This is a genomic window from Psychrobacter sp. NPDC078409 (genome assembly GCF_050268505.1).
Classification (GTDB): domain Bacteria; phylum Pseudomonadota; class Gammaproteobacteria; order Pseudomonadales; family Moraxellaceae; genus Psychrobacter.
Genome location: NZ_JBNNGW010000001.1, coordinates 225,523 through 283,193 on the forward strand (window position 1 = coordinate 225,523; position 57,671 = coordinate 283,193).

General features: G+C 42.1%; 45 protein-coding genes and 1 other RNA gene (1 of these 46 running past the window's edge). 16 read left to right on the forward strand and 30 right to left on the reverse strand.

Going from position 1 to position 57,671, the window contains the following annotated elements; genetic code table 11:
• The 5 genes from dnaX to ACQKC9_RS00755 all read right to left on the reverse strand — a co-directional run.
• On the reverse strand, positions 1-1,415 hold a 1,415-nt coding region (gene dnaX, locus ACQKC9_RS00735; protein WP_427620135.1), incomplete at its 3' end, for a DNA polymerase III subunit gamma/tau.
• Positions 1,416-1,484: 69 nt separating this feature from the next.
• A complete protein-coding gene (locus tag ACQKC9_RS00740) occupies positions 1,485-2,747 on the reverse strand; it encodes a hypothetical protein (protein WP_427620136.1) in 1,263 nt (420 codons plus the stop codon).
• 115 nt (positions 2,748-2,862) lie between these two features.
• On the reverse strand, positions 2,863-4,401 hold the full coding sequence (gene lysS / locus ACQKC9_RS00745; protein ID WP_102090341.1) for a lysine--tRNA ligase: 1,539 nt from the start codon (positions 4,399-4,401) through the stop codon (positions 2,863-2,865).
• A 130-nt stretch (positions 4,402-4,531) separates the two neighbouring features.
• Positions 4,532-5,623, reverse strand: coding sequence for a peptide chain release factor 1 (gene prfA, locus ACQKC9_RS00750; RefSeq protein ID WP_427620137.1), 1,092 nt, complete (start codon positions 5,621-5,623; stop codon positions 4,532-4,534).
• A gap of 234 nt (positions 5,624-5,857) precedes the next feature.
• Positions 5,858-7,003: a beta-ketoacyl-ACP synthase III gene (locus ACQKC9_RS00755; RefSeq protein ID WP_057760302.1), complete on the reverse strand. Its 1,146-nt coding sequence runs from the start codon at positions 7,001-7,003 to the stop codon at positions 5,858-5,860.
• A gap of 295 nt (positions 7,004-7,298) precedes the next feature.
• Here ACQKC9_RS00755 and pnuC point away from each other — a divergent pair, with 295 nt between their 5' ends.
• The 4 genes from pnuC (at position 7,299) to creD (ending at position 10,969) form a co-directional block, all read left to right on the forward strand.
• The gene (pnuC, locus tag ACQKC9_RS00760; RefSeq protein WP_427620138.1) at positions 7,299-8,009 is read left to right on the forward strand and encodes a nicotinamide riboside transporter PnuC; all 711 of its coding nucleotides are present in this window, start codon (positions 7,299-7,301) and stop codon (positions 8,007-8,009) included.
• Positions 7,981-8,568 (forward strand): AAA family ATPase, encoded by a 588-nt coding sequence (locus ACQKC9_RS00765; protein ID WP_427620139.1) that lies wholly within the window; start codon positions 7,981-7,983, stop codon positions 8,566-8,568. The genes pnuC and ACQKC9_RS00765 overlap by 29 nt, the downstream gene beginning before the upstream one ends.
• Positions 8,569-8,664: 96 nt before the next feature.
• Positions 8,665-9,189 carry a TIGR00645 family protein gene (locus tag ACQKC9_RS00770; RefSeq protein ID WP_102093027.1) on the forward strand — a complete coding sequence of 175 codons (525 nt, stop codon included), beginning with the start codon at positions 8,665-8,667 and terminating at the stop codon, positions 9,187-9,189.
• A 169-nt stretch (positions 9,190-9,358) separates the two neighbouring features.
• On the forward strand, positions 9,359-10,969 hold the full coding sequence (gene creD / locus ACQKC9_RS00775) for a cell envelope integrity protein CreD (RefSeq protein ID WP_427620140.1): 1,611 nt from the start codon (positions 9,359-9,361) through the stop codon (positions 10,967-10,969).
• A gap of 131 nt (positions 10,970-11,100) precedes the next feature.
• Here creD and ACQKC9_RS00780 read toward each other — a convergent pair whose 3' ends face one another.
• Positions 11,101-11,784 carry a DUF421 domain-containing protein gene (locus tag ACQKC9_RS00780; RefSeq protein ID WP_290176278.1) on the reverse strand — a complete coding sequence of 228 codons (684 nt, stop codon included), beginning with the start codon at positions 11,782-11,784 and terminating at the stop codon, positions 11,101-11,103.
• Between the two features lie 323 nt (positions 11,785-12,107).
• Between ACQKC9_RS00780 and ACQKC9_RS00785 the strand changes: the two genes are divergently transcribed.
• Entirely contained in the window at positions 12,108-13,025 is a 918-nt protein-coding gene (locus tag ACQKC9_RS00785; RefSeq protein ID WP_427620141.1) for a DMT family transporter, read from the forward strand.
• Positions 13,026-13,202: 177 nt separating this feature from the next.
• On the opposite strand, the gene ACQKC9_RS00790 is transcribed toward ACQKC9_RS00785, so the two are convergent.
• A complete protein-coding gene (locus tag ACQKC9_RS00790; RefSeq protein ID WP_160021698.1) occupies positions 13,203-13,616 on the reverse strand; it encodes an organic hydroperoxide resistance protein in 414 nt (137 codons plus the stop codon).
• A gap of 166 nt (positions 13,617-13,782) precedes the next feature.
• On the opposite strand from ACQKC9_RS00790, the gene ACQKC9_RS00795 reads away from it, so the two are divergent.
• Together ACQKC9_RS00795 and ACQKC9_RS00800 are read left to right on the forward strand one after the other, a co-directional pair.
• A complete protein-coding gene (locus ACQKC9_RS00795) occupies positions 13,783-14,634 on the forward strand; it encodes an AraC family transcriptional regulator N-terminal domain-containing protein (RefSeq protein ID WP_427620142.1) in 852 nt (283 codons plus the stop codon).
• 261 nt (positions 14,635-14,895) lie between these two features.
• Positions 14,896-15,225, forward strand: a complete 330-nt coding sequence (locus tag ACQKC9_RS00800) for a hypothetical protein (RefSeq protein WP_102091713.1) — start codon at positions 14,896-14,898, stop codon at positions 15,223-15,225.
• A 106-nt stretch (positions 15,226-15,331) separates the two neighbouring features.
• On the opposite strand, the gene ACQKC9_RS00805 is transcribed toward ACQKC9_RS00800, so the two are convergent.
• From ACQKC9_RS00805 to ACQKC9_RS00830, 6 genes are all read right to left on the reverse strand, one after another.
• The gene (locus ACQKC9_RS00805) at positions 15,332-15,937 is read right to left on the reverse strand and encodes a class I SAM-dependent methyltransferase (RefSeq protein ID WP_427620143.1); all 606 of its coding nucleotides are present in this window, start codon (positions 15,935-15,937) and stop codon (positions 15,332-15,334) included.
• Between the two features lie 140 nt (positions 15,938-16,077).
• Positions 16,078-20,310: an ATP-dependent RNA helicase HrpA gene (gene hrpA, locus ACQKC9_RS00810; RefSeq protein WP_427620144.1), complete on the reverse strand. Its 4,233-nt coding sequence runs from the start codon at positions 20,308-20,310 to the stop codon at positions 16,078-16,080.
• 206 nt (positions 20,311-20,516) lie between these two features.
• Positions 20,517-21,107: a DUF1543 domain-containing protein gene (locus tag ACQKC9_RS00815; RefSeq protein WP_427620145.1), complete on the reverse strand. Its 591-nt coding sequence runs from the start codon at positions 21,105-21,107 to the stop codon at positions 20,517-20,519.
• An 85-nt stretch (positions 21,108-21,192) separates the two neighbouring features.
• Positions 21,193-21,987, reverse strand: a complete 795-nt coding sequence (locus tag ACQKC9_RS00820; protein WP_427620146.1) for a metallophosphoesterase family protein — start codon at positions 21,985-21,987, stop codon at positions 21,193-21,195.
• Positions 21,980-22,978: an alpha/beta fold hydrolase gene (locus ACQKC9_RS00825; protein ID WP_427620147.1), complete on the reverse strand. Its 999-nt coding sequence runs from the start codon at positions 22,976-22,978 to the stop codon at positions 21,980-21,982. The genes ACQKC9_RS00820 and ACQKC9_RS00825 overlap by 8 nt, the downstream gene beginning before the upstream one ends.
• 155 nt (positions 22,979-23,133) lie before the next feature.
• Positions 23,134-24,555 (reverse strand): SLC13 family permease, encoded by a 1,422-nt coding sequence (locus ACQKC9_RS00830; protein WP_427620148.1) that lies wholly within the window; start codon positions 24,553-24,555, stop codon positions 23,134-23,136.
• Positions 24,556-24,930: 375 nt separating this feature from the next.
• Here ACQKC9_RS00830 and ACQKC9_RS00835 point away from each other — a divergent pair, with 375 nt between their 5' ends.
• A complete protein-coding gene (locus ACQKC9_RS00835) occupies positions 24,931-25,092 on the forward strand; it encodes a hypothetical protein (protein WP_197411792.1) in 162 nt (53 codons plus the stop codon).
• Positions 25,093-25,174: 82 nt separating this feature from the next.
• Here the strand turns inward: ACQKC9_RS00835 and ACQKC9_RS00840 are convergent, their stop codons facing one another.
• Together ACQKC9_RS00840 and ACQKC9_RS00845 are read right to left on the reverse strand one after the other, a co-directional pair.
• On the reverse strand, positions 25,175-25,870 hold the full coding sequence (locus ACQKC9_RS00840; protein WP_427620149.1) for a YoaK family protein: 696 nt from the start codon (positions 25,868-25,870) through the stop codon (positions 25,175-25,177).
• A 133-nt stretch (positions 25,871-26,003) separates the two neighbouring features.
• Positions 26,004-26,813, reverse strand: coding sequence for an enoyl-ACP reductase FabI (locus tag ACQKC9_RS00845; RefSeq protein ID WP_102091718.1), 810 nt, complete (start codon positions 26,811-26,813; stop codon positions 26,004-26,006).
• A 541-nt stretch (positions 26,814-27,354) separates the two neighbouring features.
• Here ACQKC9_RS00845 and folE point away from each other — a divergent pair.
• Positions 27,355-27,951, forward strand: a complete 597-nt coding sequence (gene folE / locus ACQKC9_RS00850; RefSeq protein ID WP_427620150.1) for a GTP cyclohydrolase I FolE — start codon at positions 27,355-27,357, stop codon at positions 27,949-27,951.
• A gap of 98 nt (positions 27,952-28,049) precedes the next feature.
• On the opposite strand, the gene msrB is transcribed toward folE, so the two are convergent.
• From msrB to ffs, 12 genes are all read right to left on the reverse strand, one after another.
• Positions 28,050-29,264, reverse strand: a complete 1,215-nt coding sequence (gene msrB / locus ACQKC9_RS00855) for a peptide-methionine (R)-S-oxide reductase MsrB (RefSeq protein WP_427620151.1) — start codon at positions 29,262-29,264, stop codon at positions 28,050-28,052.
• 279 nt (positions 29,265-29,543) lie between these two features.
• Positions 29,544-30,848 (reverse strand): iron-containing alcohol dehydrogenase, encoded by a 1,305-nt coding sequence (locus tag ACQKC9_RS00860; protein ID WP_427620152.1) that lies wholly within the window; start codon positions 30,846-30,848, stop codon positions 29,544-29,546.
• A gap of 273 nt (positions 30,849-31,121) precedes the next feature.
• On the reverse strand, positions 31,122-32,801 hold the full coding sequence (locus ACQKC9_RS00865) for an ABC transporter ATP-binding protein (protein WP_427620153.1): 1,680 nt from the start codon (positions 32,799-32,801) through the stop codon (positions 31,122-31,124).
• Between the two features lies 1 nt (position 32,802).
• The gene (locus ACQKC9_RS00870) at positions 32,803-33,816 is read right to left on the reverse strand and encodes an ABC transporter permease (RefSeq protein ID WP_404692997.1); all 1,014 of its coding nucleotides are present in this window, start codon (positions 33,814-33,816) and stop codon (positions 32,803-32,805) included.
• A gap of 98 nt (positions 33,817-33,914) precedes the next feature.
• Positions 33,915-34,985, reverse strand: a complete 1,071-nt coding sequence (yejB, locus tag ACQKC9_RS00875) for a microcin C ABC transporter permease YejB (RefSeq protein WP_427620154.1) — start codon at positions 34,983-34,985, stop codon at positions 33,915-33,917.
• A gap of 102 nt (positions 34,986-35,087) precedes the next feature.
• Positions 35,088-35,867: a hydroxyacylglutathione hydrolase gene (gene gloB, locus ACQKC9_RS00880; RefSeq protein WP_427620155.1), complete on the reverse strand. Its 780-nt coding sequence runs from the start codon at positions 35,865-35,867 to the stop codon at positions 35,088-35,090.
• A gap of 323 nt (positions 35,868-36,190) precedes the next feature.
• On the reverse strand, positions 36,191-38,023 hold the full coding sequence (locus ACQKC9_RS00885; RefSeq protein WP_427620454.1) for an extracellular solute-binding protein: 1,833 nt from the start codon (positions 38,021-38,023) through the stop codon (positions 36,191-36,193).
• Between the two features lie 308 nt (positions 38,024-38,331).
• Entirely contained in the window at positions 38,332-39,459 is a 1,128-nt protein-coding gene (serC, locus tag ACQKC9_RS00890) for a 3-phosphoserine/phosphohydroxythreonine transaminase (RefSeq protein WP_427620156.1), read from the reverse strand.
• A gap of 92 nt (positions 39,460-39,551) precedes the next feature.
• On the reverse strand, positions 39,552-40,490 hold the full coding sequence (locus ACQKC9_RS00895; protein WP_427620157.1) for a DNA polymerase III subunit psi: 939 nt from the start codon (positions 40,488-40,490) through the stop codon (positions 39,552-39,554).
• Between the two features lie 114 nt (positions 40,491-40,604).
• On the reverse strand, positions 40,605-43,577 hold the full coding sequence (locus ACQKC9_RS00900) for a M48 family metalloprotease (RefSeq protein ID WP_427620158.1): 2,973 nt from the start codon (positions 43,575-43,577) through the stop codon (positions 40,605-40,607).
• A gap of 13 nt (positions 43,578-43,590) precedes the next feature.
• Positions 43,591-44,187 (reverse strand): LemA family protein, encoded by a 597-nt coding sequence (locus tag ACQKC9_RS00905; protein WP_427620159.1) that lies wholly within the window; start codon positions 44,185-44,187, stop codon positions 43,591-43,593.
• Between the two features lie 268 nt (positions 44,188-44,455).
• Positions 44,456-44,552: signal recognition particle sRNA small type (gene ffs, locus ACQKC9_RS00910), an RNA gene on the reverse strand.
• 308 nt (positions 44,553-44,860) lie between these two features.
• Here ffs and ACQKC9_RS00915 point away from each other — a divergent pair.
• A complete protein-coding gene (locus tag ACQKC9_RS00915) occupies positions 44,861-45,577 on the forward strand; it encodes an SIMPL domain-containing protein (protein WP_102091728.1) in 717 nt (238 codons plus the stop codon).
• A 95-nt stretch (positions 45,578-45,672) separates the two neighbouring features.
• On the opposite strand, the gene ACQKC9_RS00920 is transcribed toward ACQKC9_RS00915, so the two are convergent.
• Both ACQKC9_RS00920 and glnA read right to left on the reverse strand, forming a co-directional pair.
• A complete protein-coding gene (locus ACQKC9_RS00920) occupies positions 45,673-46,416 on the reverse strand; it encodes a DUF4124 domain-containing protein (RefSeq protein ID WP_427620160.1) in 744 nt (247 codons plus the stop codon).
• 214 nt (positions 46,417-46,630) lie between these two features.
• Positions 46,631-48,040, reverse strand: coding sequence for a type I glutamate--ammonia ligase (glnA, locus tag ACQKC9_RS00925; protein ID WP_347163102.1), 1,410 nt, complete (start codon positions 48,038-48,040; stop codon positions 46,631-46,633).
• Between the two features lie 827 nt (positions 48,041-48,867).
• Between glnA and ACQKC9_RS00930 the strand changes: the two genes are divergently transcribed.
• The 5 genes from ACQKC9_RS00930 to ACQKC9_RS00950 all read left to right on the forward strand — a co-directional run bounded on the left by ACQKC9_RS00930 (position 48,868) and on the right by ACQKC9_RS00950 (position 53,429).
• The gene (locus tag ACQKC9_RS00930; protein ID WP_427620161.1) at positions 48,868-49,491 is read left to right on the forward strand and encodes an anthranilate synthase component II; all 624 of its coding nucleotides are present in this window, start codon (positions 48,868-48,870) and stop codon (positions 49,489-49,491) included.
• Positions 49,492-49,587: 96 nt separating this feature from the next.
• Positions 49,588-50,709, forward strand: coding sequence for an anthranilate phosphoribosyltransferase (gene trpD, locus ACQKC9_RS00935; protein WP_427620162.1), 1,122 nt, complete (start codon positions 49,588-49,590; stop codon positions 50,707-50,709).
• 170 nt (positions 50,710-50,879) lie between these two features.
• Positions 50,880-51,749 (forward strand): indole-3-glycerol phosphate synthase TrpC, encoded by an 870-nt coding sequence (gene trpC / locus ACQKC9_RS00940; RefSeq protein ID WP_427620163.1) that lies wholly within the window; start codon positions 50,880-50,882, stop codon positions 51,747-51,749.
• A gap of 108 nt (positions 51,750-51,857) precedes the next feature.
• Positions 51,858-52,589, forward strand: coding sequence for a Smr/MutS family protein (locus ACQKC9_RS00945; RefSeq protein WP_427620164.1), 732 nt, complete (start codon positions 51,858-51,860; stop codon positions 52,587-52,589).
• Between the two features lie 207 nt (positions 52,590-52,796).
• The gene (locus ACQKC9_RS00950; RefSeq protein WP_427620165.1) at positions 52,797-53,429 is read left to right on the forward strand and encodes a DNA-3-methyladenine glycosylase family protein; all 633 of its coding nucleotides are present in this window, start codon (positions 52,797-52,799) and stop codon (positions 53,427-53,429) included.
• A gap of 60 nt (positions 53,430-53,489) precedes the next feature.
• Here ACQKC9_RS00950 and ACQKC9_RS00955 read toward each other — a convergent pair whose 3' ends face one another.
• A complete protein-coding gene (locus ACQKC9_RS00955; protein WP_427620455.1) occupies positions 53,490-55,403 on the reverse strand; it encodes a mechanosensitive ion channel family protein in 1,914 nt (637 codons plus the stop codon).
• A gap of 498 nt (positions 55,404-55,901) precedes the next feature.
• Between ACQKC9_RS00955 and ACQKC9_RS00960 the strand changes: the two genes are divergently transcribed.
• Positions 55,902-57,671 carry the 5' portion of a TonB-dependent receptor plug domain-containing protein gene (locus ACQKC9_RS00960; protein ID WP_427620166.1) on the forward strand. Its footprint extends 153 nt past the window's final position, so the window shows 1,770 of its 1,923 coding nt (coding positions 1-1,770); it begins with the start codon at positions 55,902-55,904; its stop codon lies off the right edge, out of view.

Below are 57,671 nucleotides of genomic sequence, written 5' to 3' on the forward strand. Positions count from 1 at the left end.
TCAGGCTCAACAACTGGTTCAGGCTCAACAACTGGTTCAGGCTCAACAACTGGTTCAGGCTCAACAACTGGTTCAGGCTCAACAACTGGTTCAGGCATAGCACTAGCCATTGACTGTGCTAAATTGTCATTATAATCAATACCGCTTTGTAGCTCAGCGTGACTTGAAGTCTGATAATCAACACTATAAAGCTCTGGCGGCGGTGCTAAGGCTTCATGTGCAGCAGCATCTGGGGCTGATGCCGAAGATACTGGTTCTATAGCTGGTACTTTGGTAGCAAGCCCATCACTATCATAAGTATTGCTCAAGACTTCATCGACTGGCAACGGACGAAACGCCAGTAATCGCAAGATGCACATCTCAAGCGCTTGCATCGGCGTACTTGCAAGCTTAACGCCTTCACGGGCTTGCACAACGATCTCGTAATACAGTTGCAAGACATCAGGGCTGATATGCTGAGCTAGCGTATAAATGTCTTTTGCTTGCGCCTCATTGACATTAAGAGCGACCTCAGGCAACAGCTGAGTCAATGCCAACTGATGTAACAGCTCAGCGAGCCCATCAAACATACTAGTCGCATCGACCATTTGCGCGCGCATTTGCTCAATATGAGCAGCAACCGCAGACTTATCATGATTATAGATATCTGTGATTAGACGCACTAAGTCAGCAGCATCAATAAGACCAAGCATTGCATTAACAGTCGCATCATCCAGTGCGCCTTGACCAAAAGCAATGGCTTGATCGGTCAATGATAGAGCATCACGCACAGAACCTTTGGCTGCACTTGCTAACTGCCAAATCGCTGGCTGAGTATAGCCTACCTGCTCTTTGGTCAAGATATTTGCCAAGTGCTCGCTAAGTAACGTTTGGGGTAATGGGCGTAGTACAAATTGCAAACAGCGCGAAATAATCGTAATCGGTAGCTTCTGTGGATCAGTTGTCGCCAACAAAAACTTCACATGTTCAGGTGGCTCTTCTAGCGTTTTTAATAGCGCGTTAAAGCTGTGCGTAGACAGCATATGTACTTCATCAATCAGATAAACCTTATAACGCCCTTGGCTAGGCGCATAAGGAACATTGTCTAATAGCTCACGCGTGTCTTCGACCTTGGTACGAGAAGCGGCATCAATCTCAATAAGATCAATAAAACGCCCTTGATCAATAGCAACACAGTTATCGCATACACCGCAAGGAGTGCTGGTAATACCTGTATCACAATTCAAGCATTTAGATAAAATACGCGCAATCGTTGTCTTACCCACACCGCGCGTACCTGTGAACAGATAGGCATGATGCAAACGATTGTAATCAATCGCATTAATCAGCGCTTGAGACACATGCGTCTGCCCAATCAACTCGTGAAAGTTTTTTGGTCGGTATTTGCGAGCTAAAACTTGATATTGCTGCGTCATAATAAATGCCAATGTAAATAATACAAATATAAAGGGAGCGTCAAACTAATGAATCATACTATGTTTTGGTTATAACTGAGCTTGAAGTTGGGCCAGCCGGTCATATAAGCGCTGAGTACTTTCATCAATCAATGAGCCTGATTGATGAAAAATATCTAGATAAACCTCAGTATTTACGCTGTCTTCGCACGGCCTAAACTCTACACCCAGTAAAAATAAATCATCCATTACAGGCTCTTGTAACTGGGCATTGGTATCTGACAATAAATCTTTATAAGAGAGCCTAACATTTTCTGCGCTCAGCGAACTGCTATCGTCTTGCGCATAAAACACCATGAGATAATGGCGTCCAAATACATGATAAGAATGCTCATGACGGACATACCCATTCCAGCGCGAGTCTTGATCCATGGTTCTATAAGCTAAGATTTTTTCTACTAGACACGCATAGGTATATATTGACTCATCTACCAAAATATCAACCTGCTCATTTGGTAAAGGTCTACCCGCTTCATAATAACGCTCAAGAACACTGTTAAACAGCTTGAACCACATCCGAGTATTTTTTTGCATCTCAGCCATTAAGGCATCGGCATACACAGTCTGATTCGGCTCTGCTGCTTTAAGTAAGCGTAATTCGACTTGCTCAATTAACTCGTTATCGATTAGCTGCTCTTGCACCCTAATCGCTCTTTGATGAAAGTCAGGTGATTGTAGAAACTGTTTAAGCAATGTCGATTCGTTTTGAAATGATGCAAAGCTAGATAGTTGACGACGATGAAAATCTAAAAAAGTTGTCAAATCACTTGGCGTCACCAATTGATTGAGGATATCAACGAAGTTTTGATGACTAAAGACTTGTAAGATACTTTGCTCATCATCTAAGTCTAAAACACAGTCTTCTGCAAAAAACCGACTGCCATATTCGTAGCCAACTGCATAAGATGAATGGCCCGATTGATCGTCTTGATGATTGATAGACAATGATGTTAAACCGATAAAGTAAACCGCTTTATCAGTTATCACGGCACTTCTATCTACAATTAGGCTGTCGTTTTTTTGATAAATCTGAGCGTGGCGTTTGATAAGTTGGTTAACAACTTCTTTTCTCCACTCACGAACTTTAGCATTATCCACTTCTTGTCTATTCGCTTGCATCACAACCGTATTGACGAGCAAATAAATAGTAGCGCCGGAAAACTCAAAAACAAAATCATAACCCTGAAAATGATCAGAGTCAGTGATTTTGTCATCAGGCAACTCATACAATGATAAAAAACATTGCTGAATCATTTTTTGCCATGGCGCATGTGATGCTTGCTGAATATCCATAATACCTCTATAAACGATATTTCACAAAAAAGCTTATACCCATTCTGTGAAAATGAGCAAAAGCTTTTTATGCTGAGTTAAGTATCAGTTTGGATTTACAGCAAGCAAATTCACCTTAGCTGTCTTGTTTGCGGCGCATATGCGGGAACAAGATCACATCACGGATACTAGCAGAGTCGGTAAATAGCATTACTAGACGGTCAATACCAATACCCTCACCGGCTGTCGGTGGCAAACCATAAGACAATGCTTCGATATACTCTTCATCGAAATGCATAGCTTCATCATCGCCAGCGTCTTTTTCAGCGACCTGACCACGGAAACGCTCGGCTTGGTCTGCTGGGTCATTAAGCTCGCTAAAACCATTAGCCAACTCACGACCACCAACGAACAGCTCAAAACGATCAGTAATCTCAGGATTGTCATCACTACGACGCGCTAGTGGTGATGTCTCAGCAGGATATTCAGTGATGAACGTTGGCTGACGTAATTGATGCTCAGCCGTTTCTTCAAAGATAATTGTCTGTAGTTTACCCACACCAAACACATCTTTGACTTGTTGCTTAAGTGTCGTCGATGCATATTCTGCTAGGTATTCACGATCATTGATACGTGTCATGTCAAAGTTTTCAGCATATTTTGCAATCGCATCAGACATTGATAGACGAGCAAATGGTGCTTTTAGACTAATGGCTTCTTCTTGATAAGTCAGCTCTGTTGTGCCTAGCACATCTATGGCTAACTGATTAAACAGACGCTCAGTCAAATCCATCAAATCATGATAATCTGCGTATGCTTGATAGAACTCAATCATGGTGAATTCAGGGTTATGACGGGTTGAAACCCCTTCGTTACGGAAACTACGGTTAATCTCAAATACGCGCTCAAACCCACCAACGACCAGACGCTTAAGATAAAGCTCAGGCGCGATACGTAGATATAAAGGCATGTCTAATGCATTATGATGTGTCTCAAACGGACGAGCTACTGCGCCGCCTGGTATCGGATGCATCATTGGCGTTTCAACTTCCATAAAACGCTCATTAAGCATAAATTGACGAATACCACTGACGATCTGACTGCGAACCATAAAGGTATTGCGAGTCGTCTCATTAGTCATTAAATCAAGATGACGATTGCGATAGCGCGCTTCTACATCAGCCAAGCCATGGAATTTATTTGGCATTGGACGTAGTGATTTGGTCAGTAGCGTAATTTCTTCAATATGCACATATAAATCGCCTTTACCTGAGCGACCGATATAGCCTGATACACCAACAATGTCACCCAAATCTAGTGATTTAATGCTCGCACGCGTCTCCTCATCAAGCTCTTTACGTGCTACATATAGCTGAATACGGCCTGTCATGTCCTGAATCACAATGAACGAACCACGGTTGAGCATGACTCGACCTGCCACGTTTACTTGTGTTTTTTCACCATTCGCTGCTTTTTCTTCAATTTCCTGCTTTGAGACACCATCAAAAGCCGTCTGTAAGTCTTGCGCATAATCAGTGCGTTTGAACGTATTAGGATACGGCTGTTTACCTGAAGCACTAATATCATCTAGCTTGGCTTGCAGTTGTGCGATTAGCTCGTTAGCATCTTCTACGACTGGGGTTTGATCTTGGTTCTGATTATTGTGCTTTGACATAACACTCTCAATATTTTTAGGTAATTAAATGGATAAACGAAAACAGAAAAATTAAATCAATACTTATTATTATAAGAACAGACATGGTGATAAAAACGATAAAACTGTTGGTACTTTTAAAGACTAACTACTAGTCATTGCCACCGATACTGGCCATCAAATCGGCCTGATGCTCACGCAACAATGCATCAAGAATCTCATCCAAGTCGCCTTCCATAATGGAATCGAGCTTGTATAAGGTAAGGTTGATACGATGATCAGTCATGCGGCCTTGTGGAAAATTATAGGTACGGATACGCTCTGAGCGATCGCCACTACCGACCAAGTCACGACGTATAGAATCCGCCACATCGACCTGTGCTTGTACTTTGGCTTGCTGAATTTTAGAGACCAGCATTTTCATAGCATGTGCACGGTTTTTGTGTTGGCTACGCTCTTGCTGACACTCTACTACGGTACCCGTTGGAATATGCGTCAAACGTACAGCAGAGTCAGTTGTGTTCACGTGCTGACCACCAGCACCGCTTGAGCGGAAAGTATCCATTTTGATATCAGCAGGATTGATATCAACGGTATCATCAATCTCAACTTCTGGCATGACTGCGACCGTACAAGCGGACGTATGAACACGACCTTGGCTCTCAGTTTCAGGGACACGCTGTACACGGTGAGCGCCTGATTCAAACTTTAGGCGACCATATACACTATTGCCAGATACGCGAGTGATGATTTCTTTATAACCGCCATGCTCACCTTCATTTGCAGAGAGCACTTCTAGTGTCCAGCCTTGGCTCTGCGCGTACTTTTGGTACATACGGAACAAGTCACCAGAGAAAATCGCTGCTTCATCGCCGCCTGTCCCTGCACGAATCTCCAAAAACGCTGGTACTTTATCGTTAGGATCTTTTGGTAGCATCATCAGATTAAGTGCTTCTTCCATCTCTACGATGGTACCACGCGCACTCTCAATCTCATCGATCATCATCTCTTTCATGTCAGGATCTGTTGCATCGGCTAGCATCGCTTCTGCATCAGCCTGATCCGTTTCTGCACCCACGTAGTTTTGCCACAGCGTCGTGATCTCCATCAAGTCGCTGTGCTCAACAGACAATTCACGGAACTTGTTATTATCACTGATGACACTAGGATCTGATAATAAAGCGGTGACCTCTTCATAACGGTCTACCATCTGGTCTAAACGCAGGCGTAAGGATTCTTTCATAAAAGGACTTTTAATTGGATAAGAGGAATAAGCCCGTGATTATAGCAAATTTTTTGGGGTAAATTAAAACCTCTAATCATTCTTGTTGATATTGTCGGTAATCTCGATGTTATCTTCTCAAACATCTCTGTTTATATTTAGATGTCACGACGTAATTTCAATAGCAAAAACAACAGACAAAAAAATAGCTAAGAATATTCTTAGCTATTTTTATCAGGACAGGTAGTTAAAGTATTAGACCTTGCGAACTAAGACCGAACCAATAGAGTAACCTGCACCAAATGAGCAAATAACGCCCAAATCACCTGATACTAAGTCGTCTTTGTGGCGATGGAATACAATCATAGGACTCGCTGAGCTGGTATTGGCAAATTCAGCAATAACACTCGGAGCAATCGACTTATCGGCATCTTTACCAACCACGGTACGCAGAATCAAATCCAACATATTGGCATTGGCTTGATGCAACCACATCATCTTAACATCAGACGTTGGGATGTCGTTTTCTTGCAAGTGCTCAGTGATAATCTCTGACACTTTCGGACAGACTTCACGGAATACTTTACGGCCGTTTTGCAAAAACAGCTTATCAGTAACCGGTGCCTTGATGTCTGGATACATTTCAGTCTGCGCTGCTAGATACTCTGAGCGATCCATAAAGCCATATTCGTTTTTGATGTTGGTCGAAAACTGAGTGAATAGCTTAGAGTTTAGAATCTCGTAACCTTTTGGCGTATCTAATTCTTCAACGATAGAAGCGGTCGCCACATCGCCGAAAATAAAGTGGCTGTCACGGTTGCGCCAGTTTAGATGCGCTGAGGTAATCTCGACATTGACCACAGCAATGCGCTTGGCCAAACCAGAGATGATAGAACCATGTGCTTGTGATAGACCAAAAGTCGCCGCACTACACGCAACGTTCATATCATAAGCAAAGCCGCCAATCATACCAATTTCGTTTTGGATTTCGATAGCAACTGCAGGATAAGTACGCTGGAAGTTTGAGCAAGCAAGGATGATACCGTCTAAGTCATTGGCCTCAAGTCCAGCATCAGCCAAGGCATCTCTAAGTGCTGCTGCGCCCATTTCAGCCATGACCGACAGCTCTTCACCCAAGTTACGGTAAGGAATAACTGGCGCCATAATTTCAGTATTTAAGATACCTTCTTTTTCCATCACATAACGTGATTTGATACCAGATACTTTTTCGATAAACGCAGCTGAAGAAGGCTCAAGTGCCGTCACTGTCTCTGCAGCTATCTCTTCAGCATGTTCGGTATTATAGTTTTCAACATACTGGTTAAATGACTCAACTAGCTCTTCGTTACTAATGCTGTAAGGTGGGATATAAAGACCAGTGCCTGTGATACAAGTCGTCATGATAAGCTTCCTTGTCTACTACTGTGGTGCTTGGAATAAGCATAAAAGTGGAAAAATAATAGCCATTCAAATTCAGTGAATAACTGTAAACTTAAAATCAGTGTGTTTATTATGCCTGAATATTATAATTTTTCTAATACTTTGTTACAAATAATCTGTTTCTTGCCATAAATTAGCAAAGACTGCCGTCCTTTTTCGATAGCTACGTTATAATTAGCATCATTTATTCTGTACTATTCATCGAACTATTTTAATAATTCAGAATATTGATACGCGCTCATATTTAGGAATACTAATGGCAGAACTTCTCAACTGGTTATTTGGTCAATACGCTGACTACTCTACAATATTCATCATTCTTGAACTGATTGCCGTTGTCTTTGGCGTAGCAAGTGTCTTACTCGCCAGCAAAACCAATATCCTAGTCTTCCCTATTGGTCTGGTCAGCACTGCTATATTTGTGTACCTACTGTGGAAGTGGCAGCTGTTTGGCGATATGTTCATCAATGCTTACTATACCGTGATGAGCTTGTATGGCTGGATTAACTGGTCAAAGAACAAGAAAAACCAGTATGTTGAGCATAAGCAGTCAGATGCCAATGAAGTCCGTATTGAGCATTTACATGCAGGTGACATCCCTATACTTTCTGCTTTGGCAGCAGGAACGATAGCTTTTGTAGGCTTGGTTTATTATTTCCGTCCAGTGATTAATAATGGCTTTAGTTTCGATGGTACGGTACTTGGGATCCATCTATTTACTTGGGTCGATTATATCGACATGCTTACCACGGCTTTGTTTTTGATGGCAATGTGGCTCATGGCACGACGCAAAATCGAGCATTGGATACTCTGGATCATCGCTGATGCGATATCGGTACCGCTATACTTTTATAAAGGTTTTACTTTTACCGCGCTACAATATGTAGTTTTCACTCTTATCGCAATCTGGGCATACTATGAATGGCAACGACGCTACCGTGTACAACCTCGAGCAGCATACGCCTAAATCTGTCATCAACGTCGCGGTTTTAGGGGCAGAAAGTACGGGTAAGACGACCTTATGTCGTGATTTGGCCGCGCATTTTGATGCTCCTTGGGTGTCAGAATATATGCGTACCTACTTACAGGCAAAATGGGACGACGAGCAGCTGACTTGTACGTGGGAGGACCTGCTCCCTATCGCACAGGGGCAAATTACACTAGAAAATACCCTAGCCAAACAGATCGCTCAGACGTCTGATGCCAGTGATTATTTGTTTTGTGATACCAGTTTGTTTGAGCTAATGGTTTATTCTTATTGGTATTATGACGATTGCCCTACGGCCCTTGAGCAAGCAGCGTTGGCCCATCACTATGACTTGATATTACTAACTGATGTTGATACGCCATGGGTCGCCGATGACCTGCGAGACAGTCCACACCAACGCGATGAGATAAGTGCTTATTTCGCCAATCAATTGAGCAAGCACCAAAAACCTTTTCAACGCATTAGTGGCGATAGAAAAGCGCGCGTTCAACAAGTAGTAGCGCAGCTCGCTAATATAGATAAAATATCGCCTGAATAAAGCTAAATAGCTATACCCAAAAACTTATTTATATTTGTGTTTTTAAGACTTTCTTGTCTTTAACACTTTTTTGTATTTGAAACCTAAGAGATACCCATGCTAAAGAAGTTTGAGCTTTACTTAGAAAAAACTATATTTAATAGCCGCTGGATATTGGCACCTTTTTATCTAGGGTTGGTGTTAGGCATTATTTTATTATTTATTAAGTTTGTCCAAAAACTATGGCACATGTTCGCTGACATTCTGACGGCCTCTGAAGCCAGTGTGATTGTAGATATATTGGTATTGGTTGATATCTCTCTAGTTGCCAGTTTATTGCTTATCATTATATTCAGTGGCTATGAAATTTTTGTCTCAAAAATCGATACTGGCACTCATGATGATCGTCCTAGCTGGATGGGCAAAGTGGACTTTTCTGGTCTAAAGCTCAAAGTCATCGGAGCAATCGTCGCTATCTCAGCGATTGATCTGCTAAAGTCCTTTATGGATATATCTAGCGGAATGAGTGAACTTGATGCTGACAAACTCATGTGGAAGGTTATTATTCATATGACCTTTGTATTGTCTGGCTTGTTATTCGCTATTATGGATAAAGTCGTTGGCGACACGAAAAAGCATTAAAAACATTAATAATCGAAAAATAATTATCCGAAAATATCGACTTTCGCCCTTTCACTGTTTTTCCATATTTCCTGCACATCTTCTCGTTATACCCTCTCTATGATGTCTTTTAAAACCACGGTCTGCTATTTCGGCAGCTGTGGATTAAAGACACTTAGGAGGCGACCACATGCAAAAAACATTATTGACTAAGTTATCCATCATTGTAGGACTTTGTATTGTCTTTTCAATCGGGCTCACTATGATTAGCGATATCATATACGAGAGGCAATACTACGCAGAATCAGTGATAAAAGAAATCACACAGCAGCATGTCAATCCACAAGAAGTGATCAATCCATTTATCGCTATTCCCACGACAGTCACACCGGCATGTCAGTCAAATGCATCTGATACACCAAATATAAAGAGCAAATGCGAATCGTCATACTCGAAAATTGAGACGATTTTTGCCTCTCAGACGCAAGCTGCACAAGACCTAAAAGTGAACACAGACACTTATAAACGCGGTATTTATAGCGCTACTAGCTATGATGGTCAGCTGACATTCGATCAGAGTTATACCTTTGCTGAGACTTTAGAAAATTTAGATCAGATTGGCACTACAATTGACAATGATACAGATAAGACACAGCTAGCCAAAACCATTACCCACTGGAACAAGGTAAAACTTATCATTCCTGTGTCTGATTTGCGCGGTGTCGCCACCTTGCCTACTGTCACAATCAATCAAAAAACGATTGCAGCAAACTATCCGCAGATACCAATGATAGAGAACTTGACCTATGTCGAAGTAGATATTCCTAAAGATATATTGGAGCAATTAAGCAATCCTACTAGCCCGCATAATAAAGATAGCTTTATTGTTACAGGCTCAGTGGATGCAGATCTAAATAAATCAGAGGTAAATAGCCAGTTATCTAATCCTAAAGACAATCAAGCGCTTCATATTGTGATCGACTTGCCATTAGCTGGCATTAGTAATTTAACGACTATCCCAACTGGGCAGAACTTTACTCTATCTATGCACAGTGACTGGCAGACACCAAACTTCATCGGCAAAGCACTACCAAATACCAAGAGCATTACCGCTGCAGGATTCGATGCCAGTTGGCAAAATCAGTATCTAACCGTTGCAAATAATCAGTACCTCTCTCAATGTCTCAGCGCGCCTAACCATCAATGTACTGTCATAAGTGAATCAATGCTCAATACCGATAGTCATTCGTACAATCCTGATTCGTTTGAGGCATCAAGAGGTCTGACGGCAGACAGTGCGGCAGTAGCTGGCAGTAATCAAAGCGTTCTACTAAACAGCTTTGGGGTTAGTTTTGCAAGCCCTAACGATGTCTATCTACAAACTGAACGAGCCATGAAGTACGCTTTGCTATTAATGTTGGTATCGTTTGGTACTTTCTTTTTATTTGAAGTGCTCAAATCAAGTCGTATCCACCCTATTCAGTATCTGCTCGTCGGCTGCGCACTATTTGTCTTTTATGTCTTATTACTGCCGCTTGCAGAACAAATCGCATTTTGGCAAGCCTATATGGTAGCGGCCAGTGCTTGTGTTGGGCTTATTGGCTGGTATAGCTACTATGTATTTGGCGGTTTGAAACGGGCAGTAATCTTTACCACGACGCTTGCTGGGCTATACGCTGCGTTTTTCGGTATTTTAAGTACAGAAGATCTCAATCTATTATTAGGTGCGATATTCTGCTTTGTGATACTTGCCTGCGTGATGGTGATGACTCGCAAACTTGACTGGTATAAAGTGACATAAATGATGAGAGCCATGCACTGTATAAAGCAAGTCAAACAAACTGTCAGTAAATGAAAGGTTTTTATCTAATAATTTGAAAAAACTTGGCTGCCTTAGCTTATCAACTGAGCTAAGGCAGCCAAGTAGTAATATTATTTGACGATATGATTGTTTAACGCTTTAGCCCAGTTATTGCAATTATCCTCGCAGCGCGGGCAACACTGATTGGGATCAGAGATTTCATCAACATAACCGCAATACATACAAGCATAGTAAACCCCTGCTTCTACTTGCTCGACCGGTCGATATTGCTTGGGGAAAAGCGGCATACCGTAGTCTGTTTTTTCAGAGGTGTGCAACAAGATACTAAAATTGCCATCAGCTTCGAGCAAACCGACACGAACTTGGCCTAAATGCTCAACCCCTTGTTGGCGCATTTCAGCAAAAAACTCATCATGTGACATTTCCCCCTGTTTAATCTTATCAAGCACCAGCATGCCATCTTCTACAATATACATTGAGCGCCCCTCTAGCAGGTCCTCAAAAGGCTGGAACTTCATCATCGCCCAAGTACAGAGCCTATAAAGTGAAATGACCGTACCCATGATTAATACCGCTTGGATAATCGGCAGGTCTTCGGTGAACATAGGGTCACCTGCAATAGAGCCCAATGATAAAATAATGGTTAGCTCGAAAATAGAGAGCTGACGGACGCCGCGCTTACCAGTGAATCGCAAAAATGTGATAATTAATACAAACATTACAGTGACACGTATTAAAATTTCTACGGCAAACAACCAAGTTGTGTCATAAATAAAAATACTTGCCCAATTCATACTATCTTTTCCTATTTATTTATCTGATTTATTGTGTTTAATGAATGTTGTTCTAATAGTTCATTTGATGCGACGCACATCATCCCTATTTTTAGACCTTATCGTCAATATAACTATCGTTATTCTGATTTAAAAGAGACTTTTTGCCATAAGTACGACAAAATATCCTGTCCTGTGAGACAGCTATAGATTAGATTGATAATTTATCAATCTATTATCTTTGCTAAGAAATAAGCGTTCGTTATAACAGCGTATCTCAAGACCTAAAATTAAAATCCTATGCTTGCCTGTTTTGTGCCATTTATTCATTGTAGGAATTACTTTTGAAAGCCACTATTTATACTATTATTGCGTTAATCGCCTTTGCCGCAAACTCTCTGTTTTGCCGAATGGCATTGGCGGAAGGCTATATCGATGCTTGGAGCTTTACCATCATTAGGCTAGTCAGTGCGACGGCTTGTCTAGGCATTATCATGGCTATACATGCTTACAGACTGCAACGCCAAACGCCCAATCATAACAATCCTACCGTCCACGCTATATTAAATGACAAAGGCAGTTGGTTGAGTAGTCTCAGCTTGGTGATTTACGCACTATGCTTTTCGATTGCGTATGTAGAGCTTGATACGGGCACTGGTGCATTGATTTTGTTTTCAGCGGTACAGCTCACCATGATTGGCTGGGGTATCTATAAAAAAGAGCAATTAAGCGCACTACAATGGTTAGCATTTGTTGTTGCAGTCGCAGGATTCGTGTATTTGATGTTGCCATCAGCTGCCATACCGTCACCATTGGCGGCAGCGTTAATGGCTATGAGCGGCGTGGCTTGGGGAGTATATAGTGTACGCGGCAAATCATGCGTCTCACCACTTCGAGCGACAGGGTTTAACTTTGTGCGTAGTTTAGTCGCTGTGCCTATACTATTACTGGTAGGTATGACGTATCTAGATGACTTGGGTTTTAAAAATATCAATTTGGAGGGTATTACGACTGAAGGTGTACTACTCGCCTGTGCATCAGGAGCGATCGCCTCAGGGTTGGGCTATAGTATCTGGTATACAGCGATGCCACTATTGAAAAACACACAAGCCGCTATCGTTCAGCTATGTGTCCCTGTGATTGCTGCGTTGCTAGGTGTGATATTTTTGTCTGAACAGCTGACTATGCCCTTTATAGTTGCAAGCACAGCCATTTTGGGCGCGGTCTTGGTGTTTACCTTAAATAAAAAAGTACCAGCATGAGATAAGGCTATTAATGATTTATCATTAGCTAAGCTGCTCAGAAAAGGTTCCAGCTAATTACATTACGTTGCCAAACAATATAAAAACGCCCCGACTTTTATAAATCGGGACGTTTTATATTCGAGTTATTATTTTAATATTGTTAGTCTACGGTCACTAGTCTTTAAACAACAGTCTTTAAACGACGGTCACTTCTAGACGAGTATCAACATTGCCGCGAGTAGCATTAGAATACGGGCACACCTGATGCGTGGCTTCTATCAACTGCTGCGCCTGCGCTTCATCAATACCTGATACTTCTACAGACAACTCTATCTCTAAGTTGTAGCTACCGTCAGCTTTCATACCAATACCCACTTGCGCAGAGGTCTTTGAAGCGGTAACAGGCAACTTCATGTGCTGTGCAGTCATGCTCAAAGCGCTATCAAAACAAGCCGCGTAACCCATGGCAAAAAGCTGTTCTGGGTTCACGCCTTCTTTGTCTTGCTCTTGAAAAGATACCAAATCAAATCCTAACGAACCATCGTCTAATCCAGTATGGCCAGAACGTCCACCAGTAGCGGTTGCGCGCGTTTTATAAAATATTTTCATGAGTAATCATTCCTTGTTTCATATTATTAGAGGTCGTACTTACGCTGTTGCGATGAAATTATTATAGAATCTTCTACACTGATACGTTAGAACAAACCTCTATAACTCTTGCCTAATCCTACAAATATTTATACTATCAGGCAATTGTATAAAATAAGCACTCGTGATGAAACAAACGACTATTGACCAACTTTTAGCAGTACTGCCTAGAAATAAAACCATTGAATCTGCTGTTTCAGGTTTGTTCTTTTATTGCGCGGATAAACCAAGCAAAGCCGTGAGCTATATTCAAGAGCCAAGTATTTGTATTGTACTGCAAGGTGAGCGAGAGATTTACTTGGGTGCTGACTGTCAAAGGTTTGACAATAGTAACTTGATGTTCTGTCCAGTTAATATACCGCTAAGTATGCATATCAAACACGCTTCGATAAAGAACCCTGTCATTGTTTTATCAATGAAATTAGATTTAGCTATGATTAGAGATGTATTAGCGCAGATACCGCCCACACACTCAATGACAGGCAGTCATTTAGGGATAAAGTGGCAATTAGATAACACCATAATGGACGCGTTTGAGCGATTGATACGCTTGCTTGATTATCCAAATAATATTGATTTTCTATCTTCTTTAATTCAACAAGAAATATACTATCGCCTACTCTTGGCTGAGCAAGGCAACAAACTTAAGCAATTGGTAGTTAGCGGTAGCCATACACACCGCATTGCCCAAGCGACTGACTGGATAAATGCACATCTAGATGAACCTATTATGGTTGAGAGCTTAGCTAGTAGATGCGGCATGAGTGTCTCAGGGTTTCATCAGCATTTTAAAGAAATAACCCAGCTGAGCCCGCTACAGTATCAAAAAAGCTTACGCTTAATGGAGGCCAGACGCTTAATTAAGATGCATGGATCGCAAATATCACAAATAGCGATGCAAGTAGGCTACGAAAGCCCTAGTCAGTTTAGCCGAGAATATAAGCGACTATTTGGTGTGAGCCCAAGTAATGAGTTGTAGTTGTAACTTTACTTTTTAGCGTAATGATTTTTTACTTAGGCTATTTACTATTATATTTACGAAAATGTTCCTTAAAAAATATCATTTTTAAATTGGATAATTTAGGGAGTAATTTACATAAATAGAAAAATTGGTTGACTCGACTATATATTCGTATTATAACATATACTATATATTTAAAATAATGAATGTATAGGAGCAGCTTTACTCTGCGTACGATCGATGTAAAGCGATCAATATAAAGCTTAGGGAGGAGATAACATGATTCGTTTAAGCTACACTCTCAAATGTTGGGCACTTGGCATCACGTTTTTTACAGTGTTCTACTTTATGGTAGTCATGAGTGATCCTGGCTTTAGTAAGTACATTTACATGTTAGCTTTTAGCACTTTGCTATTCCCTATTGCTAAGCGTGCAGTCGATGTCATGACCGATTTTTTCGCACCAGATATTGAATTGTTCAATGGATTGCTACCATCACTTTTAATCAATATTGTAATTTGGATGCTTACTCCATTTATCGTCGCATTAACCGTGATTGCTTATGTACTTTATAGCATGGGTGTACTGACAGAAAAGATTAGTCATTAAGTACCAATCCTTAGATACCAGTCGCTAATTATCAGACATCAATAGCTTATAGAGAAGATAGTTTGCGAACTATCTTCTCTAACTATGTATATAGCTACTAAAACGACTAGTTGCTAACTTTTTTACCAACAAACTGTACTACAGCGCTAAGCCCTTGATGCCGCTTTCCTTCTGATACCATACGCAACTTCTCTACACCAATCACTTCGTTCAGCCCTACAAGCTCATTTTGAAAGTTCTGTAAAGCGCCAAAACGCTCCCTTTGACTGGCTGGTGGTCCACCGACTGCCTCTGTTTCAAGCTGTCTTTCTGTATAAGCTTCGACGATAAATACTCCCTCTGGCTTGAGAGCGGTGCCAACTTGTACATGTACATATTGACGTACCGCTCTAGGCACATGTGCCCAGATAGAAACTATGGCGTCCCATTTATCCTGACCAAAGTTATAATCTGCTAAATCAGCTACTTGCGTAGTGATAGCTACCCCTCTATCTTTTGCCAACTTGTTCGCTTTGTTCAGACCTACTTCGGACATATCCATCGCAGTCACCTTGAAGCCTTGCTCAGCTAAGAATACTGCATTTCTACCCTCGCCCTCTGCTAGACAAAGTACGTGACCACCTACAGGTATCTGCTCAAATGTCTCTCTCAAAAAATCATTAGGTTCGGTACCAAATGCGAACTCTGTGCCGCTATAGCGTTCATCCCACATTTTAATCGTCCTTTTATTTAAGATTGATATCCAATTTGGTAGGTAACATATGGCACCTAGAACACTTAGTTATAGAGCCCATATCTTAAGATCAATGTGTACTCTATAACATGACGTACCATACAAACCTAAAACTTAGTCTAACTCACCTTGTCCCACATTTTGCTTAGACGCTTGGGCGATACTGCCATACGAGTTTTCATAGGCTGGGCAAACAGTTGAATACGATACTCTTCCACCATCCAACGATACTCACTGATGGCTTCTTTGTCCGCACGTCCTGCTAGCCGCTCCATATGCAAGTCAAGCGCGTAAACACCATCGAGGTCAGCATCGAGATTGTGCTCCAGACGCTCTAGTCGAATCTGTAGCGCTTCAAGATAGCGTGGGTACTGTTGCCAGTGGCTATAGTCCATCCGATAAACAAAATCTGCCAAATGTAAGTCTTCTAGCTGATCTTCGATATCATCGATAGACTCACCAAATATCTCGCGATCTAGCATCAGTAGTCCTTGGCGAATACGCTGCCAACGAGTGTAGACACTCTTAAGCGTTTTGATAACGCTTTGACCAGTTAATAAGAAGTTATTCACTACCACTTCGAGAGTCTGGGTATACTCTTCAGAGGTAAACGGTAGCTCCTCGCTCAATCCAACTGCGATGTCATCAGCGCTTTCTGGTAAATTCTCAGAGTGATCAAATAAGACGTAGTGCTCTTCGAGAGCCGCGTCTAACGCAGCATCTATAACGATCGTCTTGAGTTTATCCATGTCGCCAAGTGGTGCAAATGCCAGTTTAAATATGCTATCGATTTGGCTCGTTAACTGCTTTTTCTTTGCACCAAGTTTGCCTTTGATTAAAGTCAGCACCCCGATGCGATGTGCTTGAAGTGCTGCATTGACATCAGTGTATTGATGAATCGATACAGCTTCTCCCGCTTCATCAGCGACGAGTGCCGCAAACTGCTTCATTACCACACCTGCGCTATGATGATTTTTGCTAAAAGCAAAATGCTCAGGGAACTCAGTATGCACGCCTTGCTGTTCATTTACCGCTTGACTGGTCTCAGATGCATGACGAATCTGTAGGGTTTGTAGATCACGGCCTTTTTCGATGATACGGTTTTTCTCATCGACCACGCAGATTTGTGGCTGCAAATAACGATCAATCGTAGATGGATTGAAGTTCTCTGGCGTCACCGACATAATACCGCGACGATGCAACGCCTGACACAGCTGCTTCAGTAATCCTTGCCCACCCTTTGGCTGCAATTCATCAAACAAATTGTCTGCAGTATTGGGTATCGGTACGATTTGGCGACGTATCTCTTTTGGTAGCGACTTGAGCAGCTGCAATACCAATTCATAGCGCCAACCGGGCACGCCCCACAGTAGCTCAATCGCATCGAGCTGCGGTAATGCGGCAAGCGGCACACGTATGGTCACACCATCATCATCGCTGGCGGGATCAAAAATATAACGCAGCGGCAGCTTTAGATCGCCCAGCTTCCACACTTCTGGAAAGTCCCCTGTGGTCGGCGCCTGGCTATTAAGTACATCTTTATCAGTGAAGAATAGATGCTTGGCATCATGCTTTTCGACTTCTGCACGCCAATCCTCAAACGCTTTACGACTGGCAACGTGCTCAGGAATTTTCTTATCATAGAACTGATAGAGCGTTTCTTCATCCACCAACAAATCACGGCGACGCAGCTTGTCTTCGATGCGCTCAACATGAGCAATCTTGTCCATGTTATGTTGCAAGAATGGTGCATTGCGACCAAAATTGCCTGTCACCAAGCCATCACGGATAAATATCTCTCGTGACTCGACCAGATTAACTTGCTCATAGTTAGTCAGCTGCTTACTAATAATAATCAGTCCAAACAGACTAATCTGAGCGTAAGCTTTAACTCGTCCTGTTTTCTTGGACCAGTGTGGTTCGAAGTAGTGATATTTCAGCAAATCACCTGCCGCTGAAATAATCCATTCTGGTTCGATTTTGGCAACAGTACGCATAAAGACTTGTGAAGTCTCCACCATTTCAAACGCCATCACCCAAGGTGGTATTTGTTTAAACACCGTACTGGCTGGGAATATCTTGGCCTTTTGCTGACGCGCCGCCAAATACTCACCGCGGCTTTCGGTCTTGTGCGCGATGATAGATAATAAACCCGTCAATAACGCTCTATGCAGATTGGCATATTTAACCGCTTTTAGCTCTTCGTCTTCGATCGCAGTCGGATCATTGACAGCCACATTTTTATCAGCAGCTTTTGATTCATTGACATCAGTTAATTTCAGCTCAGTGACCATTTGCACCAATTGACGGTGTGTCTGATGCCATTCACGTACACGCGGGAAACTTAAATAGTTTTTCTTAGCAAACTGCTTACGCTGATTGCCAGACAGTTTATTGCCGTCTTCATCTTTTTCAAACAGCGCCTTCCATAGACTCAAATAAAACAAAAAGTCAGAGTCGTCTTGACGGAAAACAGCATGCTTTTGATCCGCTTGTGTACGTTTATTGGCAGGACGCTCGCGTGGATCCTGTACAGCAAGCGCTGCCACAACGATCAGCATTTCACGAATACAATCAAAATCAGAACCAGCGACCAGCATACGTGCCAGCCTTGGATCGATTGGCATACGTGCCATTTTCTGACCAGTTGCTGTCAAACGCAGGTGATCAAGCCCTTTTCTCGCTTTTGGCTTATTGGTTTTGTCCTGAGCAGCGATGTCTTTCTTAGAAGTAATAGCGCCCAATTCATCTAGCAATTTATGACCATCAGTGACCAATCGGCTATCAGGCGGCTCAATGAACTCAAAGTCATCCACACTACCTAGACGCAGGTTTGCCATCTGCAATATCACAGATGCCAAGTTAGTACGCAGAATTTCAGGCTCAGTAAACTCAGGGCGACCACTAAAGTCCTCCTCAGAATAAAGACGAATACAAACACCTGGGGCAACACGACCACAGCGACCTTTACGCTGATTAGCCGCTGCTTGTGAAATTGCTTCAATCGGTAAACGCTGTACGCGCGAGCGATACGAGTAACGCGAAATCCGCGCAAAACCTAAGTCAATCACATAGCGAATACCCGGCACAGTCAATGCAGTCTCAGCAACGTTGGTCGCGATAACAATACGGCGACCTCGACCCGATGGCTGAAAGATACGCTGCTGCTCTTCATAAGTCTGCCGTGCAAACAATGGCAGTACTTCTGTATGGCGCGGACCATGACGCTCAAGCACTTCCTGCGTCTCACGAATCTCCGCTTCAGTCGCAGCAAATATCAAAATATCAGCTTGATCGGCGTGACCTTTACTCTGCGCATCGCTAAAGCACTCTTCGACAGCGGCAACCACAGCACGCGGCAGGTTCTCTTCAAAATCATCGTAGCTGTCGTCTTCCGAGCTATTTACTGGTTCATCTGTCAACGGACGATAACGGACTTCTACTGGAAAGCTACGCCCTTCTACATTAAAAATAGGCGCAGGAACTTGCCGTTTGAACTTATTGTCATAACGACTGAAGTATTCGCTAAAGCGCTTAGTATCAAGGGTCGCCGACGTAATAATAACTTTTAAATCTGGACGCTTGGGCAGCATATTTTTGAGATAACCCATAATAAAATCGATGTTTAAACTACGCTCATGCGCCTCATCGATAATAATCGTATCGTACTTACTCAAAAACCGATCATGACCTAGTTCAGCGAGTAAGATACCATCTGTCATGAGCTTTACAACAGATTGCGCTGTCCCTTGCTCATTAAAGCGAATCTTAAAACTGACGGTATTACCTAATGGCTCACCCAGCTCTTCTGCGATACGGTTTGCCACACTACGAGCAGCCAATCGTCTTGGCTGTGTATGCCCTATCTGCCCTGTAATACCGCGCCCTGCTAGCATCGCAAGCTTAGGCAACTGCGTCGTTTTACCAGAACCGGTCTCACCAGCGACGATAATAACTTGATTATCGATAATCGCTTGTACTAAGTCTTCTGCGCGCTGGCTAACGGGTAGATCTAGATTTAGTTTGGCAGGTAAATCACTTGGAATACTATCGATACGTGCCTGCACGGCTTCTTGAGAACGCATTTTTATTTTTTCGTACTGAGCACGTTTTTTAGCGAGTACATCATCTGAATTATTTTTTTGCTCAGAATCATGATTAGACTTTTTGTTCTTAGACACAGCAGCACGTGCCAGCTCTCGTTCAAGACGGCTTAAGTAATAGCTATCCTTGGCAAGAACTGGTAGATCCGCCAGCGCTACTGCTGGCTTCTTAACATCTTGAGTTTCATTTACAGTAGATGCATCTGAATCGCTGTTTTCAGGAATATTGGGCTTAGAAGTATTGGGCATATTTGCTTAGGCTATTTATTATGTAGAAGTGGTTAGATTATGGGGGTAATTGGGGTATGATTCAAGTTAGTCGAGTCCTGATTACTCTTGTATCAATAATGCTGAAACTATCACACATTACAGAACGTATCCGAACTTAAGCTATCCATTAAGTTCATTTAATGAGGCGTGTATTGGGTTACTTTTATAAAATTTAGATAAATCTATTATAGCGCCAATTTCTTTAAATTCTTGATGCTTAGATAACCGACGTATTCTTTGTCTTTGCAAGCATTCAGCTCATCTATATCACTGATAGGCTCAATCGAAAGCTGAACATTGGAGATAAGATCGTTTACGTTATATATGTCATCTATATCTACTGCAAACTTATCATCAATATGAGAAGCTGCATTAAAAGGTGACGTTTCATCTTTAAGAGTAAACTGCTTATAAAAATCACTTTTTTTTGCTTGTTTGATCGCGTCAGCTTGGTTAGGTGCAACGATGAGTAGCTTGTAGTGAAATTCTTCAAAACTGTCCTGCTGATAGCCACCTAGATTGATAAAGAATAACTTTAAGTCAGCAGCAGCCTTTAATTGCTCACTTGGTTCAATTAACTTGATGGCATAACCACTCACTTTGGTAATCTCGCGATATGAATCAATATGCCATTTATCTTTTACCTCAGGCCAATGTTCATTGATATCTGCTATCAAGCCACTCACTTGACTGGCTGCGCCAAAAAAAATATCGTGTTGCTCAATCAGACGGCCTTTAGGACGACCGCCCAGTTGAACCATATATAGTGTTAGCATTTTACGTAACCTCTATTAAAACAAAATCCATAGTTAATCTAAAGGTAATGCTGTTAGTGCTAGGATAGAATGTTTTTAAGTACTGTCATACTGGAACTACTCTACCCGTCTTCAATGCAAATGCCCAATCTTCACGTCCGTTTCTTAGAGCCATATTTGCTGCTGCTTCATGGTTATAAGCCACCTTGACATGCTCAGTTTGCCAATGTTTACCTTGTTGAGTCTCAATACACTTGATAAGAGCATAATTAGCATGAGGCGCATAAGTTTGCATCTTATGAATAATAGGCAAATCATCTTCGTAAGCTGGATAGCCAACGCTACCACTATTCACAATAGTTTGTCCTGACGACAGTACTACTGTTCGCGGGATGTGTGTATGACCACATAAGATAACATCATTATCAATACCATCAAGTAACGCCAATATAGTCGCATCATTACGCACTATTGGTTGACCCGTTTCGATATCCTCTAGTAAATATATCATGTCATCGGTCGGCGAACCGTGGCAGAGGTATACATCCTCACTGACATGAAAATCAAATGGCAAAGACCGCATCCATTCAATCGCTTCTTTAGAGAGATCTTTGATAATAAAACCCATGGTTGGATTATTAGCAATTTCTGCCGTAGTGGCTTCATAAATCTGCCTATCCTGATTGCCTCTAATAGTAATAATATCATCTCGATTTGCTATTAATAGCTCATAGGTAGCATAAGGCGCTATTGGCCCGTACAAAATATCACCAAGATTGACAATCTGATCAACATCTCGATATCTTATATCGGCAAGCACAGCTTCAAGAGCGTAGACATTACTATGAATATCTGAAATCGCAGCGATGGTTGTTATCCGTTTCTTTTCTAAGTTATCCATTTCCTGACTCACTAATCAAAAACTGCTTTACAACGTCAATGGTTGCTAACGGATCTTCTTCGTGCGGTACATGACCTAAGTTATCAAATATCTTAAGCTGACTATTACGTATATCTCTATGAAATAACGCGGCGTTTTCTACAGGAATAAGGTCATCTTTTACACCCCATAAGATCAAAGTCGGTATGTCCAGCTGCTTTATTTGAGCTTGATCACTGTCATCATCAGTCTCATTTAGGCGACGACTCAAAGCCTGCCGATTACCTTGGCGCAAGGTCAGTTCATAGTATCTATTAATCAACTTCTCATCGACTTTGCTGTCATCGGCATACACGCTTAAAACGCTTTTCTCAACAACACTTCTGGGTAGGATACGATTTAAAATTGGTGACATCATTGGATATTTAGCAAGTTTAAAACCAATAGGGACATGTTTTGGCGTTGCTGGATAACCAACTGAGTCTACCAATATCAATTGACTGACACGTTCAGGGTACAAAGCGGCGGTACGCCACGCTACCTTGCCTCCTAATGAATTACCGGCTAGCGTGACACGATCCAATTTCAAATGATTGAGTACTTCAATGACAAACGCCGCATAATTTTCGCTGCTGTATCGCGTGCTCTCGTCAACGTAAGGACCGGTCAAACCGAACCCTGGCAAATCCATGCTCACGACACAGTATTGATCAGACAGCGCCTTGGTCCAGCCCTCCCATGTATGCAAACTTGCCGATGTACCATGCAATAAAACGATTGTTTCGGGTCGGTTTTTTTCGGCTGCATCGCCACGGTGTGTATGACAATTAGCTGACTGCACTACATGCGCCTGCATACCTTGTATGTCTATAAATTCGCTGTTGGGTAGTTGCCATTGTTTTAACTCAGCGATGGTACGATCAGGTGCCCAATATTTTGCTATAAATGCCATTAACACGGCAATTGCGCCTAGTAATATCAGAACAGTTGCTTTTAATAAGTACTGTGTCATGTGATCAATTCCATTTAATAAGATGACGTTAATAATAAACATTCTATACCGCTAGCTCGTATGATAAGCCATAAAAAACCCCAACGTTCAATTTGTCTTGAACATTGGGGTTTTTAGCATTTGTACATATGACTATGTCTACATGAGCTATTTAACTACAATAAGAAAAAGTATGCCCAACACCCAACGATGATAGTAGAGATAATATTAAGGATGACACCTGTACGTATCATCTCTGTTTGCTTGATCAAACCTGTACCAAACACAATAGCATTTGGCGGTGTGGCAACTGGTAGCATAAACGCACAAGACGCACCGATACCAATAATAAGTACTAAGACCTCACTCGGTATACCCATATGCTCAGCAATTGCCACAAACACAGGTACTAAGAGCGCGGCTGAAGCCGTATTTGATGCAAACTCTGTCAAGAAAATAATAAAGGCTGAGATTGCAAGCATCACCACCAATAGTGGCGCTGTTTGTAAGCCATTAGCAACCGTCTCGCCCAATACTAATGACGCACCCGATACTTTTAGGATATTTGATAGCGCAATACCGCCACCAAATAACATGAGTACGCCCCAATCCGTATTGTCTGATACCTGTTTCCACGAAACTAGACCTAAGCTCACGACCGCCACTGCCGCAAGCAACGCAACAACAGCATCTGTATCTTCGATACCAACTGCAGCACCAATTTGTTTAGACAATATCCAGCTAACTGCCGTGACAATGAAAACAGTAATTGTTAATACGCGTGTCTTGGTCCAAGGAATGATTTCATCTTGCTCTAGCTGCATAGTACGGTTTAGGTTCGGCTTTAGATACAAATACATCGCACCCAACAGTACTGGTAGTAGTATCAGCATCATTGGAATACCAAACTTCATCCAATCAACAAATGCGATATCCAATGCTTTTGCAGCAATGGCATTTGGTGGCGAGCCGACAATCGTGCCCAAACCACCCAAACTTGCTGAATAAGCAATACCGAGCAGTACAAATACAAAAGTACCGCGATCTTCTTTACTATCAACTTGCGTCAAAATACCGAGGGCCAACGGTAACATCATTGCCGTTGTTGCTGTATTTGAAATCCACATGGACAAGAATGCCGTTACACCAAATATCAAAAATACTGCTGTACTGAGCTTGCCGCCCGACAACGATAGAATTTTTAGCGCGATTTTTCTATCGAGCTTTTGTACATGTAACGCGGCAGCCAAGGCAAAACCACCAAAGAAGAGATAAATAATGGGGCTGGCGAAGCTCTGCAGACCTACTTCAGCATTAAAATCAGGAATGCCAACCAAGGTACCAACTACAACTACTAAAATCGCAGTGATAGTGACGTGTATCGCCTCAGTGAGCCATAGCACGCCAATAAAGAATAACAACGCTAGTCCTTTATTCGCACTGACTTCAAATGGTAATACGCTATAAATAATAAAGCTAATGATTGCCGCGATGGCGACCACGATCAACCCTTTTCCCGTTCCCTTTGGGAATGTATCTGTAAATAAATACTCATTGCCATCATTAGGAAGATGGCTATCCAGTTTTTTCTCTGACATAAATTATCCTTATTGCCTCCAGAGGGAATATGACGTCAAAAATTATTGCAATACACAATTATTGTATGACATCATGATATTCATATAGCGAATATTACGCGGGAAAATATCATATCAGAATAATTTATATATGAATACAATCTGATTAATTTTGTTTCTTTAGCTTATCTGTTTGATTCGTTAATAGCGGTTACCCTTCGACTAGTTTAATTTTCAAACAATGGCTCTCTCACTGCTTTCATACAGATCCTGATTTATAAAAATTACATAAAGCCTCTAAACATTAATCATTTAGGGCTATACAAGCAAAAACTGATACCACATAATCAAAAGGTTAAATAGAAAATTATCAATAAAAACAAAAGGAATAACTTTATGACAGACGCAAATAAAACTGATGCAACCACCAAAATGGCACCAAAAGACATTAACCAAGATGGGTTGGCCGAAAAAGATCAACAGCGTACTGACGACTCTGTATTAGATATGATGCAAGGTATGCATGAACATGAAGATCATGAAGAAGATAGAAAATAAATCTCATTAACAATGACATTTATCTTCATTTTTAAGTAGATTATGTTTATCTAGTACAAACAGAAAAGATAGGCGTTTATCACTATGATAAGCGCCTATCTTTTTTTGGTTCTCTCACCTCTGGCAGATGATCTGAGACATAGTTGTATACAAATGCTGCTGTCGACACAATCGCGATGGGAACGAACAAAGCATCATAGCTGACTTTTGCAAACAAGAGAGCACCTACTGCGCTACCACCGCAGAAGCAATACCAGATAATGGCTTGGAACCCCAAGGTTGGCTTACTAATAGAGCGACCAGCAAGCCAGTTACCGATTGCTGCACCCATGTCTGATGTCAGCCCTGTTAAGTGAGTGGTACGAATGACCGCCCCACTATAAGTTGCCACCATCGCATTTTGCAGTCCACATGCCATTGCTGCTGCTAATTGCCCCAAGTAATCATGTTGTTGATATAGCCAATAACTAACTAAAAGTAGTGCTGCTTCTAGATATAGCGCTCGCCCATAACGACGACCGAGTTTCAATGATGTCTGCCCAATGACAAAACCGCTTAGTATAGCCCCTGCCAAAAAGGACAGTAACAAGGTACCAATATATAAAATACTACGCGCGTCTGAATGAGCGATAGCCGCTGCAAACAAGCTTACATTGCCCGTGACGTGCGACACTGATAAATTGGCAAACCCCATTAACGCCGTCGTATTCACGCAACCAGCACTAAATGCCAATACTGCCCCGCCCCATAGTATCCACTTTGGTAACTTGGTTATCATATCCCTCGTCCAAAGGCACCTAACTAAAAGTGCACACTGCTAAAAAAGCACGTAGCCAAAAGACTCATAGTATAACTAGAAAAGACAGCCAATTGGCTGTCTTTTCTATTATCAAACGAATCATCTATAACAATTACTGTGCTGGTTCATCAAGCATCATCAACTGCTCACTGATAGCTACTGTATTAAAGCCTGCATCAACGAACATAATCTCGCCTGTGATACCAGATGCCCACGGCGACAATAGGAACAATGCGGCGTTGCCTACTTCTGTCTGTGTGATGTTGCGTTGTAGTGGCGCAATTTTTTCGCTGATATCGAGCATTTTACGGAAAGACTTAATACCACTAGCCGCTAGCGTGCGGATAGGACCTGCAGATATCGCATTAACACGAATACCTTCACCGCCCATAGACGTTGCTAAATAACGAACGCTGGCTTCAAGACTGGCTTTTGCCATACCCATGACATTGTAGTTTGGCAATACTGAAATGCTACCTTCATAGGTCAGTGTCAGCATAGAACCATGACGCATCGCTAGTAACTCACGAGCCGCTTTTGCCAATGCAACAAAGCTGTAGCTAGAGATATCATGCGCGATGTGACTGCCTTCACGCGTAGTGGCATTCACAAAATCCCCATCTAGCTGATCCATCGGTGCAAAACCAATGGCATGTACCACACCATCAATACCGTCGCCCCAGTGAGCAGTCACTTGCTCAAAGCACGAAGCAATTGACTCATCAGAGGCGACATCACACTCTAATACCAAATCCGCTTCGAATTTTTCGGCGGCCATATCGACGCGTTTTTTGATTTTGTCATTCGGGTAAGTCAGAATTAGTGAGGCCCCTTCGCGGTGCAGCGCTTCTGCGATAGCCCAAGCGATAGAGAGTTTACTTGCGATGCCAGTTACGACAAATCGTTGTCCTTGCAGTAGCATAAGATTTCCTTTTGAATCAATCGAGATGATTTAGAATAAGAATTTATTTAGAGTAATTAGAAGATTGAGACTACTAAATAGTACAAATGAAAAGATGAGTTATTATACACGAATTAATTTAAGTAAACAGTCGTAAACTGTATTTGGTTCTTGTTATTGGACTGACTAATACAAACAGCTAATAGAATAGAAATACCTAACAACGACTTATTGCTTAAAGTAGTATCGACAATGAGAGTTTTTCGCGAGTTATTAGATTGCATTTTAGCATCAATGCTTCACGATAAAATACTCAGACTATAGTAGTTTGCTTATTTCATGAAAAAATCGCACTTCGAATATTAACACTACAACCGTTTACATTAAGTACCAAGCACCCCTTTATTGATTAAAGACTCAACTGCTAGCTACAGCAGTATGAAGTTCAGCAGATTTCGAGTATAATCACAGCCCTTCCCAGCTTGCACAATTTTTATAAGAATCCTCACATGATAGGATTCAACGTTAAGCTACACCCACATTTTGGATGGCTGCCAAACTTATGAGTAACACCCCCATCATAACCCCAGATTATAAAGAAAGTACCGAATCTTATCGCCAACTGATTGCTTCAACTGGCGAAGACTTAGATCGTCCGGGTTTGCTAGATACGCCTGTACGTGCTGCAAAGGCCTTTGCCCATCTGACCCAAGGCTATCATCAAAGTATAAATGAAGTGGTCAATGATGCTGTGTTTCCATCAGCCAATCGCGAGCTGGTACTGGTACAGAACATTGAGTTTTATTCACTGTGTGAGCATCATATGCTACCGTTCCATGGTGTCGCTCATATCGGCTACTTACCTGACGGCCAAGTACTAGGACTGTCAAAATTTGCCCGTATCGTCGATATGTTTGCTCGTCGTCTGCAAATACAAGAAAACTTGAGTGAACAGATTGCACAAACCATCATGGATGTTACCGGCTGTCGCGGCGTAGCAGTCGTTATGGATGCCTCACACATGTGTATGATGATGCGCGGTGTCAGCAAACAGCACTCAACCACGCGTAGTACCGCGATGCTTGGTGAATATCAACACAATAATCAAGCACGTAATGAATTTTTGGGTGCGGTACCTAAGCGTCAACCAGCGTTTTAAGTCGCTGTTAATTGATTAGGCTGTTGTGAATAACAACCAAACAAAAAGGACGCATATGATGCGTCCTTTTTGTTTGGTTGAGCGATGGAAAAATAGTACTAACCAACTGGTTTTACATCATCTATCCAATCGCCATAACCAGCAGCTTCCATCTGCGCCAGTGGAATAAAGCGGAGCGCTGCTGAATTCATGCAATAGCGCTTGCCTGTCGGTGCTGGACCGTCATCAAACACATGGCCCACGTGTGAGTCCGCGTAACGGCTACGAATTTCAGTACGGGTTCCAAATATTCCTCGATCTGGCTTTTCAACTACTAAGCTCGTATCCAATGGGCGAGTAAAGCTCGGCCAGCCCGTACCAGATTTATATTTATCACGCGAAGAATACAGTGGCTCACCAGATACGACGTCTACATATAATCCAGGCTCTTTGTTATCCCAATACTTATTATCAAAGGCGCGCTCAGTACCCTCTTTTTGGGTGACTTTGTACTGAATATCACTAAGAGACTTTTTTAGCGCATCTTGTGAAGGTTTTACGAATGTCTCTGGGTTAAAACCTTTACTTACTTTGCTATCTGATGTGTTATTTGACATTGCTGGCTGTGTGCTATCTGCTTCGGGCGTAAACTTACTAAAATCAAGCTCGTAGTTTTTACCATAGACACTCTCGATAAATTGATAGCGACCAGAATTGAAGGTATAAGCTTTGTAGCGTATTGGGTTCTTTTTATAATAATCTTGATGATACTCTTCAGCAGGATAAAAAGTACTAGCAGGAACAATTTCGATCACTACTGGTTTATCATAAACACCAGAAGCTTGCAGTGACTGCTTGGCCGCTTCTGCGATTTGCTTTTCTTGCGCATTATTATAAAAAATCGCTGGACGGTACTGTGTGCCGCGATCAACATACTGTCCTTTATCATCAGTAGGATCAGCGATTCTCCATAGTGCCTGTACTATGCCATTGTAAGTAATCTTCTTAGGATCATAGTACACCTGCGCTGCCTCGGTATGCCCAGTACCACCTGCTGATACCTGCTTGTAGGTTGGGTTTTCAGCGGTGCCACCCGTATAGCCAGACACCACTTCTACGACGCCAGGGATTTTTTCATAACCTGCTTCGACACACCAAAAACACCCACCGGCTACCGTGGCTACTGCCAATCCTGGCGTAGTCGGTGCATATGGGTTAGCGGCAGTTGTGTTCTTTACAGTAGAGCTGTTTTCAGTTGATGCGCAACCTGCGTAAATCGCACTACTCGCTATGATAACTAACCCTATAATTCTAGATGGTAATATGCGGTTCATAAAAATCTCCTAAGCGTAATGTCCTTTAAATATCCTAACGCTTTTGTATCACTGAAACATTCCTATACTGTTATATATTTACAGTTTATTAAGATATTTTTTAGCAACTGAGTGTAATCACAAGATAAATTAAACGGTTGTTTGATAACGATTATATATTTTAGTATGAATTAACTATGAAAATAAGACAGAAGCTTTATTATCTCAATGCATTAAAAAAGCCTATCCTCCAAAGAGTAATAGACTTTTTTATTTTAATATCACTAGCTCTATAAAAAACTATGACGCTGTTTCATTATTACTATCAGCACGTTCATCACTAGCCTGCTTAATCTTCGTTAGAATTTCCTTGATTTCAGCGGCTGATAGATAAGTTGGCACGGCATAAGTATCGCTGACCTCTTTTGCTGCTGCCTTTGCGATATCATTAAAGTCGCTAGTTTGCATACCATTGACAGTTGGATCAATATTTAGATCTGCAATCAAGTCTCTAACTTGCGCAATCAGGTTATCTGCTATCTCACTATCGCCATTAGCTGCTTGACCATTCTGTACCATACCGGTTCTTTTAGCCAATGCAGCCAGTCTCTTTTTGCTCGCTTTGCGATTGACGTCAAGTACATAAGGCAACACGATGGCGTTGGCACGACCATGAGGAATACTATAGTAAGCGCCTAACTGATGCGCGATAGCATGCACATAGCCCAGACCTGCTTTGTTAAAGGCGATCCCGCCATAATGAGCAGCGATACCCATCTCTTCTCTTGCTTTTAGATTGCCGCCGTCTTTATAAGCTAGTGGTAGATAATGCATAACAGATTTTACGGCAGAGGCTGCATAGTAATCTGTCTCTACGCTAGCATTGGCACTCATCCATGCTTCTAGTGCATGGGTCAATACATCAATACCAGTATCTGCTGTAATATGGGCTGGCATACCTTTCATAATAACTGGGTCAATCGCTGCGGCTAGCGGTACCATTCTTGGGTCGATAGACAATGCTTTTTGATGTGTTTTATCATCCGATACTACTGCGCCAAGCGTCGCTTCTGAACCCGTGCCAGCTGTCGTTGGTACGCAGTATAGCGGGGTCGCAGGCTTTCTTGCCTTAAGAATACCGATTAGCTGTTTGGGCTTGCATTTATTGCCTTGAGACATGGCTATCATTTTGGCTGCATCAATCACTGAGCCGCCGCCAATGGCTACGATAGAGTCACAATTGGCTTCTATAGACTGACGGAGCCCTTCTTCAACTACTTTAAAAGTAGGATCTGGCGTAATACCATCATAGATGTGATAACTGATATTTTTCGCATCTAGATAATCGGTAACTTTTGCAGGTATACCCAGTTTGTTGAGCACTGTATCCGTGACAATAAACACATTGGTATTGCCTTCATTGATAAGCATATCGCATAGCTCATCACAGGCAGTCTCACCGACAAAGAGCATTGGTCTTCTGATAGGTATCACATAAGACACTGCTTTTAATACCTTTGCCCGAGTCTTAGCGACAGCCAAATAACCAGCATGCTGCAAACTGTTGTTCTTTACCAATTTAGTAATACTGTTTTGTGTTTTCATGAGCACAAAAATCCTTTTTAATGATGGTTTTAACTGCAATAAAGACCGTTTTGGGCAGCCAGTTAAATATTACTAATTTATGAGCGCCAAAATGTATAAAGATACGCATCACAGCATTATAAAATGGGCAGCTCTCTAAAATTATTGTACCACTGCTTTTTTCAATATGTCGCTATTATTATGAACTGCAATGTGTCAATTTTATACCAAGCCGCTTATTTTAGTCGCTTAGTTTGATTGATCAGTCTAATTGGCTACAGTAAGTCGTTTAGACTAGTCAGTACTTGCCCTTAACAATTGCTGAGTATAAATATGTTGTGGATGATTAAAGAGATCTTCGGTACGTCCAGATTCTACGCAAGTGCCTTGTTTTAACACCATAATATGCTGACACAGTGCACGTACTACCTTGAGATCATGACTGATAAAGACATAGCTGATTTGCAGTCTTTCTTGAATTTCACGTAATAAACTAACTACTGTGACCTGTGTGGTACTGTCGAGCGCAGAGGTCGGCTCATCTAATATAAGTAAGCTTGGCTTCATAATAAGTGCGCGCGCCAGTGCCACGCGTTGACGCTGGCCACCTGACAGCTCATGAGGATAACGCTGCGCAAATGCTAAAGGCAAATGTACCGTAGCAAGGCTATCTAGCACTGCTTGCTGACGGGCGACCTTAGCTACGCCTTGTACCAGCAATCCCTCTTCCACGATTTGCATGACCGTCATACGCGGATTAATACTGGCAAATGGATCTTGAAATACCATCTGTATCTGCGAGCGGAAGTTACGTAGCGCTTTTTTGGACAATATTGAAATATCTTGATCATTGACCACTATCTGCCCATTCACACGTGCTTGGTTGCTCAGTAGTTGACTAAGCGCCAGTGCAATGGTGGTTTTACCAGAGCCAGATTCTCCAACGATACCCAATGCCTGACCTTTTTGCAGTGTCATATCGACATCTTTAACCGCATCGAACCAGCGCTTAGTACCACCAAGCAGACCTTTTTCAATTGGGAACTGTACGTTAAGACGCTTCACTTCTAATACGCTTGATTGTTTATCTACGTTATCGTCTTCTATGGTTAATGCTTGCCCAAAGTCTTGCTTGATAAGGGTACGCGTATAATCGGCCTTAGGCTGATCAAATACTACTGACGTTTTGCCCTGTTCAATCGTTTGGCCTTGACGCATAACGATAACCTCATCACTATAGCGCCTGACCAGATTGAGATCGTGACTGATTAATATCATCGCCATATTGTGCTTGCGTTTTAGATCATCTAGTAGCGCTAAAATCTCATGTTGCAAGGTAACATCGAGCGCAGTCGTTGGCTCATCAGCAATTAGAATATCAGGCTGCTGAGCCAATGCCATGGCAATCATCACTCGCTGGCGCTGACCACCTGATAGCTCATGTGGATAACGGCTCAACTTGTCAGAAGGATCTGCAATATTGACATCATTTAGCAAAGCAATGCTGGTGTCTCGCCATTGCTTCTTAGCTACGCCAACTAGACGCAACGATTCAGCGATTTGTTTGGCGACCGTATGTAACGGATTTAATGCGGTCATTGGCTCTTGAAACACCATACCGATACGCTGTCCACGAATAGCACGTAATGCGGCATTACGCGCCTTATCATTCGCTATGGGCAAGGTCGACATGCCTGTTGTACTTGCCAGCTGCACCTCACCAGTAACGGTGAGGCTGTCTGGTAACAAACCTAATAGCGCAAGACTGGCAATTGATTTACCAGACCCCGACTCACCAACGATGGCCAGAGTTCGCCCTTGTCGTAGCTCATAAGACAGCGCATCGACCAATTGGACGCCTGTAGTCGTCGTGATAGTGAGCTTATCTACGGTTAGCATAAGTTTATCTTGTGCACTATTAAGGCTTTCATCTGAAGCGTTGTGGTGCTCGGTAGCGACAATATTTTTAGTCATGTTAAGAACGCCTCGGATCAAACGCATCACGCAGCGCTTCGCCAACGAAGATAAGCAATGACAAAATAAAGGTCAAACTAAAGAATCCTGACAAAGCAAGCCAAGGTGCATCGAGGTTATTTTTACCTTGTACCATTAGCTCACCAAGAGAAGGCGAGCCAGGTGGCAAACCATATCCCAAGAAATCCAGCGCAGTTAAAGCGATAATATTAGCCGTTAGAATAAATGGCAACTGCGACAAACTAGAAGCTAACGCATTGGGTAAAATATGTCTGAGCATGATTTGGCTGTCCGAAACACCTAAATTGCGTGCAGCTCGCACATAGTCAAAGTTGCGCGCTCGCAAAAACTCTGCTCGTACCAAACCAACCAGTCCCATCCAACCGAACAGTAGCATCATGGCAAACAGCATAATAATGCTAGGACTAAACAGACTGACCAAAATAATAATCATAAATAGCTGAGGCATACCGCCCCATACTTCCATAAATCGTTGCCCTGCCAGATCTACCCAGCCGCCATAATAGCCTTGTACCGCACCGACGATGATCCCAATCAGTGCGCCCGCAAGCGTCAAGGCCAGACCAAACAGTAACGACACTCGCATACCATAAAGTATCCGTGCCAGCACATCACGCCCCATATCATCAGTACCAAGCCAGTTCTGGGCATTGGGCGCTGCTGGATAAGGCAGACCAAGCTCGACGTTGGGCGTCTGATCGGCAAACGGGATAGGCGGCATTATATAAAACCCTTGCTCATCAATCAGCAACTGCACTGCAGGATCTTTATAATTGGTTTCGGTCTCAAATACACCGCCAAACGTCGTTTCAGGATAAGCTTTTAATACTGGAAAGTAATAATCGCCTTGATACTGCACTAACAATGGTTTGTCATTGGCAATAACATTCGCGGCCATGCAGATAACAAATATCACTGCGAAGACGAACAGTGATATCACTCCAAGACGATTTTGGCGAAAGCGATTTAAACGTGCTTGCCATATAGGGTTCAAGCGTTGCTTTTTTGTGGTAGATAGCTGCTCAGGCATTGGCGCTTTATCTGGTTCGCTATTAATAATACTGCTTTTTGATGAAGATTGATTATTTGACATTAGCGGCCCTCAAAATCAATACGAGGATCAATTAAGTGATAACTCAAATCACTGATTAATTGCAGTAGCAGCCCCACTAAGGTAAAGATAAATAGCGTGCCAAATATCACTGGATAATCGCGTTGTTGAATGGCTTCAAAACCTAGCAAGCCGAGGCCATCAAGTTTAAAGATAATTTCAATCAAAAAATTACCCGCAAAGAAGATACCAACAATAGCGGCTGGAATACCTGCGATAATAATCAACATCGCATTGCGAAAAACATGTCCGTATAGCACCTGACGCTCACCTAAGCCTTTAGCGCGAGCGGTCAGTACATACTGCTTGCCCAGTTCCTCTAAAAAGCTAAATTTGGTCAAATAGGTCAAACCTGCAAAACCGCCTACAGTACTTGCCAGCAGCGGTAACGCCAAATGCCAAAAGTAATCTTTTACTTTACCAAGCGCGCTTAGCTGATCAAAATTTTCGGACGTCAGTCCCTGTAATGGAAAGATATTCCAATAGCTGCCACCCGCAAAGAACACCAGTAAAATCACTGCAAAGACAAACACAGGTATCGCATGTCCTATAGCAAGCAGCATAGCCGTGGCTTTATCAATGCCTGAGCCATGATGCATCGCTTTATAGACGCCTAGCGGAATAGCGATCAAATAGATGAGCAGCGTACTCCATAGTCCAAGCGAGATTGAAACAGGCAGTTTCTCTACAATCAGCTCGGTCACTGATTGACCTTTAAAAAACGACTCACCAAAATCCAGCCGTACATAGTTTTTTAGCATGAGCCAAAACCGCTCTGGAGCAGATTTATCAAAGCCATATTGGGCATTGATCGCAGCGACCATCTCCTCAGAGAGGCCTCGCGTGCCTTGATAAGTACTGTCGTTGCCACCTGCACTGCCCGCACCAATATTACCACCAAGCGCATTGTCTTTTGCACCCTGTTCGATAAGTGCCAGCTGCTGCTCAACAGGCCCGCCTGGTGCCGCCTGTACGATTACAAAGTTGGCAAGCAAGATCAAAAATAGTGTCGGCAATATCAGTAGTAGTCTTTTTAAGATATAACGACCCATAATGGCGACTTCCTAAGTAAAGAGAGATAACAATGACGTTCAGCAGCGAATTGCTTGTGTTAAAGAGATGCTTGAAAGCAAACTATTTGTTCAACATCTGCTTTAAAAGTTGTTTTTTAGCTCACGTAACGCTGCAAATACCGTCAATGACTTCTCATCATCGATAGGCATTTTTGATTTAACCCCTGCGATTACACTCGGCTCTTGTGTACGTAAAAACACATTTACCGCGCGCTCATGCTCTAGTGTCACTGGTAGCGTTGCCATGCCTTGCTCAGTTTGCACCTCTGCTCGTGCTAATGCTTGTTGCATCGCTTCGTTGTCAGGTTCAATAGACAGGCCAAAACGCAGATTACTCGCTGTATATTCATGCGCAGGATACAGCAGTGTCTCACTAGCCAAGCCGTTCAAACGTTTAAAGCTCTCATGCAATTGATCAATCGTACCAGTAAACACACGCCCGCAACCTGCACTAAACAACGTATCACCGCAGAAGCAGTGCTTTTGCCCATCAATATCTAAGATATAGGCCATATGGCTAGCGGTATGCCCTGACACATCCCAGACTTGCGCAGAGCAGCCCCATGCGCTTACCGTGCTACCGTCTTTGATAGTTTGGTCTTCATCGACGCCATGCTCACTATGCGCAACCAGATGAGTCATCGGATACGATTCCTGTAACTCTGCGACGCCGCCGATATGATCATGATGATGGTGAGTCGTCCAAATCGAGGTTAGCTCAAGCTCATGCGTCTCTAGATAATCAATGACCGGCTGGGCTTGACCTGGATCAATGACAATCGCCTGCTTATTATTTTCATTGATCAATGTCCAGATATAGTTATCGCTAAATGCTTTGATTGGGTGAATATGGATACTCATGTTAAATCCTTACCGGTAGTTATTTTTGTTACGTGTTATTTTGAATTATCTAGGGCGTGTTCTCAATTCAAACGAGTGTCCTCTAAATGGGCTAAAAACAGCTAAATTTTGCCAAACATCGTCAAATAGTTGGTCAATATCTCGATATTATCTGCACTATTTTCCTCGTTTGACGGCAATTTATCTCATTTTTATCACCATTTTTAAAATGAGGACACGCCCTAATCTAACTGTTATTTGATAGCAATAGCATATATTTAATAAAACAACATATATGCTCAGCTGTCCGTTGTTATCGGGTCAAACTTTATAGTAAATACTGTTTATTGTTTTAAATATTTATTGATACGCCCTTCTGCCTCTTTATCCACCCACCAGTAATCGATACCAACAGCATTGGTCGGTAGTTTTTCAGTATGGCGATACTGATCCCAGTAGGCGACATTGGTGCCAGATTTGCCGTATAGCGGTACGACATAATGCCCTGCGCGCAACAACCGATCTAGCACCTGCGTATACAGTACAATCTCGTCACGATTTTTAGCATTACCAAGGGCAGCAACGACCTTATCGACGGCGGCATTCTTGATACCAGCACTATTATGATTACCCGGCTCGTCAGCAGCAGCACTTCCCCAGAATGCCGCTTGCTCAGCACCAGGAGATAGGCTTTGAGCAAATACGTCCACGACCATATCATAGTCAAAACGGCGCATACGCTCATAATACTGTGGCCCATCGACTTGGCGCAATGTTGCCTCAAATCCCAAGCGTTTTAGATTGCGAATATAAGGCAACAAGACACGACCCATGGTCTCGCCTGTCATCAAAATCTCAATCTGAGCAAGCGACCCATCAGGTTGATATAGTTTCATGTTCTCATAATAAAACCCAGCCTCTAACAATAGCTTACGCGCTTCTAATAACCCTTGACGATTAAAGCCGTTCCCATCACTGGTAGGTAGCTGCCATTCTGCTAATGTTGCTTGGCGCTGAATCGGTTCGAGCTCAGACAATAACGGCGTCAATACCTGCATCTCTGCATCAGATGGTGTACCCGTTGCGGCAAGCTCTGAGCCATGAAAAAAGCTCTGCAAGCGCTCATATTGCCCATGAAATAAGGTTTTATTCATCCATTCAAAATCATAAGCAGCTGTCAGTGCTTGGCGAACTTTGATATCTTGAAATATTGGGCGGCGCAAATTCATCACCAATGCCTGCATCGGTACTGGATTTTGGCTGGTTATCGTCTCTTTTTGGATAAGCCCTGCTTTTACCGCGGGGAAATTATACCCAGTTACCCAGTTAGATGCTTTATTTTCGGGGCGAAAACGGTATTGACCAGATTTAAAACCTTCAAATGCAATCTCATCACTTTGATAATAAACAAACTTGATCATATCAAAGTTGTAGCGGCCACGATTGACCATCAAATCATGACCCCAATAATTGGGATCACGTATATAACTTACCGAACGTCCCGCATCGACGCGTCCCAATTTATAAGGACCACTACCCATCAATGGTGACAGACTGATTTTCTCAAAATCGGTATCAATGGAAGATTTGGCAAAAATAGGAAACTGGCCAACAGTCAGTAAAATCTCTTTGTTTTCAGCAGAGGCAAAGACAAACTTTACTTGTTGATCATTAATGATTTGAATGTCTTTGATATCACTTAGGTAACTGCGAATATACATGGGGCCTTTGTTCAATATCGCCTCAAAAGTTGCTTTCACATCGCGACTGGTCACACCAGACCCATCCCAAAAACGAGCATTAGGGTTGAGGTGATATATAATCCAGCTTGTATCATCTGGGTCATATGTCACTTTACTTGCCAGCTGCGGATACATGGTAAATGCTTCATTTAATGAGCCAGTCATCAAAGTATCATACAGATAGTCTGTGCCAATCATCGCGACGCCTGTAGTCATCCATTTGTTGGCGCTATTAAACGTACCGCGAGCATCTAGAGAAAGCGTGCCTCCTGATGGCGCTTTTGGATTGGCATAAGGTAAGTAAGGTGCATCGATGTACTCAGTGGGGCTATTGTGACCAAGCGCGGTCGTCGTGATAGGTGCAGCGATACTGCTCGGTATCCAACTGACGGTGATGGTTAGCAACATGGCTTTTAACAGGGCGTTTTTTATTATCATGACGTTATAACAAACCTCTATGCTAACCAATATAAATATCAAAACGTAAAGCCTGACAGCAAAACAGCGTTATAGCAAAATTTTATCATAACAAACTTAGGTTTTTTAACCTAATGGTTTGCCATGGATATGACTTAATGGTGATAGCATTCAGCGATATCCACGACAAACCATTATTACTACGCGCTAGCACGACCAAACTGTCTGCTTATACATATAAAAAAGGCGCAACCATGATCAGTTGCGCCTTTCTTGATTTACATTTTATATAGCAAGACTTTATACGCTAGCAGTTATTATTTTGCTTAGGCGTGCTTTTTTTCAAAGGCAATCATAAAGTCAACCAGCTGCTGTACCCATTCAAGTGGTACGGCATTGTAGATACTGGCTCGCATACCACCTACGTCACGATGACCTTTTAGATTTAACAAGCCAGCTTTTTCTGACTCTTCTAAGAATACTTTATCAAGGTTGCTGTCTGCTAAAGTAAACGGCACATTCATGATAGAACGATATTTAGAATCTACTGGATTATTATAAAAACTGCTCTCATCGATTGTCTTATAAAGTAAGTCAGCTTTTTGCTGATTGATTTTACCGATAGCAGCCACACCGCCCTGCTCTTCCAACCAATCAAACACTAGCCCAGCTAAGTACCAAGAGTACGTCGCTGGCGTGTTAGACATAGACTCTTTGTCAGCTTGATGCTCATAGTTCAGCAGCATAGGACACCATTCACTTGCCTGCCCCATCAAATCCTCACGGATAATGACAATAACCAGACCTGCAGGACCGATATTTTTCTGTGCGCCCGCGTAGATCATGCCAAATTTAGACACATCTATCGGCTGCGACAAGATACAAGATGACATATCAGCAATGATTGGTGCATCTACTTGTGGTGGCTCAAATATCTGTAGGCCATGAATTGTCTCATTGGCACAGTAATGAAAGTAAGACGCGTCTTCACTGATATTCCAATCGCTTTGCGCTGGTACGTCAGTAAAGTTATTCTCTTTACCAGTCGCAACTAGGTTAATTTCGCCCAAACCCAATGCTTCATAGCGCTTGGCTTCTTTGATCGCTTTACCTGACCATGCACCAGTCGTCAAATAGTCACCGCGTCCGCCATTTAACAGATTCAACGGAATCGCAGAAAACTGTAAGCTAGCGCCACCTTGCAAAAATAGCACTTTATAGTTATCTGGTATCTCCATAAGCGTGCGTAGCTTAGCTTCTGCTTTGTCAGTAATGGCCATATACTCTTTACTACGATGACTGACTTCCATGACCGATAGGCCGCGACCTTGCCAATCAAGCAGTTCGCTCTGTGCACGCTCTAATACGGCTGTTGGCATGGTAGCAGGTCCAGCACAAAAATTTGGCAGGCGATGCGGTGTAGTAGTTGCTGTAGACGTTGGGGTTGTAGGCATAATCACAGTCCTAGGTATGATGAAATAAAAGGATGTTTTTTATTTCAGTTTGTTGATAAAGGCATTGGTATTGATGTTAGTTTTTATACAACTCAATGAGATATCTGTTCCCACAGCTGACGTTTAGCATCACTGTCTGCGAGCATTTCTTCTAATGTCGGCACAGTGATCAGGTTGGGATGTTGAAGGCTATCAGGTAGCGCTGTTAGTGCAGCAACTTGTATCTCTTCGCTTCGGCCAATTCGAAAAATATATCCTGCAAGACTGGCATTAGCAAGCTCAGCAGTATCCATACCATCACAAATCGGGAATGATGTTGTCTCGCAAGTGATTGATAGCGCTTGAGTGATGTTTTGCCATAGTTTTTGACTGTCACTATTCAGCGCTTTGATATCAACCAATATTACCCAGTCACCATAGCGGCAACCTTGCAGGTCAAATGGTGCTACTTTTTTTAAGCTATCATCATTTATGCTGTCATCACTAGCACTCTGCGGAAAATTACTTTGCGGAAAATCACTCTGCGCGAATTGAGGTTGCTCAATATGTGCATTCGTAGAGGTTACAGCAGTTTGGTTCGATGTAGTACTTGGGATGTCATGATAGTTAGACCCAGTACTTGAACTAATAATATTTGAACTAGCAGCACTTGAACTAACAGTATTCGAATCAACGGAATCAAAACTATAAGTAACAGGGCTTTGCTCGCTAGCCGTCTGTTCAGTGGTAGCTTGCAAATCAGAATCATACTCATCGGTAACATAGTCGCTAGCATTGTAATTATTGATATCATAACCATCAGTCGGTTGATCAACTGCGTTTACAGCTTTAGCACTCACTACTTCGTTGTTGTTAGACTCAATATCAGTGGAATCAATATGTGATTGCTCAACCGAATCTGTCGCGATGTCAGCCATATTGATGGTTTCTGACTCAGGTTGTACCCACTGATTGATACCCATCATCGCTAGAATTTGGCGTTGCTGCACACGGCGCTGTAATACACTTAGTGGGTCTTGGGTATCACTCATTCGACTCTACTATCCTACTCATTTTGTTTATATCATTTATAGATATGTTTATTATTTTGGCAGCTCTCACAGAATATGCTTCACACTATTAATCAAATACTAAATACATACCCGTCAAAACAGCTGTCGAATACCGAGCCAACGCTCTGATATTGCCAGCAAACAATCGTATTCATCTTGGCTGATTATCGTATCGTGTAACATCACTGTATGCAACGTACTTAGCCATTGGTGATACTCATTATGAGTCGGCTGGTTCATTTCACTTTCATTATAATCTATTTGGCTACCATCCTGTTGCTTCTCTCGATAATTATCAACCCTCTGATCACCTACCAAGCGCTTGAGATAGTGATTGGCAGAGACAGGAACCGCAGAAATAATCGCCAATAACTGAATGCTATTCAAGTGCTGTGCGGTCAATAATAGCCACTGTAAATTAACATCGCTTACTGTCACGAGAGCAATATTAATCAAGCGCGCATGCCGTCTCAAATCTACAATATAATGCGCCACACTGTCGTTACCTTCACTCAATAACGATCGGTCATGCATTGAGATCATCTGGCCTTTGGTATCTTTTGATAGTCGATAAGCCAATAAGACAACAACTGATACTTCTGATTTACTAAGTCCTGTAAACACTTGACCCGAAGGATCTAGTTGCGCCCTTACGTCTTCCATACCAGTCTTCAGTATTTGCGGCCATAGAGACTGCGCGTCTGTATCTTGTAAAACTTCAGACAATATCGGTAGTAACTGCTGCAAATGTAACGCTTGCCATAGTGACAATATTGGCGATTTTTGATGTGCTAAAGCTAATGGGTTATTCAGAACAATTGCATGAGAGCTATCACTAGCTATATTTTTATCTGACAAATCAGAAGCTAAGCTTTTGGTTAAGTCAGATGTCAGCTGTTGGTTAAACAGCTCAAATATGCCCTGCTGATAACGCAACAACATCGTACGGCATTTCTCTTGTTTTTTATAGTACTGATGACTGTCGTGACTATGATCGTTTTTACTTTTGAGCTTTAGATCTTCAATACATAGTTCAGATAAATTCTTTTGATGCAATTGGTTTAAGGCGAGCTCAATCAAAGCGCTGTCTAAACGTCTGTCCAAACTGGCTACTACTGTCATCAGCTTAGTATCTATCCTATGCGGTAATATTTGCTCATGGGAAGTCGAGTCAGTCGCAACAGAGAAGCCATCATTCCAAATATCATTCAAACTATAAGTGGCAGTCGTTGATAATGATTGATGCTGATGACAAAGCAAGACAGCTTCGACTAATGCTAGCGCACCTAGAGGATGATGACTATGGTTGAGTATGTACTGAGGTAGTGATACCTTTTTAATATCATTAAACCCAATTAATGTGTTTTCTGGTAGGTCAGCGTCAGGTTTGGACTGCCACGGTTTTAATAGCTGATGAACGCCAACGTCTTCGGCCTGTACTTGAAGCCGCCCATCGACCACCACATCAGCTTCTACGGCAAACTCTAAACCGTCATCAATCTCTAATTCGCCATTATCTTTATTACGATTTTCGCTTATAGATTCAGCAAGAACTTTTGCGTCACTTGTCTGTTTATTGTCTCTTATATTAATCGTTGCAGCTGTTTGAGATCCAAGTAACGCCGACTGCTGCAAGTTTTTTTCTGGGAAATCTTCACTTAGGCTATTTTCTTTCGTTATTCCCCAATCACCTAAGCGGCGTTGCCTATATATTTCTTTGACCTTTTGCTGATTTATTCGCTTTTCTTTGGCGACTTGTACCGCAAACTGATGATAAGCATCCGCATTAATAGCGCTCATACGCTCAGTCAAGCTTGGATGGGTGGCAAACCATGACACATCCCCTAAGTCTGCCCCACTACTAGCAAAGAAAAAATGGCTGAGTCCGTTGATATCGGCGATGCCAGACAAACGCGAGCCGAGCGGGTCTTGATGAATGGCTTTTAAGGTTTCGATAATCGCAGGCGTACGTGTCAATTGAACACTAGTGGCATCAGCAAGTAGCTCGCGCTCACGATTAAAACTGTGCTTAATCAACTGCGCGCTTGCCATACTAGAGAAGCTTAAACCATGCAGTAGCAATGTCCAGACACTACGCGGGGCTTGACGATCTATGATAGGTGGCATTTGTACCCATTTAGACTGACGCTTAGCTGAGGACTGCTGTTGTTGTGATTGCTGCTGCCAGTAGGCGACCCATTCACTATGCGTGTTGAAATTGGCCGTTTGCGCTTCTGTGTTACGCGCTAGCATATCAACCTGTCTCTGTGATAGAGACTTTTGGGAGATACTATCGCTATCAAAGTGATTATAATTAGAGAGGCTATTAGAGATGTGATTGGATATTGGGTCACTCCAGTCATACAGTATCTGCAAGCCTGCCAATACCACCATCAGCTGTAAATTGAACGTAGCATCACCGTGCAATATATGACCATATTCATGACCAATGAGTCCATATAGCGCCTCATCAGACAGTTTATCTAGCGCACCTTGAGTAACGACGAGTACCATATCTGAGCTATGGCGACCAGCGACGAAACCATTGATACCCTGCTCGTCAGGTAGCACGTACAAAATAGGAGTTTGCAAACCTGCCGCAATGGCCAGTTGCTGTGCAATTTCATAATAGCGGCGATATACGGGCGGAAAATCGCGCTCGTCACGTACTGCTATATGACGTGAACTATAGCGAACCTTTTCTTCAGCTTCGTGTTGATGAGCGACTCCTTGACTGTGCTCCCATGCTTCTTGACTGTTATCGATAAACAGCCTAACCGCCCCTACTCGCTGAGCAATAGCGCGACCACCTGCTCGCAGGCGTCGATATTCTAAAAAACTACCACCAACGAAACTGCCTAACGTCAAGACAATGACCAGAACCAATACCCAATGATATATGCCGCCTGTAAATACTGTCAGCAGTATAGACATGACAGCCAGTCCTACAGCCATATGAGCAAGTACAATCAGGAAAAACAGTCCATAAAGTAATAGACTGCGCCGCGTACGTATCCGCTGTTCACCAAAAAAATCCATCAGATTAGGCTGCCTAGAGTTCGCCAAAATTATCTAAACCTTAGCCCATATTGACAATCGGTGCCTGAGCAATCGCTTCTCTATCTTCGAATACCAACTGACTGAGTGGACGAAAGCCAAAAGTCGTACTAACGAGGTTATTCGGGAATACTTCGCGATCATTATTATAAAACATCACGCTGTCATTATAATGCTGACGCGCAAATCCGATGCGATTTTCCGTATTGGTTAATTCGTTCATGAGCTCTTTGATCATACTATCGGCTTTTAGCTCTGGGTAGGCTTCGACGACAGCAGAGAACTGACTCAACGCTTTAGACAACATACCTTCTGCTTTTGCAAATAGTGCCATGTGCTCTAGCGAGTCTGGCTGATGCTTATTAGAGTCTTGTAGATCTTGGGCATGATTGCGCGCGCTAATGACGCGAGTGAGTGTTTCTTCTTCATGACTCAAATAACGCTTGGCGGTTTCGACCAAGTTTGGAATCAGATCATGACGACGCTTTAATTGCACATCTATCTGAGCAAAGCCGTTCTTTGCTTGGTTACGTGCGCGTACCAATCTATTAAAAACGGATACCCCAAACACAACTACCAACACCACAAATGCAATGAATAGCCAAACAAACATCTTCATAATCAAACTCCAAGGTGTCTAGAATGTTAATAAAAAGTTAATACATTGTATTTTAACTCATATTAATCAATAAAACCTTAGAACTAGATCAGAACTACAAAGGAAATCGAACAGGAAATTAAATTGGAAACTCCATAAGCAAATAGATAACCATCAGACAAAATTTTGACCAAAAAAAAGCCCTTTACAATGAAGGGCTTAATACATCACAAATAGATTTTTTGTACTTTATAAATATAATTATCAAATTTTAGGCAAAAAAAAGCGACTCCAAAAGCACATCCTCGGCACACACTATAACTATTACCGTTGCTACCTTCCGGTCCTGGCGGGATTCATAGAACAATGTTGCGAGGCTACCAATGGAGCCACCAGTCGCAAATTATACAAGAAATTTTTAATTTTACAACCCCTATCTTAAAACTGTTTGCTTTAGACCCTAAATAACACTGTCATTTAGTTCATTAGCTCATGCCAGCAATATATGAGCACAAATTATATCAGCAACTTAGGTCACAAAATTCTCACAGCAACTTATATGAATTTTGCTATTTTAGTGAATGAAGTTGTACCCATGTCGATTTCTAGAGAACAATAGGGACAACTTTTCGTGTATAAATGAGCGTTGATAATTGTCATTTATATATTATTAGAATCAACTTAGGAGATAATAATGAAAAATACTTTATTGAATAAAGCAGCACTAGCTTCTGGTACGGTTTGTCTCATGACAGCGATGATGGGTAGCGCCCATGCAGAGCCAACAGGCTATGATCAACTAACGTTTCAGACAGAAATAAAAGAAGAGATTCAGAACGACGAAGTACGCGCCAGCTTGTACAAAAAAGCACAAGCAACTGACTCTAAGACTTTAGCTACAATGCTCAATACTTCAATCAACAATGCCATGAAAATCGCCAAGCGCTACCCTAGCGTGACCGTGAGCACAGGGCAACAGCGCACCTATCCACGCTACGACAAAAACGATAAAATCATTGGCTGGACAGGTCAAGCAAACATAGACTTAAAAAGTACAGACTTTTCAGCGACTAGCCAACTAATTGCTGATTTGCAAGAAACCTTGGTGATGGACAATCTTAATTTTGGCGTATCAGATACCAAAAAGGATGCTCTAGAGCAAAAATTAATGACCGAAGCCTCTCGCGCTTTTCAGCAGCAAGCTAAGAGCCTTACCCGCGCGTGGGATGCTCGTGGCTACCGCGTCGTCAATGTTAACCTAAACACAGGTAGCAACTACCCACGTCCGATGTATAGCGCTATGAGCATGAAATCAGGAATGGCAGATGAGTCAGTACCAAGCCAAAGCTTTGAGTCTGGCAATAGCACTATTTCGGTGACTGCTAACGGTACTATCGAGTTAACTAAATAAAACAGCTTATAGTTAAATAAAATAAGTGATTTACATTAAAAAAGGCAAGCATCGTTAACGGTGCTTGCCTTTATATTCAATCATTATTGAGACCATCATTGTAACTGAGCAACTTCCTGTTGACGCAGCTTTAGCATCAATTTTTGATACCAAGCTAGCTTTTGATAAGCCAACAACTGCGCTGCCTTTCTTTTGTTGTCTTGCAATGTGGTTGTATTTTGAATCACATATACGGTACGTGTGATTTGCTCAAGTGTTTGGCCAGTTTCGCTTTGTACAACCGCCTTGATTGTATGAGCGCCTGGCAAAATATCAACAGTAGCAATAGACGCACTCAAACCTCGTGCAACCTCTTTGTCATCAAAATAAATACTGGCACTATCACCTGCCTGTAACGCAGGCTGAATCTGTACATTGACATCGATATTCTGTACTGGACGACGATAGGCTCTCTCTTCGCTAGGTTCAGTAATTACTAATTGATAGTTTACTAGCGTGGTCACCTTAGTATTTATCGCAGGCGACTCAGTAGTAGTCGCTGTCTGCGACGCATTTGATGATTGGCGACTTGTATTAGGATTGGTTGTTGTATTCAGACTAGTTGACCTGCTCGTCTCATTACCTGTCGTGATAGCCATCTGACTGACTTGTTTGCCAGCTTGCTGCTCATAATCCTGTGGACGGTCAGTAAAGGTGACTTGACCAGTTTGCTCATCGACCACTTTATAAATAGACGCAGCATTTGTGAGAGATGTACAAAGACTAGCGAGAGCAACCGTAGTCCATAGCCCAACTCTAATCTTATCCTTTAAGAAACTCGGTTTTGCTAATAAAGTCATAATCCATCAACCTAAGTAATGTCTACTATTAATATAATTTTATAGAACTATTATGCGTGAGTTTTGACATGAAATCAGCAGCGATTTCAAAGAAAATTCGACAACTGGACGGTTATGTTTTATTAATACATATAAAAAAACCAGCTAAGAATAACTTAGCTGGTTTTTTGACTCAAAATAACTGAGCGCTATAACTGAGCGCTTTAGCGACTAATTAGCAGCTGTAGTACATGTCAAATTCAACAGGATGTACAGTCACGTTCAGACGTTGTACTTCTTCTTCTTTCAAAGCGATAAACGCTTCTAGCATGTCTTCAGTGAAGACATCGCCTTTTAATAAGAAGTCATGATCATCACGCAGTGCTTGCAATGCAACATCTAAGCTCTCTGCAACCGTTGGGATTTGTGCTTCTTCTTCTGGTGGCAAGTCATACAAGTTTTTATCAGCAGCTTCACCTGGATGCGTTTTGTTTTGGATACCGTCAAGGCCGGCCATCAGCAATGCAGCAAACGCTAGGTATGGGTTAGCCGTTGGATCAGGGAAACGTGCTTCTACACGTACCGCTTTCGGGCTGCTTACGTGTGGAATACGGATAGATGCTGAACGGTTAGACGCTGAATAAGCAAGCTTGATAGGCGCTTCATAATGAGGCACTAGGCGCTTATAGCTGTTCGTTGATGGGTTAGTAATCGCATTCAACGCACGAGCATGCTTGATGATACCGCCGATGAAGTACAATGCTGTTTCAGACAGACCAGCATACTCATCACCAGAGAATGTGTTTACGCCGTCTTTTGAGATTGACATATGTACGTGCATACCTGAACCGTTATCACCAACGATTGGCTTAGGCATAAAGGTAGCTGTTTTACCAAACTGATGCGCAACGTTATGAACAACATATTTTAATTGCTGAACTTCATCCGCTTTACGTACCATCGTGTTGAATGCAACACCAATTTCAGACTGGCAAGAAGCAACTTCGTGGTGATGAACTTCAACGCGGCCTTCACCAACGATCTCTTCGATGCGCTCACACATAACAGCACGCATATCATGTGAGCTATCGATTGGCGGTACTGGGAAATAACCGCCTTTCACACGTGGGCGATGCGCCATGTTGCCCCACTCATAAGTCTCGTTAGTCGACCAAGCTGCTTCTTCAGCTGTGATTTTATGACTAACGCCAGACATATCAACTGACCATTTAACATCGTCAAATACAAAGAACTCAGGCTCAGGACCAAAGTAAGCAGTATCACCGATACCAGTAGACTTTAAATACTCTTCAGCGCGGCGTGCGATAGAGCGTGGGTCACGGTCATAACCTTGTAGCGTTGATGGCTCGATGATATCGCATGTCACTACCACAGTCACCGCGTCAAAGAACGGGTCAACAAAAGCAGTTTCTGGATCAGGACGCAAGATCATATCTGACGCTTCGATACCTTTCCAACCAGCGATTGATGAGCCATCAAACATCTTGCCATCTTCCATCACATCTTCGTCGATGGTAGAAGCTGGGAAGCTGATGTGCTGCTCTTTGCCGCGTGTATCAGTAAAGCGAAAATCAACCCATTTAGCGTTAGAGGATTGGATAAGATCTAATAGTTTATTCGACATGAATAGTCTCCGTTGTGTTGATCACGTAATTGCGATTTAAAATTATTAATATGATGTTCTTGTCCAAGAATGTCAGATGTGCTCTCAATACTAAAACAGCGCATTCGATATTATGCTTATTATCAGCACTATTTTGCGTATTAGTCAAGATGCTCATCTAAAGCGTTTACTCAATCAGACCAATATTTGTGCACATGGTCTAACATACGCCAATTCAATCCTAACGACATTCTAGCAATATACAACTCATAATGCTGAACTCTTCGGGCTCTTGTTAATAATTATTTTTAGACCAGTTTTTTGGCTTTAAAAAAATCATAACAGCAATAATGCAAAGGTTATGCCAATGTATTGACACTCCAACTCCAGATGCAACTAAATAGAAATATAATTACTAACAATTACAGTGATTTATACACTTAACATCATTGGGTGTTAATTAATTCTCATCTAGTTCAGTTTTAGAATAGCACTTAATCAGAGCACCAGTTGAGAACTAAAAGCACTAAATTGGTGCAAATACAAATATATTTATTATTGAAATGCTATTTTATAGTGCAATGCTAATAGCTGCATTCATAACATTACCCTTGATCAAACTATCCTCGCTATCGACATAATCATAAAAAATATGTTTTTACTTGGTGCTTACTTAGATAGCCTATACCCTACATTTGATAGAAAACAAAATAGTGGTAAGATAACCGCGCGCAATAACCCCCTCTGTTATAGTCAGAGCTGCTTATGTCCGGCAATCAAGTGACTCGATAACAGTGAGAACCAATTTTATGTTAAAAATATAATAAAACTGATAAGTTGAAGCCTTAATGATTTTGATGATCGATAATTACGATAGCTTTACGTACAATATCGTACAGTACTTCGGTGAGCTAAAGCAGGACATCACTGTCTGGCGTAATGATCAGGTCAGCATTGAGCAGATTATAACCCTCGCACCTGATGTCATTGTGATTGGCCCAGGTCCGTGCGATCCTGACCGTGCGGGTATTTCGCTGCAAGCCATTGAGACATTTAAAGGTATTATTCCTATACTGGGTATTTGCTTGGGTCATCAAGCTATCGGTCAAGCCTTCGGCGGTCAAGTGGTCAAAGCTGGCGAAGTCATGCATGGCCGCTTATCAGCTATCTATCACAACGAGCAAGGTGTGTTTGCTGGATTACCCAACCCGTCACAGGTTACGCGTTATCATTCGCTCGTCATTGATAAGACAAGCTTGCCAGACTGCCTTGAGCTCACCGCATGGACACAGAATGCTGATGGTAGTATTGAGGAAATCATGGGTATTCGCCATAAGGAGCTGGCTGTAGAAGGCGTCCAGTTCCATCCTGAGTCGATATTGAGCGAAGCAGGTTATCAATTGCTCAATAACTTTTTACAGACTCATGGCTTGGCTACTCTGACATCCGATGAGCTACCACAAGTTGGCTAGGTTTGACTAAAATCACGTCGGTAAAAATACCGCTTTCATAACCTATGCCAAATTTCACACAGATTCATATAAAAAACAATAGTAAGTGAGACTACAATGAGTACGACAAAAATAGAAGAAACGCACACGCCAGAGAGTATTGCAAAATTGTCTGATGAACAAACACATCAACTTTTAACCACAGCTTTGGGCAGAATATTTCAACACATTGACTTAACCTTTGATGAGATGTATCAAGTGATGCTGATTATCATGCAAGGTAGATGTAGCGACGCTATGATGGGCGCTATCTTGACAGGCTTACGCATGAAAGGCGAATCCATCGACGAGATTACTGCATCAGCCAGCGCCATGCGTGCACTAGCCGCCAACATTGAACCAAAGGACTGTGATTACTTGGTAGATATCGTTGGTACTGGCGGCGATGGAGCTAATCTGTTCAATGTCTCGACTGCATCGGCATTGGTTGTTGCGGCGGCTGGTGCACAAGTTGCTAAACATGGCAATCGCGGCGTCTCGACCAAATCTGGTAGCTCAGACTTACTTGAGCAAGCAGGTATCAGTCTTGCGCTCACTCCAGAGCAAGCAAAAGACTGTATCGAAAACCAAGGTATTGGGTTTTTATTTGCGCCCAATCATCACAGCGCCATGCGTTATGCCAACCCTGTACGCCGTGAGCTAAAGGCACGTACTATCTTTAATATTTTGGGCCCATTGACCAACCCTGCTGGCACGCCAAATTTAGTCATCGGTGTGTTTACCGCGCAGTTATGTGAGCCGATTGCTAAGGTGATGAAAAACTTAGGCGCACGTCATGTCATGGTAGTAGGCGCAAAAGATGGTCTTGATGAAATTAGTCTTGCGACTTCGACCACAGTCGCTGAGCTAAAAGATGGTGAGATATCTGTTTATGACATGATGCCAGAAGATGCGGGTATCGAATCCCAAACTCTTATTGGCCTCGATGTCGACTCTCCAGCACAAAGCCTTGAGTTGATTCGTGCTGCGCTATCTGGAGCCGACACTCATGACCGTGCCGTACTTAAAGCACGTGATATGATTGCGCTAAATGCAGGTGCTGCGATATATACCGCAGGACTTGCAAACAACTACCCTAATGGTGTTAGCCGAGCACAAAAAATTATTCAAAATGGCGATGCTTTACTTAAACTTGAGTCTTTAGCCAACTATACCCAGCAGCTAGTCGCTCAAGGTTAACTTATAAACACTCATATATTGTCTATAGTCAGAGAAATTTAAAAAGGATAACAGGCAGCCGACCGCAGATTGTACAAGTCGTACATCTAGGAAGGGAAACGCCGTAGCCATTTAGTAGTTACTAATAGTTCTCTGACTATATTTACATTTAACGATATTCGGATACCAGTATGACCACAATCCATTCAGACATACCGTCAGTGCTACAGCGCATTGTCGCCACCAAAGTAGAAGAAGTAAAAGCCGCTCGCGAAGCATTGTCTCTAGAGGACTTGAAAGCACAGGTCGCAGCTGATGATAAACCGCGTCGAGGTTTTGCCGCGGCATTACGTGCTGCTGGCACTAAAGAAAATGGTATCGGTATCATTGCTGAGATTAAAAAAGCCTCACCGTCTAAAGGCATTATCAATCATAACTTTACCCCTGCTCTATTTGCGCAGCAGTATGAGCAAGCGGGTGCTAGTTGTCTGTCTGTATTGACCGACCGTGATTACTTTCAGGGTGATGCCAGCTACCTTATTCAGGCGGCTAATACCTCAAGTCTACCGATATTACGTAAAGACTTTATGATTGATGTCTATCAAATTTATCAATCCTACCTAATGGGCGCTGACTGCATCCTACTCATTATGGCTTGCTTAGATGATGCCCAAGTACAAGAGCTACATGCACTCAGTATTGAGCTTGGTATGGACGTATTGATAGAAGTACATACCCAGTCTGAGCTTGAACGTGCGCTACAATTGCCACGTTCAGTACACAATATCTACGGTATCAATAACCGTGATTTAAATACCTTCGATGTTGACCTGCAAAACACGCTTGATCTTAAGAATATTTTAAACGACGCACTTGCTACTGATAGTGCTGAGCAAAAACCACTTATCGTGACCGAAAGTGGTATTCATAGCAGTGATGATATTCGTCTCATGTTAAATAATGAGATTCAGCACTTTCTAATCGGTGAGCAATTTATGAAAACTGATCATCCAGGGCAAGCGTTACAATCCTTACTTGCGGGCGTCGCAGCAGACGGGTAAAGTAACTCAATAATTTATGCTTCAATAAATGCTCGATAGCTTGAACAATGTCTGTGCTATAGACATTGTTCAATCAACCATTCATCAATCAACGATACGTTAACTTTTATGTCAAACTCTCTGTTTTCAAAAGAAATGCAAGACCAGCTTAAAGAACTCAAAGGCCAGCTGAGCAAAGGCCGTGATATCAATTCACCTGAAGGTGAGAATCAAAAGCCAACTGAGCCGGTGTCGCTACCGACTCAAAAGCAAGTAAAAAAGACGGTTAAGCAGCTAGATAGTGAACATATCGATGACGATAAAGTTCTATTTATGCAAGCCATGCACGGTGTCAATCAGTTAGAAGATAAAAATGTCCGCTCACCTGCCAGCGCAGCTAGAGCAGGTAAACCTGATGCAGCGACACTATCAAAACGTGCTGCGGCTCAAGGTAGTGAAGCCAGTGATTTAGGTGCAGGCTTGTCAGATATGCAAGCACTACTAAACCCAGTAGCTGCTGAAGCTTATTTGTCTTATAAGCAACCAACACTGCAAAATAAAATCTTTGATCAGCTCAAAAAAGGCAAGCTGCGTTGGTATGATGCGGTAGATATCCATGGCTGTACGATAGAAGAAGCACGTGAAGCAATGACTCAACTATTGAGCCAAGCCAAGCAGAAAAACGAAACTATGGTAAAAATCGTCCATGGTAAAGGTAGCGAAGCGATTCTAAAAACTTGTATTAACGGCTGGTTACGTCAATTGCCAGAAGTATTAGCTTTTTGCTCTGCTCCACCAAAAGATGGTGGTAACGGTGCTGTACTAGTACTACTTAAAAAACCTAAAGCAGATGGCGAATAGGTCTATTGTTAGTGATACGGTACTATATAAAAAGGACTGCTGATTTGCAGTCCTTTTTTTATCAATCATTCATAGTTCAGACATGGACTATAACGATGTTTTCTTCAATGAACGCTCTCTTTAATGTACATTCCATTTAATGTTAGCTTCTCATTCTGCATTAATATATTGACTTGAGCACCTTCTAATTAGCAAAGCGAAATCACTATGAGCATACAGACTATTGAAAACACCAACGAACTAGAACAGCAAATTGCTGCACTGATTGTCATTGAACCAAGGTTTGCTCCTATCCATAAGCAGGTCGGCACACCTAACCTTAGGCATAACGCAGGTGGGTTTGAGCAGTTGATGAGAGCGATGGTAGGTCAGCAGTTATCAGTTGCCGCCGCTGCCAGTATTTGGAAACGGTTGGTTGATGCAGAGTTGATCACCCCGCAAGTGATACGTGAAGCGACAGACGATAGTTTGAAGACGCAAGGATTGTCTAAGCAAAAAACTCGTTATGTGCGCTCCTTAGTGGATCACGATATAGACTTTGCAGCCTTAGAAACCTTATCAAATGAAGAAGCCATAACAACCTTGACAGCTGTGACAGGGATTGGACGTTGGACAGCTGAGATGTATTTACTATTTTCGCTAAAACGTGCAGACGTACTCGCTGTCGATGATTTGGCCATTAAAGTTGCAGCCATGGAGTTATTAGGCTTAGCAGAGCGCCCAACCCCTAAGCAGCTTAAAGACTTAACTCAGCACTGGTCACCTTATCGTAGTGCTGCCAGTCTATTGCTTTGGTCGTACTACGGCTCATTACGTGATAAAACCGCAGTACCTTTATAGCTAATTGAGCAGAAATAGCACTAATATTACTAAACGCCATTCGGGATAAAAAAGTCTCTTTTAAGGCTGATTCCATATAGAAAAGCCAATCTTTCTTTTGGTATGCTTAAATTTGCTTTTTCTTAGCATACGACTTTTATGTTTTAGTGCTTTGAGCGCCCCACTTCGACTTACGGTTGCCAGAGATGGATTATGCTGATTTGGTGCATCGTTAGCATTGCTATTGTCTTCGTCTTTAGTAGCATCAACATTTTTAGTGATATCAACACCGTCACCATTATCTATGCCAACGTTTGTTTCATAATTATTTGTATCGCTATTATTCTCTGAGCTACCTTCTGATGATTCATCAGTGCTACTTCCCACATGATGTTCAAGCTCCGTTTGATTAACAATCAACTGCTGAGTCGGCAATGCATGTTCTACTTTATATTTCGCGACTTTCTTTAATATATCTACAAACAAAGCGTTTTGTTTGTCATAGAACTCAATGATACCAATAGCATTCACATAAGCTTGCAACTGAATAACATAGCAATCTTGGCGCAGCTCCAAAATATTGACCTGATTCCATTCTTGATTGGTCAAATCATGCTCTTTTATAAATTCATCCAAGTCATTAACCATTTTGAATATTACGTCAAGATCAGCGGTACGCTTAATATATAAGTAATGGAAAAAACGAAACATATCCCGAGAGGTAAAGTTTTCGATCTGCATCGATGAAAAATCACCGTTTGGTACCGTAACAATCGTCCGCGACAAGGTCCGTACGCGCGATGAGCGAATACCAATATCAATAACTGTGCCTTCGTAAGTACCGAATTTACAGTAATCACCGATACGTACAGGTGAGTCTGCCACCACTACAACACTACCAACTAAGTTTTCGATGGTCTTTTGCGCACCAAGGGCCAATGCCAAACCACCCACACCCAGTGCCGCAATACCAGTAGTCAAATCAAAACCCAAATTGCCAAAAATGACAATCACTGCAAATATCAGCAATAGCGCTTTGACGACTTTACGCAGCAGTCCCAAAATTGAGACTCGCTCAGTATAGTTTTTCTTGTAGCTTAGATTTACCGCTCGGGTAAATATCGCATCGATCACTCGTAATAGTAGCCAAGTCAGCGCCAACCAAGAAGCAATATCCGTAAAGCGATTGACCGGCTCACGCAGGGTCACCGAAACCCCTGCATAAACCATCACCTCGGATAGTATCAATGCCATAATGACCACAGAAAGTGGCAATATTACCTTATCAGGTAACGGCAATGGTGTACCACGCAAATACGGATAGACAATCCTTAATAAGTGGTACAGTAACCATACCGCGACATAAGTAAGTACAAAGCTGGTCACAATCATGGTGAGCGCGGCGACCAAATCAGCTAGTTGATAACCGAAAAGCTTTTTGCCATCTAAAGAATCAACCGTATAACGCGAGACCAAAGTCGGCTCAGTATTTTCTATCACTTCTGGTACTGAGGTCAGCGTATCGCTAGAGAATTGCCAATATTGTTCATTCTGTTTTGAGACCACCCTTTCAAGTAGTAACGGAACACTTCGCTCGCCGATATTAATCACACCGACGTTTTCTTGGCTAGGTGGCAGTTGGTCAGTTAGATTACCCTCAGGTGAGTTACTAATCTGTAGATCCGGCTGAAAACGCCCTCCTGCATCCAGTGCTTGTTTGAACTGACGCACAACGGTCGTTGGGTTATCGGACTTAGATAAGTTGAGATAATTACTTGCCAGTAAATAATCATTTTCACCCAGCGCACTGATAAACCCTTGTACCGTATGACGCGGTGTATCTCGGCCAAATGAATCAGGTAATGGCGTACTTACTGTCTCTCCACTACTGTCATTACCCACTCCAAGCGCACTAGCCTCCACAGCATAAGCATTATTTGGCAAGGCGATACTTAACAGCATAGTCAGTAATAGCATTGCGACTATAAAAGGCATCTTAGTAATAGCAGAGAATAAATTAGGCGAAGGACTGGGAGTCAGATTATGCTTGATAGACAAAACAAACCTCTTAGTTTAAAAATGGCATGATAAATGACAGGTGGCGTCCATACTATAGTAACAATTATTTATAACAGCAGTGCTTTTGATTACGCAATTTTGTAGCTAACTGTATTGGTATTTGGTTTCTTACTCTATGTGCACTTCTAATATAGTAGGTATTTTTAAGGATAGGCTTCTCTTATACAGTGGTATAAATTCTCATAGAATATCTAAGTAAAGTCATTTTTAATAGACTATTAGCAAGCTAACATGAGTAGTATTCAGCCTAACCTGAATAAACATTAGGTTAAAGTAGTTTATAAAGCAGAACGATTTGTAGATAATGAGCGCAGTTTTGCTTATATACTGTTTTTTGTAACTTTTGACCCATTTTACGTCATAATAGTTACCTCTCATTTCTGCATCTTTAACTTGATTACTTTGGAATCGACTATGTCTGTATCACGTGCATCTTCACGTACCTATCTTCGTTTAAGTATTTTGAGCGCGCTTGGCTTACTTGCAGTAAATACCGCAATGGCAGCTACCTCTGAAAATACTTCCATCAACGATAGTAACCTACCACAAGTTGAGCTTGATGAAATTGTCGTGACAGCCACTCGTACACCTACTAAGACAAGTAATGTAATTGCGCAAACACGAGTAATTAATAAGGAAGAGTTACAACGTTATCAAGGTCAAACCGTAACAGATGTATTAAAGAATCAACCGGGCATCAACATTACTCAAAGTGGTGGTATGGGAAGTGTTAGTAACTTTTACATGCGCGGTTACGATAGCAAGCAGATACTTGTACTTATTGATGGCATCCGCTATAGTTCTATTTCTTTAGGCACGCCAGCATTAAACTTACTTTCTGCTGATCAAATTGACCGTATCGAAATACTATATGGTGCATCAGGCTCTAGTATATATGGCTCTGACGCTATGGGCGGTGTCATTCAAATATTTACCAAAGGCTCTAACATCGAGCAAAACAACGTTTCAGTCACGGCGGGAGCAGGGTCTCACAACCTCTATAACTTGGGAGTAAATGGTCAATTTACCAATCAAGATACAACGCTTAGCTTAGGCATTAGTCATACTGATACTGATGGTTTCAATGCTGTCGAAACTGGAAGCAATTTCAATCCAGATGACGATGGATTTAATATGACTTCCGCAAGCCTTGCTGTGACAAAAAAAATCGCACCTAATGTAAAAGCAGGTCTAAGCGCTTTATACAACAAATCAATGTCTGAATTTGATGGTTTTGCTGATTGGACAACTGGAGCTGTACATCCTGATGCTCATAGTGATCAGAAAAATGGTTCAGCAACAGCATTTATTGAACATACTAACGATCTTGCTACTACTAAGCTAAGCTATGGTCGTAGTATCGATGAAATCTCTACTTATGAAGATGGTAATGATTTAAATAACAGCACTGTTTTTGATACTGAGCAAGACCATGCACGTTTAGAGAGCCAAATTAAAGCAGGTGATGGTCATGCGATTTTGGGACTTGAACACCTAAAGCAAAAGATAGACTCTACTACTGAATACGATGTCGATAGCCGCACTATAAAAAGTGCTTTTATCGGCTACCAATTAGCCGACACGTATTACGACTTGCAAGCTAATTACCGTGTTGATGATAATTCCCAATATGGCAATGAAAGCACCTACAATATAGGTGCTGCTATACGTCCGTTGAAGGGTGTACGTATTGGTACAAGTTATGCCACAGGGTTTCGTGCTCCTACGTTTAACGATCTATACTTCCCAGGCTATGAAAACCCAAACTTAAAACCTGAAACCACTAAGAACACCGAAATCTTCGTGGAGTATGTCACTGATAATCAGCTATCACGACTTACTGGTTACCATACTGATGCAGAAAACTTAATAGCATCTGGGGAAAATATCGGAGAAGCAAAGATCAAAGGCTTAAGTTTAACGTCAGATTGGCAAATCAATTCTTTCTTATTTGGCTTTGGATATAATTATTTAGACGCAGAAGATAGAAACCCTATAAAACCTGCATTTGGTGAGCCTACTTATGGTAATTACCTCGTTTACCGCCCTAAAAATAGCGGTTCAATTTATGTAGGCTATCAACAGCCAAAGTTTGATGTACGATTAGAAGCTAAGTATACCGACGAAAGATTTTCCGACGCTGCAAATACAACTAAGTTAGATGATTACACCTTACTAAACTTA

Bases quoted from the DNA above. Each gene is read 5' to 3' on its own strand.
- ACQKC9_RS00945 (WP_427620164.1), top strand. From the start codon at position 51,858: ATGTCAAACTCTCTGTTTTCAAAAGAAATGCAAGACCAGCTTAAAGAA.
- ACQKC9_RS00950 (WP_427620165.1), top strand. From the start codon at position 52,797: ATGAGCATACAGACTATTGAAAACACCAACGAACTAGAACAGCAAATT.
- trpD (WP_427620162.1), top strand. From the start codon at position 49,588: ATGAGTACGACAAAAATAGAAGAAACGCACACGCCAGAGAGTATTGCA.
- ACQKC9_RS00800 (WP_102091713.1), top strand. From the start codon at position 14,896: ATGATTCGTTTAAGCTACACTCTCAAATGTTGGGCACTTGGCATCACG.
- ACQKC9_RS00905 (WP_427620159.1), bottom strand. From the start codon at position 44,187: ATGAAGATGTTTGTTTGGCTATTCATTGCATTTGTGGTGTTGGTAGTT.
- ACQKC9_RS00860 (WP_427620152.1), bottom strand. From the start codon at position 30,848: ATGAAAACACAAAACAGTATTACTAAATTGGTAAAGAACAACAGTTTG.
- ACQKC9_RS00830 (WP_427620148.1), bottom strand. From the start codon at position 24,555: ATGTCAGAGAAAAAACTGGATAGCCATCTTCCTAATGATGGCAATGAG.
- prfA (WP_427620137.1), bottom strand. From the start codon at position 5,623: ATGAAAGAATCCTTACGCCTGCGTTTAGACCAGATGGTAGACCGTTAT.
- ACQKC9_RS00755 (WP_057760302.1), bottom strand. From the start codon at position 7,003: ATGACGACTTGTATCACAGGCACTGGTCTTTATATCCCACCTTACAGC.
- ACQKC9_RS00915 (WP_102091728.1), top strand. From the start codon at position 44,861: ATGAAAAATACTTTATTGAATAAAGCAGCACTAGCTTCTGGTACGGTT.
- ACQKC9_RS00815 (WP_427620145.1), bottom strand. From the start codon at position 21,107: ATGCTAACACTATATATGGTTCAACTGGGCGGTCGTCCTAAAGGCCGT.
- trpC (WP_427620163.1), top strand. From the start codon at position 50,880: ATGACCACAATCCATTCAGACATACCGTCAGTGCTACAGCGCATTGTC.
- ACQKC9_RS00895 (WP_427620157.1), bottom strand. From the start codon at position 40,490: ATGAGTGATACCCAAGACCCACTAAGTGTATTACAGCGCCGTGTGCAG.
- ACQKC9_RS00835 (WP_197411792.1), top strand. From the start codon at position 24,931: ATGACAGACGCAAATAAAACTGATGCAACCACCAAAATGGCACCAAAA.
- lysS (WP_102090341.1), bottom strand. From the start codon at position 4,401: ATGTCAAAGCACAATAATCAGAACCAAGATCAAACCCCAGTCGTAGAA.
- ACQKC9_RS00920 (WP_427620160.1), bottom strand. From the start codon at position 46,416: ATGACTTTATTAGCAAAACCGAGTTTCTTAAAGGATAAGATTAGAGTT.
- glnA (WP_347163102.1), bottom strand. From the start codon at position 48,040: ATGTCGAATAAACTATTAGATCTTATCCAATCCTCTAACGCTAAATGG.
- msrB (WP_427620151.1), bottom strand. From the start codon at position 29,264: ATGAACCGCATATTACCATCTAGAATTATAGGGTTAGTTATCATAGCG.
- ACQKC9_RS00790 (WP_160021698.1), bottom strand. From the start codon at position 13,616: ATGAAAATATTTTATAAAACGCGCGCAACCGCTACTGGTGGACGTTCT.
- ACQKC9_RS00840 (WP_427620149.1), bottom strand. From the start codon at position 25,870: ATGATAACCAAGTTACCAAAGTGGATACTATGGGGCGGGGCAGTATTG.
- ACQKC9_RS00805 (WP_427620143.1), bottom strand. From the start codon at position 15,937: ATGTGGGATGAACGCTATAGCGGCACAGAGTTCGCATTTGGTACCGAA.
- folE (WP_427620150.1), top strand. From the start codon at position 27,355: ATGAGTAACACCCCCATCATAACCCCAGATTATAAAGAAAGTACCGAA.
- hrpA (WP_427620144.1), bottom strand. From the start codon at position 20,310: ATGCCCAATACTTCTAAGCCCAATATTCCTGAAAACAGCGATTCAGAT.
- serC (WP_427620156.1), bottom strand. From the start codon at position 39,459: ATGCCTACAACCCCAACGTCTACAGCAACTACTACACCGCATCGCCTG.
- ACQKC9_RS00955 (WP_427620455.1), bottom strand. From the start codon at position 55,403: ATGCCTTTTATAGTCGCAATGCTATTACTGACTATGCTGTTAAGTATC.
- gloB (WP_427620155.1), bottom strand. From the start codon at position 35,867: ATGAGTATCCATATTCACCCAATCAAAGCATTTAGCGATAACTATATC.
- creD (WP_427620140.1), top strand. From the start codon at position 9,359: ATGCAAAAAACATTATTGACTAAGTTATCCATCATTGTAGGACTTTGT.
- ACQKC9_RS00740 (WP_427620136.1), bottom strand. From the start codon at position 2,747: ATGGATATTCAGCAAGCATCACATGCGCCATGGCAAAAAATGATTCAG.
- ACQKC9_RS00770 (WP_102093027.1), top strand. From the start codon at position 8,665: ATGCTAAAGAAGTTTGAGCTTTACTTAGAAAAAACTATATTTAATAGC.
- ACQKC9_RS00845 (WP_102091718.1), bottom strand. From the start codon at position 26,813: ATGCTACTGCAAGGACAACGATTTGTCGTAACTGGCATCGCAAGTAAA.
- ACQKC9_RS00930 (WP_427620161.1), top strand. From the start codon at position 48,868: ATGATTTTGATGATCGATAATTACGATAGCTTTACGTACAATATCGTA.
- yejB (WP_427620154.1), bottom strand. From the start codon at position 34,985: ATGGGTCGTTATATCTTAAAAAGACTACTACTGATATTGCCGACACTA.
- ACQKC9_RS00865 (WP_427620153.1), bottom strand. From the start codon at position 32,801: ATGACTAAAAATATTGTCGCTACCGAGCACCACAACGCTTCAGATGAA.
- ACQKC9_RS00795 (WP_427620142.1), top strand. From the start codon at position 13,783: ATGAAACAAACGACTATTGACCAACTTTTAGCAGTACTGCCTAGAAAT.
- pnuC (WP_427620138.1), top strand. From the start codon at position 7,299: ATGGCAGAACTTCTCAACTGGTTATTTGGTCAATACGCTGACTACTCT.
- ACQKC9_RS00820 (WP_427620146.1), bottom strand. From the start codon at position 21,987: ATGGATAACTTAGAAAAGAAACGGATAACAACCATCGCTGCGATTTCA.
- ACQKC9_RS00780 (WP_290176278.1), bottom strand. From the start codon at position 11,784: ATGAATTGGGCAAGTATTTTTATTTATGACACAACTTGGTTGTTTGCC.
- ACQKC9_RS00825 (WP_427620147.1), bottom strand. From the start codon at position 22,978: ATGACACAGTACTTATTAAAAGCAACTGTTCTGATATTACTAGGCGCA.